Annotated in this window: 56 protein-coding genes and 2 pseudogenes (2 of these 58 only partly in view); 16 read left to right on the forward strand and 42 right to left on the reverse strand. The window is 71.5% G+C overall.

Annotation, left to right across the window (positions count from 1 at the left end; genetic code table 11):
• The 11 genes and pseudogenes from ACFY3J_RS05115 to ACFY3J_RS05165 form a co-directional block, all read right to left on the reverse strand.
• Positions 1-265, reverse strand: the 5' portion of a protein-coding gene (locus tag ACFY3J_RS05115) for a hydrogenase maturation protease (protein WP_384176832.1). 215 nt of this gene lie to the left of the window's left edge; only the first 265 of its 480 coding nucleotides appear in the window; the start codon lies at positions 263-265; its stop codon lies beyond the left edge, outside the window.
• Entirely contained in the window at positions 262-1,608 is a 1,347-nt protein-coding gene (locus ACFY3J_RS05120) for a Ni/Fe hydrogenase subunit alpha (RefSeq protein ID WP_384176834.1), read from the reverse strand. The genes ACFY3J_RS05115 and ACFY3J_RS05120 overlap by 4 nt, the downstream gene beginning before the upstream one ends.
• A complete protein-coding gene (locus ACFY3J_RS05125; protein WP_384176836.1) occupies positions 1,605-2,483 on the reverse strand; it encodes an oxidoreductase in 879 nt (292 codons plus the stop codon). The genes ACFY3J_RS05120 and ACFY3J_RS05125 overlap by 4 nt, the downstream gene beginning before the upstream one ends.
• A 1-nt stretch (position 2,484) precedes the next feature.
• A complete protein-coding gene (locus ACFY3J_RS05130; protein WP_384176838.1) occupies positions 2,485-3,303 on the reverse strand; it encodes an FAD/NAD(P)-binding protein in 819 nt (272 codons plus the stop codon).
• Positions 3,300-4,427 carry a 4Fe-4S dicluster domain-containing protein gene (locus ACFY3J_RS05135; RefSeq protein ID WP_390840396.1) on the reverse strand — a complete coding sequence of 376 codons (1,128 nt, stop codon included), beginning with the start codon at positions 4,425-4,427 and terminating at the stop codon, positions 3,300-3,302. The genes ACFY3J_RS05130 and ACFY3J_RS05135 overlap by 4 nt, the downstream gene beginning before the upstream one ends.
• Positions 4,428-4,786: 359 nt before the next feature.
• Positions 4,787-5,245: a CBS domain-containing protein gene (locus tag ACFY3J_RS05140; protein ID WP_384176840.1), complete on the reverse strand. Its 459-nt coding sequence runs from the start codon at positions 5,243-5,245 to the stop codon at positions 4,787-4,789.
• A 30-nt stretch (positions 5,246-5,275) separates the two neighbouring features.
• Complete coding sequence (locus ACFY3J_RS05145; protein ID WP_390840319.1) at positions 5,276-6,256, reverse strand: Acg family FMN-binding oxidoreductase; 981 nt, start codon at positions 6,254-6,256, stop codon at positions 5,276-5,278.
• 30 nt (positions 6,257-6,286) lie between these two features.
• Entirely contained in the window at positions 6,287-7,165 is an 879-nt protein-coding gene (locus ACFY3J_RS05150) for a universal stress protein (protein ID WP_384176844.1), read from the reverse strand.
• Positions 7,149-7,439 carry a DUF1918 domain-containing protein gene (locus ACFY3J_RS05155; RefSeq protein WP_384176846.1) on the reverse strand — a complete coding sequence of 97 codons (291 nt, stop codon included), beginning with the start codon at positions 7,437-7,439 and terminating at the stop codon, positions 7,149-7,151. Before ACFY3J_RS05155 ends, ACFY3J_RS05150 begins: the two co-directional genes overlap by 17 nt.
• Before the next feature lie 355 nt (positions 7,440-7,794).
• Positions 7,795-7,905: pseudogene (locus ACFY3J_RS05160) on the reverse strand (regulator); the annotation flags it as partial.
• Positions 7,893-8,126 carry a hypothetical protein gene (locus ACFY3J_RS05165; protein ID WP_384176848.1) on the reverse strand — a complete coding sequence of 78 codons (234 nt, stop codon included), beginning with the start codon at positions 8,124-8,126 and terminating at the stop codon, positions 7,893-7,895. The pseudogene ACFY3J_RS05160 and the gene ACFY3J_RS05165, both read right to left, overlap by 13 nt.
• Before the next feature lie 173 nt (positions 8,127-8,299).
• Here ACFY3J_RS05165 and ACFY3J_RS05170 point away from each other — a divergent pair, with 173 nt between their 5' ends.
• Positions 8,300-8,842, forward strand: a complete 543-nt coding sequence (locus ACFY3J_RS05170) for a MarR family winged helix-turn-helix transcriptional regulator (protein ID WP_384176850.1) — start codon at positions 8,300-8,302, stop codon at positions 8,840-8,842.
• 18 nt (positions 8,843-8,860) lie between these two features.
• On the opposite strand, the gene ACFY3J_RS05175 is transcribed toward ACFY3J_RS05170, so the two are convergent.
• Together ACFY3J_RS05175 and ctaD are read right to left on the reverse strand one after the other, a co-directional pair.
• Positions 8,861-9,214 (reverse strand): hypothetical protein, encoded by a 354-nt coding sequence (locus ACFY3J_RS05175; RefSeq protein ID WP_390840321.1) that lies wholly within the window; start codon positions 9,212-9,214, stop codon positions 8,861-8,863.
• 39 nt (positions 9,215-9,253) lie between these two features.
• Positions 9,254-10,954, reverse strand: a complete 1,701-nt coding sequence (ctaD, locus tag ACFY3J_RS05180; protein ID WP_390840323.1) for a cytochrome c oxidase subunit I — start codon at positions 10,952-10,954, stop codon at positions 9,254-9,256.
• Between the two features lie 519 nt (positions 10,955-11,473).
• On the opposite strand from ctaD, the gene ACFY3J_RS05185 reads away from it, so the two are divergent.
• On the forward strand, positions 11,474-11,851 hold the full coding sequence (locus tag ACFY3J_RS05185; RefSeq protein WP_384176856.1) for a hypothetical protein: 378 nt from the start codon (positions 11,474-11,476) through the stop codon (positions 11,849-11,851).
• 110 nt (positions 11,852-11,961) lie between these two features.
• Here ACFY3J_RS05185 and ACFY3J_RS05190 read toward each other — a convergent pair whose 3' ends face one another.
• Complete coding sequence (locus ACFY3J_RS05190) at positions 11,962-13,029, reverse strand: endonuclease/exonuclease/phosphatase family protein (RefSeq protein WP_390840325.1); 1,068 nt, start codon at positions 13,027-13,029, stop codon at positions 11,962-11,964.
• An 87-nt stretch (positions 13,030-13,116) separates the two neighbouring features.
• Between ACFY3J_RS05190 and ACFY3J_RS05195 the strand changes: the two genes are divergently transcribed.
• Positions 13,117-13,812, forward strand: a complete 696-nt coding sequence (locus tag ACFY3J_RS05195) for a response regulator transcription factor (RefSeq protein WP_384176860.1) — start codon at positions 13,117-13,119, stop codon at positions 13,810-13,812.
• Positions 13,805-14,920, forward strand: coding sequence for a sensor histidine kinase (locus ACFY3J_RS05200; protein WP_390840326.1), 1,116 nt, complete (start codon positions 13,805-13,807; stop codon positions 14,918-14,920). Before ACFY3J_RS05195 ends, ACFY3J_RS05200 begins: the two co-directional genes overlap by 8 nt.
• Positions 14,921-14,968: 48 nt before the next feature.
• Here the strand turns inward: ACFY3J_RS05200 and ACFY3J_RS05205 are convergent, their stop codons facing one another.
• Positions 14,969-15,934 carry a cupin domain-containing protein gene (locus ACFY3J_RS05205; protein WP_384176864.1) on the reverse strand — a complete coding sequence of 322 codons (966 nt, stop codon included), beginning with the start codon at positions 15,932-15,934 and terminating at the stop codon, positions 14,969-14,971.
• 268 nt (positions 15,935-16,202) lie between these two features.
• The gene (locus ACFY3J_RS05210) at positions 16,203-17,771 is read right to left on the reverse strand and encodes an MDR family MFS transporter (protein WP_384176866.1); all 1,569 of its coding nucleotides are present in this window, start codon (positions 17,769-17,771) and stop codon (positions 16,203-16,205) included.
• 282 nt (positions 17,772-18,053) lie between these two features.
• Between ACFY3J_RS05210 and ACFY3J_RS05215 the strand changes: the two genes are divergently transcribed.
• Complete coding sequence (locus ACFY3J_RS05215; RefSeq protein WP_390840328.1) at positions 18,054-18,650, forward strand: TetR family transcriptional regulator; 597 nt, start codon at positions 18,054-18,056, stop codon at positions 18,648-18,650.
• Between the two features lie 595 nt (positions 18,651-19,245).
• Here the strand turns inward: ACFY3J_RS05215 and ACFY3J_RS05220 are convergent.
• Together ACFY3J_RS05220 and ACFY3J_RS05225 are read right to left on the reverse strand one after the other, a co-directional pair.
• A complete protein-coding gene (locus ACFY3J_RS05220) occupies positions 19,246-20,703 on the reverse strand; it encodes a sensor histidine kinase (protein WP_390840397.1) in 1,458 nt (485 codons plus the stop codon).
• Positions 20,696-21,382, reverse strand: a complete 687-nt coding sequence (locus tag ACFY3J_RS05225; RefSeq protein ID WP_384176870.1) for a response regulator — start codon at positions 21,380-21,382, stop codon at positions 20,696-20,698. Before ACFY3J_RS05225 ends, ACFY3J_RS05220 begins: the two co-directional genes overlap by 8 nt.
• Before the next feature lie 145 nt (positions 21,383-21,527).
• Here ACFY3J_RS05225 and ACFY3J_RS05230 point away from each other — a divergent pair, with 145 nt between their 5' ends.
• Complete coding sequence (locus tag ACFY3J_RS05230) at positions 21,528-22,214, forward strand: PepSY domain-containing protein (RefSeq protein WP_384176872.1); 687 nt, start codon at positions 21,528-21,530, stop codon at positions 22,212-22,214.
• A gap of 271 nt (positions 22,215-22,485) precedes the next feature.
• Here ACFY3J_RS05230 and ACFY3J_RS05235 read toward each other — a convergent pair whose 3' ends face one another.
• Positions 22,486-23,196: a hypothetical protein gene (locus ACFY3J_RS05235; protein WP_390840330.1), complete on the reverse strand. Its 711-nt coding sequence runs from the start codon at positions 23,194-23,196 to the stop codon at positions 22,486-22,488.
• A gap of 709 nt (positions 23,197-23,905) precedes the next feature.
• Here ACFY3J_RS05235 and ACFY3J_RS05240 point away from each other — a divergent pair.
• Both ACFY3J_RS05240 and ACFY3J_RS05245 read left to right on the forward strand, forming a co-directional pair.
• Entirely contained in the window at positions 23,906-24,523 is a 618-nt protein-coding gene (locus ACFY3J_RS05240) for a TOPRIM nucleotidyl transferase/hydrolase domain-containing protein (RefSeq protein WP_390840332.1), read from the forward strand.
• Between the two features lie 3 nt (positions 24,524-24,526).
• Positions 24,527-25,179, forward strand: a pseudogene (locus ACFY3J_RS05245) (aldo/keto reductase); the annotation flags it as partial.
• A gap of 68 nt (positions 25,180-25,247) precedes the next feature.
• Here ACFY3J_RS05245 and ACFY3J_RS05250 read toward each other — a convergent pair.
• From ACFY3J_RS05250 to ACFY3J_RS05265, 4 genes are read right to left on the reverse strand one after another with little or no spacing between them, the layout of a single operon-like run.
• Positions 25,248-25,637 carry a roadblock/LC7 domain-containing protein gene (locus ACFY3J_RS05250; protein WP_384180932.1) on the reverse strand — a complete coding sequence of 130 codons (390 nt, stop codon included), beginning with the start codon at positions 25,635-25,637 and terminating at the stop codon, positions 25,248-25,250.
• Positions 25,638-25,689: 52 nt separating this feature from the next.
• A complete protein-coding gene (locus ACFY3J_RS05255; protein ID WP_384180934.1) occupies positions 25,690-25,860 on the reverse strand; it encodes a hypothetical protein in 171 nt (56 codons plus the stop codon).
• A complete protein-coding gene (locus ACFY3J_RS05260; RefSeq protein ID WP_390840334.1) occupies positions 25,857-26,672 on the reverse strand; it encodes a DUF4388 domain-containing protein in 816 nt (271 codons plus the stop codon). Before ACFY3J_RS05260 ends, ACFY3J_RS05255 begins: the two co-directional genes overlap by 4 nt.
• Positions 26,669-27,028: a hypothetical protein gene (locus ACFY3J_RS05265; protein WP_384180938.1), complete on the reverse strand. Its 360-nt coding sequence runs from the start codon at positions 27,026-27,028 to the stop codon at positions 26,669-26,671. The genes ACFY3J_RS05260 and ACFY3J_RS05265 overlap by 4 nt, the downstream gene beginning before the upstream one ends.
• A 130-nt stretch (positions 27,029-27,158) precedes the next feature.
• Between ACFY3J_RS05265 and ACFY3J_RS05270 the strand changes: the two genes are divergently transcribed.
• Positions 27,159-27,524 (forward strand): hypothetical protein, encoded by a 366-nt coding sequence (locus tag ACFY3J_RS05270; RefSeq protein ID WP_384180940.1) that lies wholly within the window; start codon positions 27,159-27,161, stop codon positions 27,522-27,524.
• A 134-nt stretch (positions 27,525-27,658) separates the two neighbouring features.
• Here ACFY3J_RS05270 and ACFY3J_RS05275 read toward each other — a convergent pair whose 3' ends face one another.
• The 8 genes from ACFY3J_RS05275 to ACFY3J_RS05310 form a co-directional block, all read right to left on the reverse strand.
• Complete coding sequence (locus tag ACFY3J_RS05275; protein ID WP_384180942.1) at positions 27,659-28,126, reverse strand: MarR family transcriptional regulator; 468 nt, start codon at positions 28,124-28,126, stop codon at positions 27,659-27,661.
• Positions 28,123-28,617 (reverse strand): MarR family winged helix-turn-helix transcriptional regulator, encoded by a 495-nt coding sequence (locus ACFY3J_RS05280; protein WP_384180944.1) that lies wholly within the window; start codon positions 28,615-28,617, stop codon positions 28,123-28,125. The genes ACFY3J_RS05275 and ACFY3J_RS05280 overlap by 4 nt, the downstream gene beginning before the upstream one ends.
• A gap of 85 nt (positions 28,618-28,702) precedes the next feature.
• The gene (locus ACFY3J_RS05285) at positions 28,703-29,374 is read right to left on the reverse strand and encodes an ABC transporter ATP-binding protein (protein ID WP_384180946.1); all 672 of its coding nucleotides are present in this window, start codon (positions 29,372-29,374) and stop codon (positions 28,703-28,705) included.
• Positions 29,367-30,386: an ABC transporter ATP-binding protein gene (locus tag ACFY3J_RS05290; protein WP_384180948.1), complete on the reverse strand. Its 1,020-nt coding sequence runs from the start codon at positions 30,384-30,386 to the stop codon at positions 29,367-29,369. The genes ACFY3J_RS05285 and ACFY3J_RS05290 overlap by 8 nt, the downstream gene beginning before the upstream one ends.
• Complete coding sequence (locus ACFY3J_RS05295; protein WP_384180950.1) at positions 30,383-31,270, reverse strand: ABC transporter permease; 888 nt, start codon at positions 31,268-31,270, stop codon at positions 30,383-30,385. The genes ACFY3J_RS05290 and ACFY3J_RS05295 overlap by 4 nt, the downstream gene beginning before the upstream one ends.
• A complete protein-coding gene (locus ACFY3J_RS05300) occupies positions 31,260-32,228 on the reverse strand; it encodes an ABC transporter permease (RefSeq protein WP_384181294.1) in 969 nt (322 codons plus the stop codon). The genes ACFY3J_RS05295 and ACFY3J_RS05300 overlap by 11 nt, the downstream gene beginning before the upstream one ends.
• Before the next feature lie 20 nt (positions 32,229-32,248).
• On the reverse strand, positions 32,249-33,832 hold the full coding sequence (locus ACFY3J_RS05305; RefSeq protein WP_384180951.1) for an ABC transporter substrate-binding protein: 1,584 nt from the start codon (positions 33,830-33,832) through the stop codon (positions 32,249-32,251).
• A gap of 411 nt (positions 33,833-34,243) precedes the next feature.
• On the reverse strand, positions 34,244-35,629 hold the full coding sequence (locus ACFY3J_RS05310) for an FAD-dependent oxidoreductase (RefSeq protein ID WP_384180953.1): 1,386 nt from the start codon (positions 35,627-35,629) through the stop codon (positions 34,244-34,246).
• A 73-nt stretch (positions 35,630-35,702) separates the two neighbouring features.
• On the opposite strand from ACFY3J_RS05310, the gene ACFY3J_RS05315 reads away from it, so the two are divergent.
• Complete coding sequence (locus ACFY3J_RS05315) at positions 35,703-36,353, forward strand: TetR/AcrR family transcriptional regulator C-terminal domain-containing protein (RefSeq protein WP_384180955.1); 651 nt, start codon at positions 35,703-35,705, stop codon at positions 36,351-36,353.
• Positions 36,354-36,510: 157 nt separating this feature from the next.
• Here the strand turns inward: ACFY3J_RS05315 and ACFY3J_RS05320 are convergent, their stop codons facing one another.
• Positions 36,511-37,494 (reverse strand): alpha/beta hydrolase, encoded by a 984-nt coding sequence (locus ACFY3J_RS05320; protein ID WP_384180957.1) that lies wholly within the window; start codon positions 37,492-37,494, stop codon positions 36,511-36,513.
• 417 nt (positions 37,495-37,911) lie between these two features.
• Between ACFY3J_RS05320 and ACFY3J_RS05325 the strand changes: the two genes are divergently transcribed.
• From ACFY3J_RS05325 to ACFY3J_RS05345, 5 genes are all read left to right on the forward strand, one after another.
• Entirely contained in the window at positions 37,912-38,631 is a 720-nt protein-coding gene (locus tag ACFY3J_RS05325) for an FAD binding domain-containing protein (RefSeq protein WP_384180959.1), read from the forward strand.
• A gap of 301 nt (positions 38,632-38,932) precedes the next feature.
• Positions 38,933-39,205, forward strand: coding sequence for a heavy-metal-associated domain-containing protein (locus ACFY3J_RS05330; RefSeq protein WP_390840335.1), 273 nt, complete (start codon positions 38,933-38,935; stop codon positions 39,203-39,205).
• A gap of 106 nt (positions 39,206-39,311) precedes the next feature.
• Positions 39,312-41,585: a heavy metal translocating P-type ATPase gene (locus ACFY3J_RS05335; protein ID WP_384180963.1), complete on the forward strand. Its 2,274-nt coding sequence runs from the start codon at positions 39,312-39,314 to the stop codon at positions 41,583-41,585.
• A 295-nt stretch (positions 41,586-41,880) separates the two neighbouring features.
• Positions 41,881-42,300, forward strand: a complete 420-nt coding sequence (locus ACFY3J_RS05340) for a DUF6153 family protein (RefSeq protein ID WP_384180965.1) — start codon at positions 41,881-41,883, stop codon at positions 42,298-42,300.
• Positions 42,301-42,403: 103 nt separating this feature from the next.
• Positions 42,404-43,033 (forward strand): DUF305 domain-containing protein, encoded by a 630-nt coding sequence (locus ACFY3J_RS05345; protein WP_384180967.1) that lies wholly within the window; start codon positions 42,404-42,406, stop codon positions 43,031-43,033.
• Between the two features lie 57 nt (positions 43,034-43,090).
• On the opposite strand, the gene ACFY3J_RS05350 is transcribed toward ACFY3J_RS05345, so the two are convergent.
• The 10 genes from ACFY3J_RS05350 to ACFY3J_RS05395 all read right to left on the reverse strand — a co-directional run bounded on the left by ACFY3J_RS05350 (position 43,091) and on the right by ACFY3J_RS05395 (position 52,970).
• Entirely contained in the window at positions 43,091-44,212 is a 1,122-nt protein-coding gene (locus ACFY3J_RS05350; RefSeq protein ID WP_384180969.1) for an FAD-dependent oxidoreductase, read from the reverse strand.
• A gap of 282 nt (positions 44,213-44,494) precedes the next feature.
• Positions 44,495-45,757, reverse strand: a complete 1,263-nt coding sequence (locus tag ACFY3J_RS05355; protein ID WP_384180971.1) for a MalY/PatB family protein — start codon at positions 45,755-45,757, stop codon at positions 44,495-44,497.
• Between the two features lie 200 nt (positions 45,758-45,957).
• Positions 45,958-46,704 (reverse strand): urease accessory protein UreD, encoded by a 747-nt coding sequence (locus ACFY3J_RS05360; protein ID WP_384180973.1) that lies wholly within the window; start codon positions 46,702-46,704, stop codon positions 45,958-45,960.
• Positions 46,701-47,417, reverse strand: coding sequence for an urease accessory protein UreG (gene ureG, locus ACFY3J_RS05365; RefSeq protein ID WP_384180975.1), 717 nt, complete (start codon positions 47,415-47,417; stop codon positions 46,701-46,703). Before ureG ends, ACFY3J_RS05360 begins: the two co-directional genes overlap by 4 nt.
• A complete protein-coding gene (locus ACFY3J_RS05370; RefSeq protein ID WP_384180977.1) occupies positions 47,410-48,075 on the reverse strand; it encodes an urease accessory protein UreF in 666 nt (221 codons plus the stop codon). Before ACFY3J_RS05370 ends, ureG begins: the two co-directional genes overlap by 8 nt.
• Positions 48,075-49,778, reverse strand: coding sequence for an urease subunit alpha (locus ACFY3J_RS05375; protein WP_390840336.1), 1,704 nt, complete (start codon positions 49,776-49,778; stop codon positions 48,075-48,077). Before ACFY3J_RS05375 ends, ACFY3J_RS05370 begins: the two co-directional genes overlap by 1 nt.
• Before the next feature lies 1 nt (position 49,779).
• Positions 49,780-50,100, reverse strand: coding sequence for an urease subunit beta (gene ureB, locus ACFY3J_RS05380; protein WP_225076717.1), 321 nt, complete (start codon positions 50,098-50,100; stop codon positions 49,780-49,782).
• Positions 50,097-50,399, reverse strand: a complete 303-nt coding sequence (locus ACFY3J_RS05385) for an urease subunit gamma (protein WP_384180982.1) — start codon at positions 50,397-50,399, stop codon at positions 50,097-50,099. The genes ureB and ACFY3J_RS05385 overlap by 4 nt, the downstream gene beginning before the upstream one ends.
• 201 nt (positions 50,400-50,600) lie before the next feature.
• Positions 50,601-51,791: an acyl-CoA dehydrogenase family protein gene (locus ACFY3J_RS05390; RefSeq protein ID WP_384180984.1), complete on the reverse strand. Its 1,191-nt coding sequence runs from the start codon at positions 51,789-51,791 to the stop codon at positions 50,601-50,603.
• A gap of 21 nt (positions 51,792-51,812) precedes the next feature.
• Positions 51,813-52,970, reverse strand: coding sequence for a CaiB/BaiF CoA transferase family protein (locus ACFY3J_RS05395; protein ID WP_384180986.1), 1,158 nt, complete (start codon positions 52,968-52,970; stop codon positions 51,813-51,815).
• Between the two features lie 139 nt (positions 52,971-53,109).
• Between ACFY3J_RS05395 and ACFY3J_RS05400 the strand changes: the two genes are divergently transcribed.
• On the forward strand, positions 53,110-54,505 hold the 5' portion of the coding sequence (locus ACFY3J_RS05400) for a PucR family transcriptional regulator (protein ID WP_384180988.1). It continues 68 nt past the right edge of the window; only the first 1,396 of its 1,464 coding nucleotides appear in the window; its start codon is at positions 53,110-53,112; its stop codon lies off the right edge, out of view.

Below are 54,505 nucleotides of genomic sequence, written 5' to 3' on the forward strand. Positions count from 1 at the left end.
TACCTGCTGTGCGGCCGGTCGCTTCCGCCGCCGTCAGAGTGCGCAATTTCCCCGGCCGGGCCGACCCGGCTCGGAGGGCTTCCAGCACGACCACCGTGTCCGCGTCGTGCCACAGGTCGAGCATGCGCGCGGGTTCGCCGTCGCTGACGGCCAGGACGGTGCCGTCGGGAACGCGGCCCCGCAACGCCTCCACCGCTGCCGGGCCGACTCCGTCGTCACCGCGAAGCGAGTTGCCCACGCCGATCACCACGACCCGGCCGCTCATGGGCGTTCCACGGTCACGTCGAGGAAGTGGGCGGCGCACGAGATGCAGGGATCGTGATTGCGAATGGTCCGTTCGCACAGGTGGGTGAGCTCCTCGTCGCCGGCGACGGGCCCGGCCGTGTCCAGGCGCGCCTGGACGGCCCGGCGCACGTCCTCCTCGATGGCGGTCTGGTTCTGTGCCGTGGGCGGGACGATGCGGGCCTCGGTGAGCGTGCCGTCCTCCGCGAGGGCGTAGCGGTGGTACAGCAGGCCCCGGGGCGCCTCGGTGGCCCCGGCGCCGACGCCCTGGCGGGGCGGGACCTCGACGGCCGACCGGGGAGGTCGTTCGTATCCGCCGATGATCCGCAGGGCCTCCTCGACGGCCTGGACCACCTCGACGGCGCGTACGACGATGCTCCGGAAGGGGTTGTCGCAGATGGCGCCGGTCAGCGGGTCGCCCAGGCCGGCGTCCCGGGCCGCCTCGGCGGCCACGGGGTACAGCCACCGGCCGTTGATCGCGTAGCGGGCCAGCGGGCCGGTCAGATAGCGGCGGCCGTCCAAAGTGGCGGTCAGAGCGGTGGAATGCGGTACCTGCCCTTCCTGGACGTGCTGTTCGAAGCCGGCCAGGGGGAACTCGCGCAGCGCCCGGCCGTGGCCAAGCGCGGCCATGGCCACCGGCGTTCCGGAGTCGATGGCGTACCTACCGGGATCACGCAGTGCGAAGAGGTCGTGGTCGCACACGGCGTCGGGAAAGTCGAACGCCGCGACCCAGCGGACGGTCTCCAGCGCGTCTTCCCGGGCCTGTAGCAGCCGTGCCGCCAGTGGGCGGAGTTCGTCCGGTGCCGGCGTGCGGTAGAAGCCGCCGACCCGGACGTTGACGGGATGGATGGGGCGGCCGCCGAGCTGTTCGAGGATCGCGTTGCCGGTCTGCTTGATCCTCAGGCCGCGCTCGACGGCGGCTCGCTGGTCGCGGGCCAGCTCCACGACGTCGGCTCGTCCGAGGAAGTCCGGGGCGTGCAGCAGGTAGATGTGCAGGGTGTGGCTCTCGATCCACTCGCCGCAGTACAGGAGGCGGCGCAGTTCCGCCAAGGGGCCGTCCACTGTGACACCGCAGGCGTTCTCGATCGCCTGGCAGGCGCTCATCTGGTAGGCGACCGGGCAGATGCCGCAGATGCGAGCGGTGATGTCGGGGGGTTCGGTGTGGCCCCGGCCGGTCAGAAAGGCCTCGAAGAAGCGTGGCGGTTCGTAGATGCGCAGCCGCGTCTCCGTGACGGTGCCCTCCTGGATGCGAAGGTGGAGGGCCGCTTCGCCTTCCACCCGGGCCAGCGCGTCAAGTCGCAGGACGCGGGTTCCGCGAGGGTTCATGCTGGCCTTTCCGGGCGGGTTTCTCTCCCGGCGCGAGGGCTGTGCCGCCCCTCGACCGCGAGGTCGGGTACGGGGGAATATTCCGGTGACGTGGCGTTGAAGGTGCGGAAGACACGCTGGATGTCCTGCTCGCTCATCCCGTCGTGGCGCAGCTGCGCGACCATGGAGCGCAGGTTGGGTCGGCTCGTGGGTCCGAAGCAGCCGTAGCACCCGCGTCCGTAGGCGGGGCAGAGGGCTCCGCACCCGGCCTGCGTGACCGGGCCCAGACAGGGGGTGCCGTGGGCCACGGTGATGCAGGTGGTCCCGCGCCTCTTGCACTCGAAGCAGACACTGTGGCTCGGGATCTGGGGCTTGCGTCCGGCCAGGAAGGCGGTGACGACTTCGAGGAGCTGGCGGCGGTCGATGGGGCAGCCGCGCAGTTCGAAGTCGACCGGAACATGGGCCGAGATCGGTGTCGAGGTCTCCAGCGTGGCGATGTACTCCGGATGGGCGTAGACCGCGGCGAGGAACTCGTCGACGTCGGCGAAGTCGCGCAGCGCCTGGATGCCGCCCGCGGTGGCGCAGGCTCCGATGGTCACCAGGTACCGGGAGGCGCGGCGTATGTGCTGGATCCGCTCGGCGTCCTCGGCGGTGGTGATCGATCCTTCGACCAGGGAGAGGTCGTACGGCCCCCGGCCGTCCGGCCGCGCGCGCTCCCCGCCGGCGCCCTCGACCGGGGTCATCTCCACGAAGTGGTCGATCCGTACGCGCTCGGTGAGGCCGAGGAGTTCGTCCTCGCAGTCGAGCAGGGTCAGTTGGCAGCCGTCGCAGGAGGCGAACTTCCACACGGCGAGCGCCGGCCGTGGATCGGTGGCCGATCCGAGCTCGGTGACCATGTCACAACTCCCTTACGAGGAGCAGGTGTGCCACGCGGTCGTAGCCGACGACCGGACCGTCGCGGCACAGCAGGAGCGGGCCGAGCTGGCAGTGGCCGCAATGGCCGGTGGCGCAGCGCATATTGCGTTCCAAGGACACCTGGACGCGCTGTGGGGACAGGCCCCGGACCAAGAGGGCGCGTGCGGTGTGCCGCATCATCACCTCGGGCCCGCACACGAGCGCGCAGGTCCGTTCGGGGCGCAGGTCGAGGCGGTCGAGGAGCGTGGTGACCACTCCCACCGCACCGTGCCAGCCGGGCCCGGGGCGGTCGACGGTCACCTCCGCCCGGGCCCGGGCGCGCCAGCTCTCGATCTCTTCCCGGTAGACCAGATCGGCAGGGGTGCGGGCGCCCACCAGGACCGCGAGCCGGCCGTAGACGTCCGGCCGGTCCAGGACCTCGTGTACGACCGGCCGCAGCGGAGCCAGCCCGATGCCGCCGGCGATCACCAGCACATCGTGGCCGGCTGCCGCTTCGAGGTCCCAGCCGTTGCCGTATGGCCCGCTGAGTCCGACGCTTTCCCCCGGGCGCAGCCGGTACAGGGCGGTCGAGACCGCGCCGACCGCACGCACGGTGTGCACGAGCCCCCCATGACGGCCACGCAGGGCACTGGCCGAGATGGGCACCTCGCCGACCCCGAAGGCGTAGATCATCGCGAACTGCCCGGGGGAGAAGGGCGCGAGTGCTCCTCCGGCCGGTATCAACTCGATCGACCGGGTGTCGCCGGTCTCGGCCCGGATGTCGGCGACCCGGTACGGCAGCGGGGGCAGCATGGTGGTCATCGCTCCTCCGGCCCCGATGGTGGTACGCCGGACTGTGTCCAGTCGTGCAGAGCGGCGGCTTCCTCGGTGATGTCGATGCCGACCGGGCACCACACGATGCACCGTCCGCAGCCCACGCAGCCGGACGAGCCGAACTGGTCGTACCAGGTGCCGAGTTTGTGGGTCATCCACTGCCGGTAGCGGCTGCGCGCCGAGGCGCGGACCGGGCCGCCGTTCAGATGGGAGAAGTCCAGGTCGAAGCAGGAGTCCCACAGTCGCCACCGTTCCGCGTGGTCGCCGGTGAGGTCCGTGACGTCCTCGGTGGTGGTGCAGAAGCAGGTGGGGCAGACCATGGTGCAGTTGCCGCAGGTCAGGCACCGCCCGGCGACGTCGTCCCAGCGGGGCGCGTCGAGCGTGCCGGCCATCAGCTCCCGCAGGTCGGCTTCGGGCATGCTCCGTCCCATGCGGGTCGCGGCGGCCGTGACGTCTGCGCGCGCCGTTTCCCGGGTTTCCGGGTCGGCCCGACGCGCGGGCAGTTCGGCCAGGATCTCCTCGCCTTCCTGGCTGCCGCCGCGGATCCAGAAGCGGTGCCCGCCCTCGTCGACCACTTCGGTCATGACCAGGTCGTAGCCGGGACCGGCAGCGGGCCCGGTGCCCATCGAGACGCAGAAGCAGGTGGCGCCGGGCTCCGTGCACTCGACCACGATCAGCAGCGCCCCGGAGCGCCGCCCCTCGTAGACGGGGTCGCGGTACGTCCCACCGGTCAGCACCCGGTCCTGGATGGCGATGGCCCGAAGATCGCAGGGGCGCACCCCCAGGAAGGCGTATCGAGGCGGTGCGGCCTGCTCGGCCGTGAGGACCAGCTCGCCCTCGACCCGATCGGCGCTCCACTCCCGCACCCGCGACGGATGCAGGAACGGCTTCCACGACTGGGGACCCGCCGCGTTCGCGAAGGCAGCGCCGTCCGGCCGCTCCCGCAGCCGATACCGCCCGGCCTCCAACTCCACGCCCCAGCCGTACGGCAGCTCGTCGGCCGACCGCAGTTCGGCCAGCACGATCGCACCGTTCCGCACAGTGGGGCCGATCACGGTGAATCCTCGCCGGACCAGCACGTCCACGAGCGCGGCCATACCGTCCTTGCCCATGACACGCCCGTCGGACGCGAGGGCCGGGGAGACGTTCACTGCGGCGTCGGCATCCACGACCGACCTCCTTCGGCGCTGCGGACGGCGCATGAGGCCTGCCGCCCTTCGAGGCCTGCAACCGCAGCATTCCGGCCACGTCGGCGTGCCGACAGAGCCATGCGGGCAAGCCCGTGGGGTCCATTGGTCCTGTTGACCTCGACCGGCGATCAACACCCTCGGGCGTGTCAGACCGGCGGCGAGGTCTCCTTCCGTGTCGGCGGGAAATCCGGCACTCGCGAAGGGAGCCGGTGAGATTACCTCCCCTCGGCCGCACGCTGTGGTGGCCCCATGAATCGCGGTGGGGACCATGACACTTCCCGTCAGGGCTCATGCGGGGACGTGGTATCCGAGGGAGGCCCGGGCGGCTCCTGCAGGACGCTCCAGGCGACCGGACCCAGCAGGTCGGCGAGGCGCCGGAAGACCTCGAGGAACAGGTCGTCGATGGTCAGCACGCCGACCACCCGCCCTGCGTCCAGCACCGGAAGCCGGCGGACGCCCGTGCGACGGAAGGACCGGTAGGCCAACTGGAGGTCGTCGGCCGCTTCGATCGTGGCGACGCGTGGTGACATGACCGCCTCCGCGCGGGCCTCCGTGCCCAGGCCGCCGCCCATGCCCCGTACGGCCAGGTCGCGGTCGGTGACTATGCCGCGCAGTGTTCCGTCCTCGACCACGAGGACGGAGCCGACGGCGTACTCGGCCATCCGTCGGGACACCTCGACCAGGGAGACGTGCGGCGCTACGCACACCGCCGGAGCGGTCATCAGCTCGGAAACCTTCATGCGACTGCTCCTCACGCTGCGGTGGGTCCGTCAGAGGACGTCGAGCAGATCGGCCACCGGCCGCCGTGGGCTCGCGTGGCCTTCGGGGCCGTAGCCGAGCCGGATCACCATCTGGACGTGGGCCATGGCCGAGACAGGATCGCGGACGGCCCACCGGATCTCCGGCCACTCCAGGGGCTGGGAAGTGATCGAGGCGACCAGCCCGTCCGTGGTGGCCCGGAGCAGGACTCGCTCCAGTGCCTGACCGGCACGGAGCCAGTCCACAGGCTTATCGTGGGCCGTACCGAGAAGGGCGATGTTCGGGTTCTTCTCGAAGGCAGCCCAGCCTCGCCCGGGCATCGGACGGCCGGCGGCGAAGTCACGCACTGGGGCCGAGCTACCGCGTTGGCGAGGACCGAACGCCTCACCGGGAATGCCCTCGGCCGTCCCTGACGGCTCCGTGTGCGTCCAGCGCTCCGTCTCCCCGCGTACTTCCGGGGTGAGTGCTTCCCTGCCCTCGGCATCCCGCACCAACTCCAGGATCGCCTGCACATGCCAGGCACCGGGGAACGACAGCTGGGCCCCCTCGGCGCGGGCCGCTTCGTACAGCCTCTCCCGCACGGCGGCCGGGAGTGCTTCGTCACGGAAGGGAAGGCGGCTGGAGTGACGGCGGCCGATCGCAGGGCCCAGGAGGGCGAGCGCCCCGTCGGGTGGTCCGGTGCCGCACAGATCCACCTCGGCGAGGAAGTCCTGGTGGGTCGGGTCGGGCAGCAACCGGACGACCGGCGCCAGCCCCGCCGCGGCGGCGGCCACACGCAGGTTGAGGAGCGCGGCGCCGCACCCCATGCGCAGGCCGCGGTTCACGGGGTCTGTTCGCGGGAGTGCGCGCTCCGGGTCGGCGTACAGACGCAGGACGCCGGTGTCCCGCAGATAACGGAAGGCCCAGGGCTGCGCGTTGTGCAGCGAGGGCGCCGCGGCGGCGTCCGCGACGAGTGCCTCGACGGTGTTCACGTCGGGAGGTTCTGCGGTCACGGTGGCTTCCCTTCCTGACGGCCCGGCCGCTCACCCGTGTGCCGGGACGGCGATGACAGGGCAGCCGGCGTGGTGCAGCACGCCTTGGCTGACCGAGCCCAGCAGCATGCCGGTGAAGCCTCCCCGGCCTCGGGTCCCCACGACCAGGCCCAGTGCATGCGCCGAGGCATCCGTGAGCACCTGGACGGGATGCCCGACGACCACCTCGTGGCGCAGGTCCACCTCGGGGAAGCGGGCGTGGCGGCCCGCCACGATCTCGGAGAGCAGCCGGCGGCACTCCTGCTGCGGCTCGTACTTGTCGAAGATCCTCAGTGGCCCCTGCTCCCAGGCGAAAACGGCTCGCAGCTCGGCGCCGCGCAAGGCCGCCTCCTCGAACGCCATGTCGACCGCGGCGGCTGAGTGTTCGCTGCCGTCGACGCCGACGACGTAGTACGCGGGGTCCTGGGTGATGTGTTCCGGCTCGGGGACGACCACCAGGGGACAGTGCGTATGGGCCATCACCGGGAGGGCGACCGACGCGGAGCCGAACACCTCCTGCCTCCGGCTCAGGTGCTGTGATCCCAGCACGACGGCGGTGGCGTCGCGGCTCTGCTCGCGCAGCACCCACACCGGGTCGCCCTCCGCGAGCAGGGCGTCCACCTCGAGCTGCGGGTGCCGGGCCACGACGAAGTCCGTGACCTCCTCGAGCACCTTCTTCCCGGCCTTGTGCAGCGCCTCGTTCCATTCCTCCCACGACGGCGGGACGTCCGGCTTCCGGTAGCCCCTGGTGGGCACGCCCTCGACGTGGACCGGGCGCAACGGCAGCCGCCGACGGGCGGCCTCGTCGGCGGCCCAGGCCACTGCCGTCCGGTGGGCCGGATCAGGATCGACGCCCACCACGATCGGGCGGCGGTCACCGGGCCGGGACATGGTCGCCTCCGGTCGCCGCATGCCTGATGTACGCATCAGGGCCGGGGAAGTACAGGGTCACCCGTCCGCTGTCGGCCCAGCGCACCTCGTAGGGCGGGCTGCCGTCCGGATGGCGGAGACCGACGATCTCGCCGTCTCGGGCGATGACCCCGGCTGCGGTTCCGCGTACGACGATCTCGTCGCCGACGCGGGCGCGCACCCAGGTGCCGCCGGCTTCGGAGCCGGTGCTCGGTACGGCCCGGTCGTTGTTCTTCGCTGGTGCTGGAGCGGACATCGCCCTCGCCTCCTCCCTGCGCCGGCGCGGAGAGGTGCCGCCGATTCCATGGAAGGCCCTGGCACGTGGGACCTGCCAGGGGCCATTGGTCCCCGCGACGGGCCTGCCGGCCCTCCGCTGGACGTCCCTGTCACCGCGCGCGGACCGAGAGCACGGAGGGGTGGGGCACCGCCGCGTCCGGGGGCACGGCGCGGTGTCCCGCGCCCAGGCGGGCTTCGACATCGGCTCGCACCGAGGCGGTCAGCTGTTCAGGGGCTTGGGACCGAACCGGTGGGAGGGGCTCGGGGCGCGCACAGCAGCCCGTACCGGATGCTCTCCTCCTCGAATTCCTCGGCAGGGCCAAGTACCTGTGCGGTCACGCCAGGCCTCCGCTGCCGAAGGGGGCGTAGAGGTCGAGCAGCCGAATGTGCGAGGCATGCAGCCGCTGCGCGACCACACGTCCCACCCACACCGCTATGGCTCGGCCGTCGGCCTGTGGGCGGCGAGGCGTTCGCGCGCCTCGGTGTAGGTGTCGGCGTCGATTTCACCGGAGGCGAAGCGGCGGTCGAGGATCTCCTCGGGTGTCTCTCGTGGCGGCTGCGCCGGGCCCTGCCCACTGCCGCGATCCGTGGGGTGCCGCGTGAGGCGGACCACGAGCCCCACCAAGAGGCCCAGCAGCACGATCCACACCAGGGGCATGAAGGCCATCCAGGCCCAGTCATCGCCATGCCAGTACCACACTGTGCCCACCTCCCAGGGAGGCTTCCCCTTCCCACTTTCCCTCACTCCCGGAGACGGCGCCAGGGCTCTTCGGCGCCACTACCGTGCGGGTGTCGGCCTCCCTCAGCGGCGACGACCACGACCGATAGGCTGGCCCCGAGATGGGCAGGGACGACGAGATCGAAGCCGACGGCGCGGGCGACAGCGTGGACGCGATGCTGGCCGAGTGGCGGAGCGAGTGGCCGGAACTGGACGTGTCGTCCAGCCAGGTGGTCGCCCGCCTGCTGCGTGCGGCTCGGCTGCTGGAAGAGCGGTTCGCGACGCAACTGCGCCGCCCGGGCGGCATGCCCATCGCCAATGTCGGGGACTTCGACCTGCTGCAGGCGCTGCGCCGCGGCGGCCCTCCCTACGCGCTGACGCCCGGGCAGCTGCGCCAAGCGCTGATCGTCTCCTCCGCCGGCCTGACGGGCAGGCTCAACAGGCTGGAGCGGGAAGGCTGGATCGAGCGCGGACCCTCCCCTGTCGACGGCAGAAGCACTCTGGTCAGTCTGACGGAGGAGGGCCGGGTGAGTTTCGACCGCCTGGTGGAACGGCACTTCGCCCTGGAACGGGATGTGCTCTCTGTGCTGGAACCGCAGGAACGCGCGGGGATGGCGGACGCCCTGCGCAAGCTCCTGGTGTCCCTGGAGGCGGACGCCTGCTGAGCGAACGGCCGAGTGGCCTCAGGCCGATCCCGCCGCCGATCCGAGGATCACCGCGACGCAGAGCCCGATCAGCCCCATGGTGACCACGGCCAGAGCGACAGCCGTCTCCCGTGTGAAGCGGCGGTGGCGTGCCTCGTACTGAGCCTCGATCTGCTGTATGCGTTCCGAGATCCGGCGGGTGACCTCGCGGGCGTTCTCCACCTGCTCGCGGGCGTACGCTTCCTCGATCACGAGGCGCTGGTCCGTGGTGAGTCCGGGCAGCTCCCAGGCGAAGTCCCGCGCTTTGCGGTGCGCCTCCCGGCGGTTGGCCTCGCGGTAGAGGTAGCCCTCGATCTGGTGCATGCCGAGGGCGGCTTCATGATGTGCGTCCATGGACGGCTCCTGAACGTGTGAACGGGTGGACCGGTCTGCTCAGCGGCGGCCGCCGACGGTCGTCCGCTCCTCTTCGACGGCGCCACTGACGGCGATCTCGGGATGGCCGAGGTCGAAGGCGGGTGACTCGCTTCGTATGCGCGGCAGCTTGTCGAAGTTGTGGCGGGGCGGGGGACAGGACGTCGCCCACTCCAGCGAACGGCCCCAGCCCCATGGGTCGTTGACGGTGATCTTCTCGCCGTACCTGGCCGTCCTCCAGACGTTGTGGAAGAACGGCAGGATCGACAGGCCGAGCAGGAACGAGGAGATCGTGGAGACCGTGTTCAGGGCGGTGAAGCCGTCGGCCGCCAGGTAGTCGGAGTACCGCCGCGGCATGCCCTCGACGCCCAGCCAGTGCTGGACCAGGAAGGTGCCGTGGAAGCCGATGAACAGCGTCCAGAATGTGATCTTGCCCAGGCGCTCGTCGAGCATCTTGCCGGTGAACTTCGGCCACCAGAAGTGGAAGCCGGCGAACATCGCGAACACCACGGTGCCGAAGACCACGTAGTGGAAGTGCGCCACCACGAAGTACGAGTCCGTGACATGGAAGTCCAGTGGCGGTGAGGCCAGGATCACGCCGGTCAGGCCACCGAACAGGAAGGTGACCATGAAGCCCATGGACCAGAGCATCGGCGTCTCGAAGCTCAGGGACCCCTTCCACATGGTGCCGATCCAGTTGAAGAACTTCACCCCGGTCGGGACCGCGATCAGGAAGGTCATGAAGGAGAAGAACGGCAGCAGCACACCACCCGTCACGTACATGTGGTGTGCCCACACCGTCACCGACAGACCCGCGATCGCGATGGTCGCGCCGACCAGCCCCATGTAGCCGAAGAGCGGCTTGCGGGAGAAGACGGGGACCACCTCGGACACGATGCCGAAGAACGGCAGCGTCAGGATGTACACCTCCGGGTGGCCGAAGAACCAGAAGAGGTGCTGCCACAGCAGCGCCCCGCCGTTGGAGGGGGCGAAGATCTGCGCCCCGAACTTCCGGTCGAACTCGAGCGCGAGGAGCGCGGCGGCGAGCACCGGGAAGGCCAGCAGGACCAGCACGCTGGTGAGCAGCACGTTCCAGGTGAAGATCGGCATGCGGAACATCGTCATGCCCGGGGCGCGCATGCAGACGATCGTGGTGATGAAGTTGACCGAGCCGAGGATGGTGCCGAAGCCCTGCATGGCCAGGCCCATGATCCACATGTCGTTGCCGATACCCGGTGAGTGGACCGTGTCGGACAGCGGGCTGTAGGCGGTCCAGCCGAAGTCGGCGGCGCCCTGCGGGGTGAGGAAGCCGCCGACCGCGATCAGCGAGCCGAGCAGGTACAGCCAGTAGGCCAGCATGTTCAGTCGCGGGAACGCGACGTCGGGTGCGCCGATCTGGAGCGGCATGATCCAGTTCGCGAAGCCGGAGAAGATCGGCGTCGCGAACATGAACAGCATCACGGTGCCGTGCATCGTGAAGGCCTGATTGAACTGCTCGTTCGAGATGAGCTGCAGACCGGGACGGGCCAGCTCGGCACGCATGAGCAGTGCCATCAGGCCACCGAAGCAGAAGAACGCGAACGAGGTGACCAGGTAGAGCGTGCCGATCCTCTTGTGGTCGGTAGTGGTCAGCCATGTGACGGCGGCCCGGCCCGGTCGGCGTCGTCCGGGAGGAGTCGCCTGCGGCGACGAAGCGGGCGGTGACAGAGCGGGCAGGGCCACGGCAATCCTCCATGCGTGCGAGATCTCCGGGCGCGCGGTGCTGACGCGCCGAGCGGCCCGGCCTCTGCCAACATATCTCGCTCGCGAGAGAAATAAATCAGGAGGGTGTCCGTGTTCCAGGAGCCCGGAGGGTGTCTGCGTTCCAAGGACCGGCGGTGCGTTTCCGGCCGGGTTCACGACGCGGCTCGGACTCAAGGTCGTGAATCTCGCCCTGTCGGCCGCACACCATCATGATGTGCCGCTGCCCACCGGCAGCGTCGTACGGACGCCCTGCTCGAAGCCACCGCGGCCGGATGGTCCGACCGTGACTGGGCCACGCTCGCGGACATCGCCCGGCGAAGGGCCGGATGCTGACGCGCGGGCGCGTTCCCGGACCGGGGCACATGACTGAGCCGGTGACGTGACGAGGCCCGTCATCGGCTCAGCGCTTCACACAGAGCCCGGCAGTTGGACCGGCGTGTCACGCGACTTGGGCATCACCTCCTGCTTCGCCGGGCGTTCGACCCGTATCGTCCAGGCATGGACACCACTGCTTCACCCCGCGTCCTCGTCATCGGGCTTGATCCGTACCGGGTGCCCGGGCCGTGGGATCCCGAGCCGGTAGCCAAGGCGATCGAGGCGGGACTGACCAAGTTCGCCGAACATGGCGTGGGCGTCGAGACCTGCCTGATCGGCCTTGACGGAAGTGACGACGTGGAAGCGGTCGTCGGGAATGCGCTGCGAGCCCGTCCGTGGGAGTGCGTCACCGTCGGCGGTGGACTGCGGCACTCGGACGATCAAGTCGAACTCCTCGAGCAAGTGGTCAACCTGGTTCGGCGGCACGCACCCGATGCGGCCATCGCGTTCAACAGCACCCCCGCCACTACCTATGAGGCCGCTGCCCGTTGGATCGCGTGACGACACCACATCACGGGACTCGAGCGTCACCTCCTGACTCGTCGTCGGGACGCTCTTCGAGCGGACAGATGCCATCCGCAGCAGGTGGAGCGGCGGCCTATACGCGGTGTTCACCAGCTGATTCCGGCCGCCACCGGCAGGTGGTCGCTGCCGGTGGCCGGCAGCACCCACGAGCTCTCCGGCTCCACGCCTCTGACCAGGATCTGGTCGATCCGCACCACCGGGAACCGTGCCGGCCAGGTGAAGCCGAAGCCGTTCCCGGCCGCGGCCTGGGCCGAGTGCATCTGCGAGGTGATGCCGGTGAACGCGCGGTCGTCCATGGTGCCGTTCAGGTCGCCGAGCAGCACCACCCGCTTACTCGGATCGGCCGCGACGGCCTTGCCGAGCGCCTGCGCGCCCCTGTCCCGTGAGACCGCCCAGAAGCCGTTCCTGGGCAACAGCCGTACGGACCCCAGGTGGGCCACATACACCGTCAGCGGCCCGTGGTCCGTGGCCACCGTGGTGCGCAGCGCGCGGTTGTAGGCCAACTTGATGTCGACCGGCTTGGTGTCCGCCAGCGGCCCGTAGTCCGTCTTGATGTCGACCGGCTGGGTGTCCGACAGCGGCAGCTTGCTCCACAGCCCGACCGTGCCCTGCACCGTGTGGTACGGGTACGCCTTCGCCAGCTCCTTCTCGTACGTGCCCGTGGCCTGCGGGGTCAGCTCCACCAGGGCCAGCACGTCCGCACCGGAGGCGGCCAGGTCGCGGGCGGTGCCGGCCGGGTCGGGGTTGTCGGCGTTGACGTTTTGCCCGGCCACGGTGAGGTCGCTGCCCGGGCGGGACCTGTCGCCGAGGAGGCCGCCGAAGAGGTTCAGCCACACCACGGCCGGCAGCAGCAGCGCGGCCACCGCGGAGGCGGAACGACGCCACAGCGCCCCGATCAGCAGTACGGGGATGAACAGGCCGAACCACGGCAGGAAGGTCTCCACCAGGCTGCCGAGGCCTCCGCGGTCCGTGATCCGCGCGTGCAGCAGCATGAGCAGCCCGAGCAGCAGCGCCGCCGCCGCGAGCACCGGCCCGCGTTTCCAGGGCCCCGGCCGAGAGCCGATGCGGATCGCCCGGCGGATGCCCGCGCGCCGGGTGCCGGCGCCGGAATTCCGGCGGCTCCTTGTTCGTGCAGATGGTGGGGTGTGACGCATACCGCCAGTGAAGACTGCGCGGTGTTGCCGGCACGTATGAAGTTTTCGATATGCCGACGATATGTGCCGGCTCGTAGCCTCAATGGCATGCGTGTATTGATTGTCGAGGACGAGCCCTATCTGGCAGAGGCCATCCGCGACGGCCTGCGCCTGGAAGCGATCGCGGCAGACGTCGCAGGCGACGGCGACACCGCTCTGGAAATGCTGAGCGTCAACGCCTACGACATCGCCGTCCTCGACCGGGACATCCCCGGACCGTCCGGTGACGAGATCGCCAAAAGCATCGTCGCCTCCGGCAGCGGCATGCCGATCCTCATGCTGACCGCGGCCGACCGTCTCGACGACAAGGCCACCGGGTTCGGACTCGGCGCCGACGACTACCTCACCAAGCCGTTCGACCTCCAAGAGCTCGCGCTCAGGCTCAGAGCACTCGACCGCAGGCGCGCCCACAGCAGGCCTCCCGTGCGAGAGATCGTAGGTCTGCGCCTCGACCCGTTCCGCAGAGAGGTCTACCGGGGCGGCCGCTATGTCGCGCTGACCAGGAAGCAGTTCGCGGTGCTCGAAGTCCTCGTCGCCGCCGATGGCGGTGTCGTCAGCGCCGAGGAACTCCTGGAACGCGCGTGGGACGAGAACGCCGACCCGTTCACCAACGCCGTACGCATCACCGTCTCGGCACTGCGCAAGCGTCTCGGAGAACCCTGGATCATCGCCACCGTGCCAGGCGTCGGCTACCGCATCGACACGCAACCGGAGACCGGCCACAAGGGAGGCGAGCGTGGATAGGGCACCTGGGTTGAGCGTTCGCCTCAAACTCACCCTCAGCTACGCCGGATTCCTCATGTTCGCCGGCGTCCTGCTGCTCGCGGCGGTGTGGGTGTTCCTCCTGCGTTACGTCCCCGACCGTGCGCTCCTCGTGCCCGGCTCCACCGGCACCGCCACCAACGGGGTTTTTCCCATCCGGTCCAACCTCCTGCACGTCTTCGCTCCGAGGGCAGCCGCCGTGTTGGCATTCCTGCTGGTGTTCGGCCTCGTGGGAGGGTGGATCCTCGCCGGCCGGATGCTCGGCCCGCTGACTCGCATCACGGGCGCCACCCGCCTGGCCTCGACCGGTTCGCTCTCCCACCGAATCCGACTACCGGGCCGCAAGGACGAGTTCCGCGAACTCGCCGACGCCTTCGACACGATGCTGGCACGGCTCGAGGCACACGTCGCCGAACAGCGGAGATTCGCAGCCAACGCCTCGCACGAGTTGCGCACCCCGCTGGCGATCTCGAAGGCACTTCTCGATGTGGCCCGCACCGATCCGGACCACGACGTCGGCGCAGTCATCGACCGCCTCCACGCCGTCAACACCCGGGCGATCGACCTCACCGAGGCATTGCTCCTGCTCAGCCGCGCTGACCAGCGGTCCTTCACCCGAGAACACGTCGACCTGTCCCTCATGGCGGAAGAAGCCACCGAAACACTCCTCCCCCTCGCGGAAAAGCATGGCGTCACCATCGAGACCCGCGGCGACATCACCCCCACGATCGGATCGCAAGCGCTCCTGCTGCAGCTGACCACGAACCTCGTGCACAACGCGATCGTCCACAACCTGCCTGCGCAGGGCACCGTGTGGGTCAATACCAGCGTCCGCCCCAAGTCGGTGGTGCTCACTGTCGAAAACACCGGCGAGAAGCTCACCCCGGAGCTGGTCTCGACACTCACCGAACCGTTCCAGCGCGGCACCGGTCGCACACACACCGACCACGCGGGCGTCGGCCTCGGCCTGGCAATCGTCAAAACCATCACCCACGCACACGACGGAACACTCACCCTCACCCCGCGCTCCGCCGGCGGGATCCGCATCACTGTGGAACTACCCGCGACAGACCCGCACTCCGACAGGTAACGAGTCGCCGCCGGACCCGACATCCACATCGGTGGCCCGGGGGCGGCCTCAGCCCATCTGGTCCTCGACCGACAGATGTTCCACCGTCCGGCCGGTCGCGGTGAACGTCCGTGTGACGTGACCGGACGAGTACACCCACAGGATCCGCGGCGGGCGGTCGCCGATGTCGCGGAACAAGTGGGGGACGGGGGAGGGGATGTAGGTGGTGTCGAACCGCTCCAGCTTCGTCACCTCGCCCTGGACCCACACCTCCGCCTCGCCCTCCAGGATCGTCACGTGCTCGTCGCAGTTGTGGGAGTGCAGCGGCGCCCCGGAGCCGACCGGTCCGAGGTCGGCGTCGTCCGCCCAGGTGAACTTGCCGGTCCTGAACGCATAGACGCGGTACGTCGTGCCGCTGATGCTGACGGTCTCGATCAGCGCCGCACCGTCCATCTGCTGCAGATTGCCCTCATGTGGCTGCGCGATGACGATGTTGTAGTCAGGGAGGCAGTAGGCGAGGTCCGCAAGCGCCTCCTGGACCCGCTTCTCCTTGTTCTTCTCGTTGTTGACCTTGTCGATGACGAAGTTGACCAGCCAGGAGTAGCCCCAGGCTGCGGCCGTGCTGACGGGGCCGTTACCCGGAACGGAGACCGACGACTTCGATGCCCGTTCCCGCGGCTCGAAGCACAGATCGGGAAGTGCGTTCCCCCTGCCGGCGTCGGACTTGTCACCGGATTCGCCACCGGGCTCGCCGTTCTCCTCACCGGGGGCGGCGGCGGGCTTGACGGGTTCGCCGGGCTCGGACCGCCCGTCGCCGCCGTTGACATCGTCGTCGTCGGCGCAGTCGCTGCCGCCTGTCTTCTCCACGACCCGGCAGATCTGCTGGTGTGCGGAGCCGGAGATGCCGCCCCCGATGACGGTGCCGACGATCGCGCCGACCACAAGGGTGACGAGCCCCAGCATTCCCAGGTACTCGACCGCTGTCTGCCCCGGGCTCGTGCGTACTCCTCGGCGTATTCGGTCGCTGCGGTTCACGCGTCACCTCGTCGTGGCTTGCTCGATCCGGTCACCGGGGGGGCCGGGCCGTACACCCGCCGGGGACCGAACCGTAACGACGACACCCGGGCCCATGGACAGGGCTCAGAGGCCTGTTCCAGGACCCAAATCGGCGGGTGAGGCCCAGTGGTCGAGCCCGGCGCGTCCCGCTGACCGGGCCTCTGCGGAGGCCCACTGGGCAGGTGTCCGGCGAGAAGCTCCGAGTGTCGGCGGATGGCGGCCGGGCGGTGGACCGCCTCATCCGGTCTCAGTCGTCAGTGGCCCGGCCCGGCAGGTCGACGCTGTCGCGCAAGGTGACCGGGGTGAGGAACAGCGCGGCGACCACACCGACCATGGCGATGATCGCGGAGATCAGGAAGATGTGGCCGGTGGCGTCTCCGTAGGCGGTGCGTACGACCTCCTGGACCGGGGCCGGCATCGCGTTGATGTTCAAGGTGGATCCTCCGCCGCCGCCCGTGCCGGCGTCGATGCCGAGTCCGGCCAGACCTTCGGTGATTTTCGCGCTCACGGTGCCGGCCAGTACGGCCCCGAGCACCGAGACACCGATCGTGCCGCCGAGGGAGCGGAAGAAGGTGATGGCTCCGCTGGCGGCGCCGAGTTCCTTGAGCGGGACGCTGTTCTGCAGGACGAGGACCAGGTTCTGCATGGACATACCGACGCCGACGCCGACCGCGGCCATGCCGGCCGACACCGCGACGAGAGACGTCTCGTGGTCGATCATGGACAGGCCCAGGAAGCCGAGCGTCAGGACGACGACACCGATCAGGACGACGGGCTTGGGCTTGCCGGTGGTGGAGACGAACCGGCCGGCCACCGTGGAGGAGACGAGTACCCCGGCCATCAACGGCATGGTGAGCAGGCCGGCTTCGGTGGGCGAGTAGCCGCGTCCGATCTGGAAGTACTGGCCGAGGAAGACCGCTCCGCCGAACATCGCCATGCCGACCGCGAGGCTCGCGATGATGGCCAGGGCGGGGTCACGCCGCTTGATGATGTGCAGCGGTATGACCGGCTCGGCGACCCGGGACTCGACCCACAGGGCCGCACCCAGCAGCGCGACCGCGCCGGCCACCATGGCGGCGGTCTGCCAGGAGACCCAGGCGAACGAGTTGTCGACGAACGTCACCCACAGCAGCAGGAGGCTGACGCCGGCCGCGATGAGCGAGGCTCCCCAGTAGTCGACCTTGGTGTCCGGACGCCGGACGTCCTGAAGGTGCAGGGTGCGGTTGAGGATGAAGGAGGCGACGACTGTGAACGGCAGCGCGATGAAGAAGCACCAGCGCCAGCCCAGCCAGGAGACATCGGTGATCGCCCCGCCGAGCAGCGGGCCGCCGACGGTGGACACCGCCATGACCGCGCCGAGGTAGCCGTTGTAGCGGCCGCGCTCCCTGGGGCTGACCATCGCGGCGATGACGACCTGCACCAGGACCTGCAGTGCGCCCATGCCCAGGCCCTGCACCGCGCGGAAGCCGATGAGCTGACCGGTGTTCTGCGAGAAGCCGGCGCCCAGGGAGCCCACCACGAAGATCGCGATCGACGTCTGGAGCAGGAGTTTCTTGCTGAACAGGTCGGCCAGCTTGCCCCAGATCGGTGTCGAGGCGGTGGAGGCCAGAAGGGTCGCGGTGACCACCCAGGTGTACTGCGACTGCGTCCCGTTCAACGAGCCGATGATCTGCGGCAGCGCGACCGAGACCACGGTCGAACTGAGCATCGCGGCGAACAGCACCGTCAACAGCCCGCTCAGTGCTCGCAGCACGTGCTTGTGGTCCATGGTCGCGGAGCCGTCCGGGCCCCCGGTTACCGCTGTGTGCGCACTCACGCGCAAACCTCCGGATGAAGAGAACGAGGAACAACGAGGAACTACGAGGAACTACGAGGAACTACGAGGAACTACGAGGAACAACGATGGACAACTAGGAGCAACGAGGGGCAACTAGGAACAACGAGGACAAGGTCAGGGTCGGCGGGAGGACGGCCGCGACGGCCGTCCGTCAATGCGGTCCGGACACGACCGGGGCGCCGACCGGCTCAGAATACATGCGCACTGCGCAATTTTGCGCACTGCGCAATGTCGTTGCCGCTCTCATAGGATGGCGGCACCATGGAGCACACAGCGGGACTACGCGAACGCAAGAAGGCCGCCACCCGGCAGGCGGTCCACGAGGCCGCCCTGCGCCTGACCGTGGAGCGCGGATTCGACGCGGTCACCGTGGAAGAGGTGGCCGACGCGGTGGGCATCTCACGCCGGACGTTCTCCAACTACTTCGCCACCAAGGAGGACGCCGTCCTGTGGGGCGACGAGCGCTACCTCGAGGAACTGGTCGCCGCCTTCCGCGCCCGCCCACCCGAGGAGAGCCCTTGGGCCGCCCTGTGCACCGCCGTCCTGGACCGCCTGCCGGAGAGTGGCGCCCAGGAGTGGGAGATACTCGTGCGCACCCGGCTGGCGCTGCGCCACCCCGCGCTCCTGGCCCGTCAACTCGCCAATCACGCGGGGCTGGAGGCAAGCCTCACCGAGGCGATCGTCGAGCGCTGTCCCACCCGGGACGCGGACACCGCCCTCGACGCCCGAGTCATGGCGTCGGCCTTCCTCGTCGCGCTCCGCATCTCGATGCGCCGCTGGATCGACAGCGATCTCACCGACGACCCGCGTGAGCTTGTCGTCGACACGATGAACCGCATGGCGCGTCCCTTCGTCTGACGCGCCCTTGAGCCGATGGCCCCTTGCCCTCGCCGGGCCGGCGGGAACCGCGCGGGGCCGGCAGCCGGCGCAGCCACACCTCAACGCCTACAGCTGAGACACGCTCAGCGTGCCGCTCCGCAGTCGGCGAAGAGGATCCCGCCGGGGAACCACCTTCGTGCCCGGGCCTGGTGGGCGGCGTGCACAGCCGGGGCCGCCCTGCCGACACCCCCCGTCCTCGACACCGCGGCCACCGCGGTCACCGCCACCGCGGCCGGCGCCGCGCCGCCCGGACCGCCACCGGGGTCAGCGCGCCGCCGCGCGCGGCGGCCCGCCCGCGACCCGGGCCGCACCGCCGGGACCGCCACCCGGTCCTGTGACGCTGCCCCCGGAGCAGGCGGGGTTCACCGGCCGCGTGGCCGAACCGGCCGCAGCTCGGGGACCCGGGCCGCACGGCCGAGGCGCTCGCTCCTGCACGCGGCGCAGGCCCGGGCCGCGCGCGGACCGCCTGACCCACCCCGTTCGCGTGAGAGGAAACCCCGACCCGGAAATGTCCCGGAGATGCCCCGGAACCGCCGGCTGCCGCCCGGCGAGGTCGCCGGGTCCTGCCCGGCTGTCAGCGGGCGCGCGGGAGTCCGACCTGGAAGAGCGCGCCGCCGGCGGGTGCGTCGGCGAGGGTGAGTGTCCCGCCGTGGTGCTGGACGACGTCGCGTGCGATGGCCAGGCCGAGGCCCGCGCCGCCGTCGTCGCGGCCGCGGGCCTCGTCGAGGCGGACGAAGCGTTCGAAGACGCGCTCACGGTCGGCCGGGGCGACACCGTGACCGTCGTCGGCGACGCTCAGAACGATCGCGTTCCCGGCCGCCCGCACGGTCAGGGTGACCGCGGAGGCGGCGTGCCGCTGGGCGTTGTCGAGCAGGTTGCCGAGCACGCGGGCGAGCTGGGTCCGGCTGCCCTTCACCTCCAGTCCTGCGTCGTCGACGGTGACGGTGGGGGCGATGCGGTCGGTTGAGGCCCGCTGCGTCACCTCCTCCCGCACCAGAGCGGCGAGGTCCACCAAGGCGTCGGCCGGGCGTTCCCCGGCGTCGAGGCGGGCGAGCAGCAGCAGGTCGGCGGCCAGGTGCTGGAGGCGTACGACGTCGTGGAGCAGATCGGTCGTGTTCAGCAACTCCGGGTGCTGGTGGGTGACTTCCAGCTGGGTGCGCAAGGACGCGATGGGGCTGCGCAGTTCGTGGGAGGCGTCGGCGACGAAGCGGTGCTGACGTTCCACCGACTGCTCCAGCGCGGCCAGGGTCTCGTTGGTGGTGCGGGCGAGCCGCGCGATCTCGTCGCGGGAGGCGGGCTCGGGCACCCGACGCGCGAGGTCACCGCTGTCGGTGATCTCGGCCATCTTCGCGCGGATGCCCTCCACCGGCCGCAGCGCCCTGCGGGTGACCAGCCAGGTCACCGCCGCCACGACGGCGAGCAGGAACGGCAGGCCCGTCAGCATCGACCGAGTGACCTGGCCGAGGGTGGCCTGTGAGTCCTCGAGCGAGGTGGCGGCGTAGACGGTGTAGGTGCGGCCGTCGTAGGTGGTTCCCTGCACGGCGGCGAAGGCGTAGTCGTGGGTCTTGTCACCCAGCTTCACGGCGACCGTCTCACGGTCCACGTCCGTGCCGACCTTGCCCCTGACCGGAGCGGCGTCGTGGCCGTGGTCGTCATTCCCGTCGTCATCGTCGCCGGAGGAATGCCTTGACGACGTGGTGCTCCGGGGAGCCGGAGCGGGGGCGTAGTCCGTGATCGGGCCGCGTTCTCGCAGGTCTTCACCCGCGGCCAGGACCTTGCCGGAGGAGTCGACGACCTGCACGAGACGACCGTCGTCGTCGGGCAGGTCCAGCGAGCCGAAACTCCCGTTCAGCGCGGCCTGGGAACCCGCCACCCTACGCGCGGTCACCTCCGACTCCAGGCTCGCCCGGTCGACGAGGTTGTGACGCAGCACGGCGACGACGGCGATACCCGCGGCGACCAGCGCGACGGACACGACCAACGTGGCCGCGAGCGCCGCGCGGGCCCGTACCGAGGCGAAGGGCCTAGGCATCGCGGCCACGGCCGGCCTCCAGCCGGTATCCGGCCCCGCGCACCGTGGTGATGGACCGCCGCCCGAACGGCACGTCGATCTTGCGGCGCAGCGCGCTGATGTAGACCTCGACGATGTTGGGGTCGCCGTCGTAGGCGAAGTCCCAGACGTGTTCGAGGATGTCCGTCTTGGAGACGACCTGCCCGCTACGCAGGGCGAGGTGCTCCAGGACCGCGAACTCCTTCGCGGTCAGCGTGATGTCCGCTCCGGCCCGCTCCACGCGTCGGGCGGCGGGGTCGACGGTCAAGTCGCCGATCCGCAGTACCGGAGATCCCCCGCGCTTGCGGCGGCGCAGCAGGGCCCGGATGCGAGCCTGCAACACCACGTAGGAGAACGGCTTGGTGAGATAGTCGTCCGCGCCGGTGTCCAGCCCCTCCGCCTCGTCGTACTCGCCGTCCTTCGCGGTGAGCATCAGGATCGGTGTGTCGTACCCGGTCGCCCGCAACTGGGCGCAGATCCGGTACCCGTTCAGCCCGGGCAGCATGATGTCGAGCACGATCAGGTCGTAGTCCTGCTGCCGCGTCATGTGCAGTCCGGTGAGGCCGTCGTGGGCCAGGTCCACGGCGAATCCCTCGGCGGCCAGGCCGCGGGCGAGGGCGGTGGCGAGACGTTTCTCGTCCTCCACGATCAGCAGGCGCATGCCCACCAGGGTCCCAGGTCTTCCTGAAGTGGTCTTCAGGTTGCTTCAGCGGGGCTTCAGGGTGGCCGGGGCACGGTGGTCCGTGTCAGGCCGGCACCCCGGCAGCCACGCGGCTCAGCCGCGGCCCGCAAGAAAGGACCACCTCATGATGAAGGCCCTCAAGCGCTCCCTGACCGGTCGCCGCCGCACTGTCTCCGCGGTCGTCGCGGCCACCGTCGTACTGGGCGGAGCCGGCGCCGCATCCGCCATCGCCTTCACCGACGACGACCACGGCCGCGCGCATGCGACCGCGGGCACCACCTCCGACACGCACGACGGCTCCGACCACGACGGCAGGCTCGCCAGGAGCGCCGGGGTCGGCCTGAAGCAGGCGGCCGACGCGGCCACCACGTCCCTCGCGGGCACGGTCACCGAAGTCGAGCTGGAAGACGGACGGCGGGGCGAGGCCGTCTGGGAGGTCGACATCGTCGACGCCAAGGGCATCGAGCACGAGGTCACGGTGAGCGCCGCCGACGGCAAGGTCATCGCCGGCAGGGCGGACCGCGTCGGGGACACGGCCGACCACGACGACGCCGCGCTCGCCGAGTCCGCCAGGACGGGCCTGGGCCAGGCAGTGGACACGGCGCTCGACAAGGTCCCGGGCACCGCGACCTCGGCCGAGCTCGACGACCACCACGACAGGACGGCGGCCTGGCACGTCGGTGTCACCGACGACCGGGGCGTCGCACACGAGGTCGTCGTAAACGCGCAGACCGGCAAGGTCACCGCCACGCACACCGGCCCGGCCCACTCGCGCGGCCACGGCGCGGACGACGACCGCGAGGACGACTGAGCGGCCGCTGCTGCTGGGGAACTTGTGACCGGCGGACATGGCCAGGGACATCCTGACGCTCCGGGTCACAGTGACCGGCTGAGATCTCTCTCGAATCCGGGACGGTTCGGTGCGCCGACGTTGTCGTCGCTCGCGTCCTCCACCAGGCGGTTGTTCATGGCAGTCATCCCGTGTGTCTTGTGCGGGGAGCCGCACCGGATGCTCTGAGGCCAGAACCCCGGCCCGATTACGGCGGGCCGGGGTTCTATGCCATGCGCATCACGGGCCGGCTCTAGAAGCCGAAGTCGTCGAAGTCGCCGAAGTTGCCGAAGTCGTCGAAGTCGCCCTTGCGGTGACCGATCACCCGGAAGCTGGCGACCACTCCGTCCTCGACGCACACGCCCCCGTGGACCCTCCCGGGCTTCACGCCGTTGGCTTCGCTGCGCGGGCCGACCGTGGCGATGGGAGCGCCGTTGTCGCAGGTCGCCCCGCGGAAGACCTCGACGCCCCTGCGGCTGTCGTTGCGGATGTTGAGGCTCTTGGAACCCAGGCCGCTGACCACGGTGATGCAGCCGTCCGGGCGGGCGGAGTACGACCGCTCGTTGATGAAGATCCTGCCCACCTCGCGGTGGCGGCCGCGCTCGCCGCCGCGCTCGTTGCCGCCGTGGCCGCCCCCGCCGCGCTCGCCGCCGCCTTCGTTGCCGCCGCGGCCGCCCCCGCCGCCGCCCCCACCGCGCTCGCCGCCGCCCTCGTTGCCGCCGCGGCCGCCCCCGCCGCCGCCCCCGCGCTCGTTGCCCTGTCCCTGTCCCTGTCCCTGTCCTTGTCCCTGTCCGGACATGCCGTCCATCGGGGCGTGGGCCGGAGCGGGTGCCTGCTTGACGACGGCCGGGACTGTCTGGGCCACCGGCTCGGTGGCGGCCGTGGCGTAGGTGATGCCGGTCGCGACGAGTGCTGCAGCGGCGGCGACAGCCGCGGCGACGGCATGTGAACGGGTCATGGTCATGTCGCTTCTGCTCCTGTCTCAAAGTAGCCGGCTTTGGCAGTCGGCATGTGAATGAACGTAATGAAAGCCTCACTGGCTGTCATTTCGGGCCATTGGGAGGGGGTGGTGATATGGAGCCGAACGGGGGACCCAGGGCACCCGCACGCCCGATTTGCCGGCTGCTGACGGCGCGTCAATCCCCGTTGAAAGCTGGGCGTGTCGGTGATCGACTAGGCCTTCAAGGTGATCTCTGACGTCTGCTCACCCGTGCGGCGGCGAGTCGACTGGAAATACCGGCGCGAAAGGGTCCAGGGATACCGGGACGGGCGGGTCCCGGACGGATCACGGCGTGGACCGGGTCGCCGTGCTGTGGTCAGGGGGGAGGTCCTGAAGCCGAGTCTGTGACGACCCCTCACCTCCGTGCTCGGTTGTGGACGATCCGGCGTGCTGCCGCGGCACGGGCTGGGACATGCCTCGCGGGTCGCCGCGCGGGCCCCTGGGCCGGGCTGAGGGTCGGGTGCCGTACCGGAGCGGGATCAACGGACCCGATCAGCGCCGTATCTCAAGTCCCCCTGCCCGCGTACACCGCGGCCGGACGTCGCCAGCCGGATCACGCCACCCGCCAGAGACACCGCCCTCACTCGCTGTCACGGGGCCGACCGGCAACGCGGACGGCGCTCCCGCGGAAAATTCCCTCGCGTTGTGGCCGGAACGGGCCGAGACTCGTCTCATGGCTGACATGGGGGCGTTCCGGGACGCGGTCACCGCGTGGGCGGTGGGTGGTTCCGGCGACCTTGCGCACGAGCTGGCCGCGCGGCTGTCCGTCCGGGCGGCCGTCCTGCTCGAAGGGCCGAGCGACGTCGCGGCGGTCGACGCGCTGGCGGAGAGCCGCGGCCGGGACCTGGCGGCCGAAGGGGTCTGCGTCCTGCCGATCGGCGGTGCGATGAGCGTCGGGCGCTACGCCCGGCTCCTCGGTTCACCCGGCCTGGGCCTCCGTCTCACCGGACTGTGCGACGAGGCGGAGCGTGCCTACTACGCACGCGGCTTCGAACGGGTCGGTGCGGCACAGCAAGGCTTCTACGTCTGCGCGGCGGATCTGGAGGACGAGCTCATCCGCGTGCTGGGCGTGACACGGGTGGAGGAGCTCGTCCGGGCGGAAGGCGACCTGCGTGCCCTGCGGACCTTCCTGCGCCAGCCCGCACAGCGGGGCCGCGCCCCGCAGCAGCAGTTCAGGCGCTTCCTCGGAACGAAGAAGGGACGCAAGATCCACTACGGCCGCGTCCTCGTCGAGGCCCTTGACCCCGACCGGGTCCCAGTCCCACTCGACGGCCTGCTCTCCAGCCTCTGACCGCCGGACCCCACCACGGACGTCGAGGAGACGCTTTCCGCGCTCTCCGGTCTGATCCGCAGCGGGAGGTCCGTGCGATCGGGACGTCCATGATGCCGGCGTCCGACACCGTCGAAGCCCAGGGGGTCGCCGAGCGGCGCGGGCTGGAACGGTTCCACCCGGAGCAGCCGCCGTACTCCCTGCTCGACCGCGGCATCGAACGCGAGGCGCTGCCGGTCGCCCAGCGCTGTGGGGTGGGCACGCTGGTGTGGGGCGCGCTCGGGCAGGGACTGCTCGCGGGGCGCGTCCGCAAGGGCCGGCGGAACGAACTCCGATGGGCCGGCTTCTTCCAGCACGTCAACGACGAGCGCCGTATCGACGCCGTCGAGCAGTTCATCCCGCTCGCCGGGGAGGCGGGCCTGCCGCTCACCCACCTCGCCATGGCGTTCGCGATCGCCCATCCCGGCGTGATCCGCGCGCTCGTCGGGCCGCGCACGACGAGCCACCTCGACGACCTTCTCGCCGGCATCGACGTGGCGCTCACCGACGACATCCCCGACCCGATCGACGAGAGGGTCCCGTCGGGCACCGACATCGGCACGCTCGACCAGGCATACGTGCCGCAGGCTCTCCAGCAGGCCGGCCTGCGCCGCCGGCCCGTCGGTGAACGCACCGCCGTCCGAAGCCTCTTGAGGCGTTCCCGCCCGCGCGCACCGCCCCCGGCCGGCCGGCGTGGGCGGTGTGGTCAGGCTGGTGCGTCGGCTTCGAGGATCTTCGCCAGTCGCTCCACGGTGGAGTGGATCTCGCGTTGGAGGCCGGCGAGGTCGAGTCCGTCGTCGCCGAGGACGGTCAGCAGGGCGCGTTCGCCGATGGCCTGGATGACGACGTGCCGCCCGGCGCTCCGCGTGGCCACGTCACGCAGCGCCCCGCCCCCGGCCTCGTGCACCATGCGCTGGCCGAGGCTGTGCGTGGCGGCGGAGAGCGCGGCGATGGACTCCGGCTGGACGGCATCGGTGTCGGCGGCGACCAGCAGGCCGTCGACGGTGGAGATGACCGTCTCGTTCACTCCCATCACCTGCTCACGCAGAGCGGTCAGGACCTCGACGAGCGGTTCGGGCTGGTGGGCGGTGGGCATCGGCGCTCCTGGGGGGTGGGCTGTGAACTGCTGCTGCACATAAGCGCTTGGGTCAGGACAGGGCTTTGAGGCCCGCGTGGACCCGGCGCAGAAGGAGCAGGTCGGGTTGGTGGTCTGCGAGGTCGTCCGGCGGCTTCGGCAGCGCGAGGCCGACGCCTGGCCGACGGACGGTGAGCGGGAGCGGGGCGAACGGGACCGTGTCCGGCAGCGGGTCGGGGCTCACACGCTGTCCGTTCGGTGCGGGCGATGTGCTCCGGGGCTGCGTCGGGGCAGCGAGCGGTCGGAGGGAGGCGGAACGTTCCGGGCCCGGGGCCCGGGCAGGCGCGGCGCGGTGCTCGGACGGCCGGCCGCGGCCGGCCGCTCGCGGTGCAGCAGTCCCAGTTCGCGCATGCGGGCCAGGTCCAGCATGACCGCGTAGGTTCCCCGCCCCAGGGCGAAGGCGATGTCCCGCGGGGTACGGCGGCCGTTGGCGGCCCGCAGCAGCGTCGCATAGCGGGACGGGACACCCGCGGGTACGTCAGCGGCCGGGCGGACACGGGTGCGGGCGAATTCGGAGGGCGGTCCCCACAGACGGCTCAGCAGCACCAGACGCCGCGAGGTCTCGGCCGCGAGGAGCTGCGGTTCGAAGGCCGCTCCGCTGACCACCGCCGGCATCGCCTCGGTCACCTCCCAGTCCCCGGGAGGGCTGAGTGCGAGGGCGAAGGCACCGTCGAACACGGCCGCCGCGCAGGTGATCTCGAACTCCTCCGGTGCCAGCAGGCCACGCGCCTGAAGCTCGGCGCCGACCCGGCCGTCGGCCGCACCGTCGGTCGCGCAGGCGGACGTCCAGGCGGCATCGTCGATCCGGCCGGACGCGAGCAGGACGGACTCGACACTCGGTGCGCCCGGGGTCTCCACGGCGACGATCCGGCCGGCGCGCAGGTGGATCCTGCCACCGGGTGTGCCGGAGACGACGACCGTGCCGGTGCGGCCCTCGTCGTACAGCGTGTTGAGCAGGGCGGGGACGTTGCGCGGGCCGTCGGTGCGGGTACTCATCCCGCCGCCTTCGCCACGTACAGGTCCAACTGGCGCAGCACCAGGGCCAGATTGGTCTGGTCGCGTTCCAGCGTCGCCATCAGCAGCAGGGGGTCGCCCTGCCGGGGCAGCGCCCTCAGGACGAGCTGACGCCGGCTGCCTGTGATGACCATGCTCTCCAGCTCCCCTTGTGCTCCGGCCAGGTGGAGCCGGTCGCTGACGAACGCGGCGAGTCGACTGCACTCGGCAGCGTCCATCCCTCCTGTGCCGGACTCGCCGTAGGTCAGTCCGGTGACCGCGTCGACGAGGACGGCCCCTGTGACTCCCGGCACTTCGAGCAGGCGGCGCAGGGAGTCTTCGACTGAGGACACCGGCATCCCTTCACGAACCCTTCACATTCGGTCAGAAAGCACAGTAGTTTAAGCCGGATATTCCAGAACAGGTTGTCTGACCAACTTTTTCTGACACGGCCTCAGCGCCGGGTCACACAGCGCGAAGGGCAAGAGCATGAGCATCGAGACCGCACTCAAGGAAGCCATGGCGATCGAGGGCGCGATCGGCGTCGCCGTGGTCGATTACGAGAGCGGCATGTCGCTGGGGACCCTCGGCGGTGGCCAGGGGCTGGACCTGGAGGTCGCCGCCGCCGGCAACACGGAGGTCGTACGCGCCAAGACGCGGACGCTGACCACCCTCGGCATGAACGACTCGATCGAGGACATCCTCATCACCCTCGGCGAGCAGTACCACCTCATACGCCCTCTGACCAGCAGCGACGGGAGCCTGTTCCTCTACCTGGCACTCGACCGGTCCCGCGGCAACCTGGCCCTCGCGCGCCACTCGCTCAAGCGCATCGAGGCCACCCTGGAGATCTGACCACGCCACCCCGCCGCACACCCCGCCGGTGCCGGCCCGCCCCTCCCCGTGACCGGTGCCGGCCGGACGGTTCGGGGCCGAGGGACGCGTCCAGAGCCGACGTATGCGTCAACGAGGTGGCTCGGTCGGGGGGGTCAGGCGGTCAGCGCCGCAAGTTCCGCGTTGGCGTGCTCGGTGACCAGGGCGAGGACGCGGCCTGCGGCGGCCAGGTCATCGGCGGGTATCCCGCCCCAGATGCGGGCGGTGAGAGGGGCGGTCTCCGCGCCGACGACGGCGAGCAGTTCGCGCCCCGCGTCCGTGGGGCGAAGGTGCGCGCCGTCGGTGGCGAGCAGTTGCCTGTCGAGCAGTTCGTCGAGAGTGGCGCGGACGTCGGCCGGATCGGCCTTGAGGGAGCCCTGTATCCGGGCGGCGAGATCGTCCGGCGTCTGCGGGGCGTCGGCGGTGACGGCGGCGCGCAGGGCGATCTGCTGCTGGAACGTGATGCCGTGCCGGGCCAGGACGTGCTCCAGGACGCCGCGGGCGGCGTAGTGGGCCAGGCCGAGGGCCCGGGCGTCGGCGACGGGTCCGGTGGTGGACGCGCTGGTGGATGTGGTGGTCGTCATGGTGTCGTCCCCTGAATGCTCTCGTCGTTCGGCGGAAGTGGAGCGAGAGGTGCGTCGAGGAGGGCCGTCAGCTCGTCGGTGAACGCGCGCGTCCGTGGGGCGTCGAGGCCGCCGAGCGGCTCCAGCAACTGCTGAAGCAGTTCCTGGACCACCCCGATGGCTTGCCGCGTGACGGCTCGGCCCTGCTCGGTGAGGGCGAGCTGTACGGCGCGTGGGTCGCGGGGATCGCGGGTGCGCTCGATCAGGCCGGCCGACTCCAGGGCGCGCGCCAGCTTGGAGACGTACAGCGCCTCCAGGCCTGTGTGGTCGGCGAGTCGGCGCTGACTGGGCCGCTCACCGGCGCGCTGCATGCCGTACAGCGACGCGACCAGTGAGTACTGCGCGTGGGTGAGGCCCAGCGGAGCCACCGCGCGATCGACCGCGACGCGCCACTTGGTGGCGAGCCGCCATACCAGGAAACCGGGCGTGGGCCCCGGTGAACCCTTGCTCATGACATATAGAGTACTTGGCTACCATAGCCATGGCTACTATTTTCGGGCGGATCTGGACGGCGCATCCCGAACAGATCAACGACGCCTAGTGCGCCCGGTCGGCGCCCGACAGCGTGTCCCAGTGGACGGTGCGGTCGCACCAGCGGTGGAGCAGGGCGCGGTCGTGGCCGACGGCGAGGAGACCCGCGCCCGTGGCGGCGCGGTAGTCCTCGACGACCGCGACCAGGGCGGCCGTCGTGGAGGCGTCGAGCATCGCGGTCATCTCGTCGCAGATCAGCCAGCGGGGGCGCAGGACGAGGGCCCGGGCCAGGCAGGCGCGTTGGAGTTGGCCGTCGCTGACCTCGTGCGGTCGTCTGCCGAGCAGGTCGGGGGTCAGACCGGCCCTTCCGGCGAGTTCGGTGACGCGCTCCCGCACCTCGTCGCGTCGGCCGGTGGCCCGCAGGGGCTCGGCGATCAGGTCGGTGAGTGTCAGGCGGGGGTCCGCGGAGAGGCGGGGCTGCTGGAAGACCACGCCGAAGGCGGTGCGCAGCGGGCGGGGGGCGCGGTGGCGCCACCCTCGTACGGACTCGCCGTCCAGCAGTACGGTGCCGGAGTCGGGGCGGTGCAGCAGGGCCGCGACTCGGGCGAGCGTGGACTTGCCGCAGCCACTGGGGCCGAGCAGGCCGACGGCTTCACCGGGCGCGACGGTCAGTGAGACATCCCGTACCGCCGGATTCCGCCGGTCGTAGCCCGCGGTGATGGCGCGCAGTTCAAGCATGCACGTCCTCCGATGCTCCCTGGGATGCTTCCTCGCCGGTTGCCGAGGCGGGGTGGGGGTGGTGGCAGGCGACCTCGCCGGCTGTCGGCGGCAGTTCGGCGCAGGCGTCGTCGGCCCGGTCACAACGGGCGGCGAAGGCACAGCCCTCGGGGAGGGCACCGAGTTCGGGTGGCAGGCCGGGGATGGGGGTGAAGGCCCGGTCGGGGAGGGCCTGGAGCAGGCCGCGGCTGTAGGGATGGCGGGGGCCGCGCGAGCCGAAGAACATCTCCGCGTCGGCCAGTTCGACGATCCGGCCCGCGTACATGACGGCGATCCGGTCGGCGATCCGTTCGGCCGCGGCCAGGTCGTGCGTGATCATCAGCAGGCCGCGCCCCGCCCCGTCCGGCTCGCCCGGGTGGTCGATGTGGCGTCGCAGTTCGTCGACCGTGCGGTCCACCAGGTCACGGTCGAGCCCGGTGGTCGGTTCGTCGGCGAGCAGCAGCGGCGCGTCACCGACGAGGGCCAGGGCGGTGGCGGCGCGCTGGGCCAGGCCGCCGGACAGCTCGTGCGGGTGGCGGTCCAGGTGATCCGGGGGGAACGCGGCGCGTTCGGCGGCCGCCCACGCGGCGGAGCGTACGGCCGCGCGGCCGCGGACCCCGGTCAGTGCGGCGACCGTCTCCTCCAACTGGGAGCGGATGGTGCGCACGGGTGTGAGATGGGCGGCCGGGCTCTGCGGTATGAGCCCGACCAGCCGGCCCCGTACCGTCCTGGCGAGGGTCCGTTCGTCGGCCGAGAGCAGGTCGAGGCCGTCGAGCATCGCCTCCCCGGCCGCCTCGGCGTTGCCGGGAAGCAGCCCCAGCAGGGCGGAGGCGAGGACGGACTTGCCGCAGCCGCTCTCGCCGATCAGGGCCAGGCATTCGCCGGCCGCGACGTCGAAGTGCGCGTCGGTGACGGCGGCGACACGGCGCCCGCCGGGCATGAGGAAGCGCACCGACAGTCCGCGCACCGACAGCACGGGCGATCGCTCGGTCACAGCATCAGCTCCGATCGGCGGCGGGGGTTGATCCGTTCCCGCCAGGCTCCGGCGAGTCCGGCGATGGCGAGGGTCGGGACGATGACGAACAGGCCGGGGAAGAGGGTCGGCCACCACTGTCCGGCCAGCAGCGAGCCCCGCGCGCCCTGGATGAGGGTGCCCAGGCTCGCCATGTGCGTGGGCAGTCCGAGCCCGAGGAAGGACAGCGCCGATTCGTGCCACATGGCGTGCGGCACCATCAGTGCCGCGGCGAGCGCGGCCTGGGGCAGCACGGCGGGCAGCAGGTGCCGTACGGTCACCCGCCACCTGGACGCGCCGCCGGAGACGGCGGCGTCGATGTACGGGCGTGAGCGCAGGGAGAGGACTTCGGCGCGGACGATCCGGGCGGTCGACAGCCAGTGGGTGAGCGCGACCGAGACGATCACCGGCCAGACTCCGGGCCGGAACATGGCGACGATGAAGATGCCGAGCAGCAGGTGGGGTACGGAGGAGACCGTGTCCACGACCCGCATGATCCCGCGGTCGGCCCAGCCGCCCAGCGCACCGGCGGTGGCTCCGACGGCGGTACCGACGACGGTGGCCGTCACGGCCGCCGCCACTCCGACGAGCAGGGACACGCGCAGTCCGTAGACGCAGCGCAGCAGCAGGTCCCGGCCGAGGTCGTCGGTGCCGAAGGGGTGGGCCCAGCTCGGTCGCAGCAGCTTGGCGGCCAGATCGACGGCCTGCTGGTCGAGTCGGACCAGCGGTGGCACGACGAGGACGGCGAGGACGGTCGTGGCGACCAGCACGGCGGAACTGCGCACCCGTAGTGTGCGGGTGGAGCGGCGCCTCGTCCCGTACGAACGCCAGACGGTTTCCCGGGAGGCGGGAACGTCACATGTCACTGAACTTCACCCTCGGGTCGAAGAGTCCGTAGAGCAGGTCCGCGAGCAGGTTGCCCACGAGGACGGCGGCCGTGGCCAGTGTGGTCAGCGCGGCGAGCAGCGGGAAGTCGACGGAGGTGGCCGCCTCCACGGTGGCCGCGGCGATGCCCGGCCAGCTGAAGACGCTCTCCACCAGCAGGGCGCCGGTGATGAGTTCGGGCACGCGGGAGCCGACCAGGGTGAGCACCGGCAGCAGGCCGGAGCGAAGGGCGTGGCCGAGCAGGACCGTGCGCTCGTTCAACCCGCGGGCCCGGGCGCCGCGTACGGGGTCCTCCGCCAGCGCGTCGCCGACGCCTTGGCGTACGTAGAGGGTGAACCAAGGCAGTTGGGAGACGGCGAGCACCCCGGCAGGCAGCACGAGATGGCCGGCCACCTGTCCTGTGGCGACCTGTTCGCTCGCGGTGTCGGTGAGGCCGCCGGCCGGGAGCACGCCCAGTTGGAGGGCGAACAGCCAGATCGCCAGCAGGGCGAGCCAGAAGACCGGCGCCGCCTCCAAGGAGTAGGCGAGTGACGTGACGACCCGGTCGAGCAGGGATCCCGGCCGGCGGGCGGCGAGGACGCCGAGCACGGTGCCCGCCAGTACGGCCGCCGCGAAGGCGACCGCGCACAGCAGCGCGGACCACACAAGACGCTCACCGATGACCTGGGTGACCGGCTGCCGCATCACGCTCGACTCGCCGAGGTCGCCGGAGAGGGCGGAGGTCAGCCAGTGCCACCAGCGCGAGGTGAACGGCTGGTCCACTCCCAGGTTGGCGCGCAGCCGGTCGAGGGTCTGCCCGTCGGCACGGAGGGCGGCCGTACCCGCGTACGCCTTGACCGGGTCGAAGGGGGAGGCGGCGGCGATGGCGAACACGCCGAAGGTGACGACGAGGAGGACGGGGGCGGCGAACAGCAGCCGCCGTCCCACCAGACGCGCCATCGCCGCCCAGAGCGGGGAGGTCACTTCTTCGGCTGCCAGTCCTGGAGGTTCCACCACGGACCGCTGGCGAAGCCGTGCTCGTGCGGCTCGACCTGCGTGGTCAGGCCGTCCCAGCGGTCGGCCAGCACATAGAGGTGGTCGATGTGGGTGAGGAAGGTGTAGCCGGGGTCCTTCACGAGTTCGCGCTGCACCGTGTCGTACGCGGCCTTGCGGGCGTCGGTGTCCTGGCTGCGGCGGCCGGTGTCGAGGGCCTTGTCCACGGTCGGGTTGGCGTAGTGGCCCATGTTGTTGAAGCCGTCGCCGGCCAGGGAGGAGTGCAGCAGGGTGAACAGGCCGAAGTCGGGGTCGCCGCTGCTGTCGAGTCCGGCGAGGACGGCGTCGTTCTTCATCCGCGGCTCGATCACCTCCCAGGTGGCGCTCTCCACCTTCACCTCGATGCCCGCCTTCTTGGCGTCGGAGGCGTAGGCGAGGGCGTGGTCCTGGCGGACCTTGTCGCCGGAGGGGTAGAGGAGCGTGAAGGAGGCCCGCAGACCGTTCTTCGCGCGGATGCCGCCACTGCCGGCCTTCCAACCGGCCTGATCCAGCGTCCGCTTGGCCTTCGCCAGGTCCTGCGGTCGCTCGATGCCCTCGGCGAACCAGGGGTCGTCGCTCGGCAGCGGTCCGTAGGCCGGGCGCCCCGCCCCGTCGAGGATCTTGTCGACCATGGCCTCGCGGTCCACGGCGGCGTCCAGCGCCTGGCGGATCGCCCGGTCGCCGGTGACCTTGTTCTGCTGGGGGAGGGTGACGGCCCGGAAGTCGTAGGACTTCGCGTCGTACGTCGTCTTCGTCCTGTCGCCCTTGAACGTGGCGGCCAGGTTGGGCGGCAGGACCGCGCCGTCGAGGTCGCCCGAGCGCAGCCGGGTGGCGCGCACATCGTCGTCCTTGACGATCGCGATCGTCACCTTCTTCACCTTCGGCTCGCCGCCCCAGTAGCCGGGGTTGGCCTTGAAGGTGAGCTTCTCGCCCTTGCTCCAGCCGGTGAGGACGTACGGTCCGGTGCCGACCGGCTTGGTGTTGAAGGAGCCGGTGTTGGGGTTCTGGCCCCCGGCGACGTGCTGGGGGACGATGGGCAGGACCGTGCGCCCCGCGAACGGCGCGTAGGGGTACTTGAGCGTGAAGACGACCTTGTCGTCGCCGTCGGCCCGCACCTCCTTGATGGCGTCCAGCTCGCTCCGGGCGGTGTTGTTGGTCTTCGCGTCGAGGATCGTCCGATAGGTGAAGACCACATCGGCGGAGGTCAGCCGCTTGCCGTCGCTGAACTTCACGCCGTCGCGCAGGGCGTAGGTGTAGGTGAGCCCGCCGTCGCCGACCCGGGGCAGTGAACTCGCCAGTGCCGGCCTCAGCTTCATGTCGGCGTCCTGGGCGAGCAGACCGTCGAAGATCTTGGAGTTGCCGTCCTTGCCGTAGCCGAGAAGAGGACTGAGGGTGTCCGGCTCGGAGGCCACGCCCACCACGACGGAGTCGGCGGCACTCTCGCTGCCCGCACCGCCGCCCGGGGCCGAGCAGGCGGCGGCTCCCACGAGTGTCGCCACCGCTGCGGCTGCCCGTATCCGTCGGACGGTCATGAACCTTCACATCCTTACTGCTGGTGAAATGCTTTTGCATAGTAGTCGCAATAGGGCCTCCGGTCACCCGGGGGTCGGATGTGTGAGTTCGCCCCAACTGTCCGGCTGACCAGGAGCTTCACGGGCGCGGAGGCGCGGAGGTGCGGGGGCGTGGGGTGCGGTGGGTGCCATGATCACGGGGGCGCGTCCGGCGCGGGTCGGGCTCGCAGGAAGGGGTCATGCTCATGTTGGCGGGCTCCTAGTGATGGCGGTGGGCCGGCGCCCGGATGGTCGTCGACAGGACGCACGTCCGCTCCGGCCGAGAGCCGGCCGGAGCGGACGTGGCGACACGATCTGGACGGCCCCCCGGATCGCGGCCGATCATGTCCGGCATTCGGATGGCGAGCCTGGACAGGCGTCCGGTCCTGCTCGCTACGGGATCCGGTGCGCGCCCTCGGCCCCCACGCGCCCCGCGTACTCCGCCAGCCCCTGCGTGGTCTCTCCCGCCCAGCCCACGTAGCCGTCCGGGCGGATGAGGAACACCCCCGCGCCGTACACCTGGGGCGCCGCGTCCCCGCCCGTCGTCAGCAGGGTCCAGTGCGGTCCCCGGAACGCGTCGAACAGCCGGATCCCGCCCACCGTCCCGTCCGGCGCACGGTCGCCCGCCCGCACGGGGCCCGGGGACCGGCGGGTTTCCTCCGTGAGGGAGGAGGCCCGGTAGCCGAGGCCGAGTTGGCGGGTCGCCCCGCCGCGGCGGGTCTCGCCGCGGTGAACGCTCGTCGACAGCGCGAGCATGTCGGCGGCGATCGGGCGCCGTTCCTCCTCGTAGGTGTCGAGGACGGAGTCGGGCGCACCGTCCCGCAGCACCGCGCCCAGCTTCCAGCCCAGGTTGCAGGCGTCCTGCACGCTGGTGTTGAGGCCCTGGCCGCCGGCCGGCGAGTGGATGTGCGCTGCGTCCCCGGCGAGGAAGACCCGGCCCTCGCGGAAGCGGTCCGCAAGGGCCGCCCGCGGGCGGAAGTCCGAGGCCCACCGCACCTCGGTCACGTCCTCCGGGGCGAGATGCGAACGGGCGGCGACGACCTTGCGAATGCCGTCGAGGGACGGGTCCACCACGGTGCCTTCCGGGAACCCGGCCACGACCTGGAAGTCCTCCGTACCCGCGAGCGGGCAGATCGCCATGAAGCCGTCGCCCTCCCCGCCGGTCGGGAAGATGTGCCAGTTGTCGCGGTCCAGACCGGTGATGCGGACGTCAGCCACCAGCATCGGGCTCGGATCGACCGTCTCGCCCGTCATGCCGATGCCCAGCGCCCGGCGCACCGTCGAGCGGCCCCCGTCGGCGGCGATCACGTACCTCGCCGTCAGAGCGGCGCCGGAGCCGAAGCGCACGGTCACCCCGTCTTCGTCCTGAGCGAGGCCGACGACCTCCCGGCCGAAGTCGACCCGCCCGCCCAGCTCCTCCAGCCGTGCCAGCAGGATCCGCTGGGTGCGCCACTGCGGCACCATCCACCCTTCCGCGTACGGCGAGTCCTCGGTCGCCTGCACCGGGTCGAACATCCGGTGTTCGCCCGTCCGCCGCCCGTTCTGCCAGATCATCCCGACCGGGTAGGTGCCGCCGGCCGCGCGGATCGCGTCCAGGACGCCGAGGTCGTCGAAGGCCTCCAGGGTGCGCGGCTGGATCCCCTTGCCCCGCGAGCCGGGAAGCAGCCCGTCGGCCCGCTCGACGACGAGGGCGTCCACCCCTCGCCGAGCCAGATCGACACCGAGGGTCAGTCCGCTGGGGCCCGCGCCCACGATCAGTACGTCCACCTGTGCGGTCATGTGCCGATACTCCTTAACGCCGTTAAGTGCGGTGTGTCACGACGATGGGCTTAACGCCGTTAAGCTGTCAAGCGTGAACTCGGAACCACGCCTGCCGCTCGACCGCAAGCGGGTCGCGGACGCCGCCCTGACCCTCCTGAACGAGGTGGGCCTGGCGGGCCTGACGCTGAGCGCCATCGGCCGCGAGCTGGGCGTCAAGGCACCCGCCCTGTACTGGCACTTCAAGGACAAGCAGGCCCTGCTCGACGAGATGGCCACGGAGATGTACCGCCGGATGGTCGCCGGGACCCCCCTCGACCCCGCGGACACCTGGCAGGAACGTCTGCGCAGGTCCAACCACGGTCTGCGCGAGGCGCTGCGCGGCTACCGCGACGGCGCGAAGGTCTTCAGCGGCTCACGTTTCACCGGCATGGAGCACTCCGAGCAGATGGAGGACAACCTGCGTCTGTTCACGGCCGCCGGCTTCACACTCGCCCAGGCGGTGCGCGCGACCACGACCACGTATCTCTACACACTCGGCTTCGTCACCGAGGAGCAGGGCGTCGAGCCGCTGCCCGACGAGCGGCGCGAGGGCTTCGACATCGGGGAGCGCGCCCGGATGATGGCCGACTTCCCGCTGTCCGCCGCCGCGGGCACGGAGATCTTCGCGGACTACGAACAGCACTTCGCGGAGGGACTGGAACTCGTGATCACCGGCATCGCCACGCGGTACGGAATCGACTGAGGACGGCCCGCAGGGCGGTGAGCCGCCGGCGGCGCGGTCACGTGCGGGCCGCCGCGCCGCGGGACGCCGGGACCCGACTTCCGCGGTTCGGGACGTGGCGACGTCGCCCTGCTCCTCACCCGCGCCGACCGGAGCCAGGGTTCCCAAAGGAAAGCCGCTAAGCCGTTCCGGGAGTGGTGTCAGCCGTTCCGAGGGCTTCGCGCAGGAATGTGACGGCCTGGTCGATGGCCGCTCGGGCGGCCTTGGACTGGCTGAGCGAGTTGAGCAACATGAAGTCGTGCACCGTGCCGTCGTAGCGCACCGTGGTGACCGGGACGCCGGCGGCGCGCAGCTTGGCGGCGTACGCCTCGCCCTCGTCGCGCAGTACGTCGGCCTCGTCGACGACCAGCAGCGCGGGCGGCAGGTCGGCGAGCTGCTCGGGGGTGGCCCGGTTCGGGGACGCGGTGATCTCCGCGCGCTGTTCCGGGTCGGTGGTGTAGGCGTCCCAGAACCACTCCATCAGCTTGCGGCTCAGGTAGTAGCCGGTGGCGAACTGGTCGTAGGAGTCGGTGTCCATCGCCGCGTCCGTGACCGGGTAGTACATCGACTGGTGCACGAACCTGACGTCGCCGCGCTCCTTGGCCATCAGGGCGAGCGCCGCGGTCATGTTCCCGCCGACCGACTCGCCGGCCACCGCCATGCGCCGGGCGTCCAGCCCCATGGACTCTCCCTCACGCGTGATCCACTGCGCCGTGGCGTAGCCCTGTTCGATGGCCACGGGGTAGCGCGCCTCCGGGGAGGGCGTGTACTCCACGAAGGCCACGGCGGTACGGGCGCCGACCGCCAGCTCCCGCACCAGCCGGTCGTGGGTGCCGGCGTTGCCCAGCACCCAGCCGCCGCCGTGCATGTACACCACGACGGGCAGCGTCCCGGTGACGCCCTGCGGCTTGACGATGCGCACCCGTACGTCGCCCACCGTGGCCGGTACGGTGATCCACTCCTCGTCGACCGGCAGTTTGTCGATCGGCGCGGCCTGAAGGTCGTCGAGGACCCTGCGTGCTTGGGCGGGTTCCATCTCGTACAGGAAGGGGTGCTTCGAGGTCGCGTCGGCGAGTTCCTGCGCCGGGCGCTCCAGGACGATTGAGGCGGACTTCGCAGCCATGGCAATGCTCCTTGGCGATGCTGGGAAGCGCATGCTGAGACGCGCGTGCCGAGCGGCGTAGGGCGCCCGGCCGGCGAACGCCGGTGCCACTGAACGCCCGGGCCTGGGAAATGAGTCCTTGTCCAAGGTTCAAGGCCCTCGTTCCAGCCCTACGAGCCGATGTGCCCATCGTAAGCGCACATCGTGCGCCCATCGAGTTCGCGGCGAACGGCCGACGCCGGGAGATCGGGTCGATCGGGCCGGTCGGGCCGGTGAGTGTGAGGCGGGATCCGCGACGCGGCGCGGCTGCCGGCGCGCGCGTGCTCGTGTGAGCCCTGTGCGCGCCCCCGCCCGGGCGGCAAGACTGCCTGCCGACGGGCAGGGAGCCGCACTGCCCACCGCCTTCGTCCGGCGTACCAGGAAGGCAGGTCGGTCGCTGTGCTGTTGCGTCTGCCCACGTCCGTGTCCGAAGCGCGGGAGTGCTTGGCCGAGGGGGCCGTCCCGATCGGCGGGGCGACCCTCGTCTGGGCCACCTGGCAACGCGACGGATTCCCCGAACTGGCCATGTCCCTGCGCGAATTGCCGGAGGCCAATGTCGTGGGGCGGCGGACCCTGGGCGGCGCCGTGGTCCTGAACCGGATCGACGAGCGGGTTCCCGACGTGCTGCGGCTGGCGGCCGCCACGGTGGGCACCGGTGCCGTGCGGCGGACGGCGACGGTCGGCGGCAACCTCGTCGGCAGTACGCTGCGCTGCCTGCTGCCCGCCGTGCTCGTCCTGGACGCCCGGGCGATGGTGCTGGAGCCCGAAGGCGTCCGTGAGGCGGATCTGTCCGAGGTGGTGGCCAAGCGGCCCGTCCTGCTCAGCCTCCGTTGGTGCGAGCCGGTCGCCTGTGCCTACCGCAAGCTGGACGGCGAGGCGGGCGGACCGCCGCCCCTCGTGGTCGCCTCGGCGGTGCATGCCGACGACGACGGCGACCGACTGCGGGTCGCCGTCCGCGACGGCTATGACGTGCTCAGTGGAAGTGTCCTGCGCGTCACCGACGTGGAAGAGGTCCTGAGCGGGCTGCGCGGGACGGCCCTCGGTGAGCTTTCCGCCGCCGCGTGGGAAGTCGTCCGCTCACAGATCGCCGGCCTTCTGGGCGGTCGTGGCGCGCACTGAGTGACTGAGTAGGCGGCTCGCCGCCTGGCCCCGGCCGTCCGGCGGGGCCACGCGTATGTCCACGTCCATCCCGGGGCGGGCGGGCCCGGTGCTTCACCGTCTCCTTCTCCCACCGCGCTCTCACCGCGCCCTGTCGTCGGTCTCGCCTGTGGATGTTCCTGGGCGGCTCGACGCACGTCAGATACCCCCAAGGGGTATTGATTCAGAGGGGATGAGTCCTTGCGTCGAATACGGGTGGGGGGTATACATGTACGCATGCCGGGTACCCCCCAGGGGTATCCGATGGGATGAGGAGGAAAGTATGTCCGGCTGCTGCACGCCTGAGGGAAGCTGCCACACCGACGCCCGGATCAGGACCGTCTACAAGGTGGACGGTGTCGGCAGCGCCCACTGCCAGGGGGTCGTCGCCAAGGCCGTGGGCGCGCTCGACGACGTCATCACCGTGGAGGTCGAGATCGGCACTGGGCTCGTCACGGTGACGACCGCCGCCGCCCCCGACGCGACGTTCGAGTCGCTGCTCGCCGAGACCGTGGACGCGGCCGGCTACGACTACGCCGGCCGCGTCGACACCTGACCGCACGTCACCTGATCGCACGTCACCGGGCGGGGACGTCCCGGTCCCGGCCCCCGCCCCACCCGCCATCCGCACCCGCCGTGATCGTGAGCTGCGAGGAACAGACATGACCACCACCACGTCCGGTGCCGCCGAGGTAGAACTCGCCATCGGCGGCATGACCTGCGCCTCGTGCGCCGCCCGCATCGAGAAGAAGCTCAACCGCATGGACGGCGTCGAGGCGACCGTCAACTACGCCACCGAGAAGGCGAAAGTCACCTTCCGCGAGGACGTCGCCGTGACCGACCTGATCGCCACGGTCGAGGCCACCGGTTACACCGCGCGCGAACCCGAGCCCCTCCGTGCCGAGCCGGAGCGGGCCGACCGCTCGGCAGGCCCGGCGGGGGAGGGGGCCGACGAACTCCAGCCGCTCCGGCAGCGGTTGACCACCGCGGTCGTGCTCGCCGTGCCGGTGATCGCGATGGCGATGATCCCGCCCCTCCAGTTCGAGTACTGGCAGTGGCTGTCCCTGACCCTGGCGGCCCCCGTGGTGACGTACGCGGCCTGGCCGTTCCACAGGGCCGCCTGGACCAACGCCCGTCATGGCGCCGCCACCATGGACACGCTGATCTCCGTCGGCACCTCGGCGGCGTTCCTGTGGTCGGTGTGGGCGCTGTTCTTCGGCACCGCCGGGATGCCCGGCATGACCCACCCCTTCGAGCTGACCATCGCCCGCAGCGACGGCGCCGGGAACATCTACCTGGAGGCCGCGGCCGGCGTGACCGCGTTCATCCTCGCCGGCCGCTACTTCGAAGCCCGGTCCAAGCGCAAGGCCGGCGCGGCGCTCAGGGCCTTGCTGGAGCTGGGCGCCAAGGAGGTCACCGTTCTCCGCGGCGAGCGCGAAGAACGCATACCCGTGACGGAGTTGAAGGTCGGCGACCGCTTCCTCGTCCGCCCCGGCGAGAAGATCGCCACGGACGGCACCGTCGTCGAGGGCGCCTCCGCCGTGGACGCCTCGATGCTCACCGGCGAGTCCGTCCCGGTCGAGGTCACGGTCGGGGACGCCGTCACCGGCGCCACCCTGAACGCGGGCGGACGGCTGGTCGTCGAGGCCACCCGGGTCGGCTCCGACACCCAACTCGCCCGGATGGCCAAGCTGGTGGAGGACGCCCAGAACGGCAAGGCCGCGGCGCAGCGGCTCGCCGACAGGATCTCCGGAGTCTTCGTTCCCGTCGTCATCGCGCTGGCCCTGGCCACGCTCGGCTTCTGGCTCGTCGACGGCGCGGGACTGACCGCCGCCTTCACCGCCGCGGTCGCCGTCCTGATCATCGCCTGCCCGTGCGCCCTGGGGCTCGCCACCCCGACCGCCCTCATGGTCGGCACCGGGCGCGGCGCGCAACTGGGCATCCTCATCAAGGGCCCCGAGGTCCTGGAGAGCACACGCAAGGTCGACACCGTAGTCCTGGACAAGACCGGCACCGTCACCACCGGCCGGATGACCCTGCTGGCCGTGCACCCGGCCGACGGCACCGACGAGACGGACGTCCTGCGGCTCGCCGGCGCCCTGGAACACGCCTCCGAGCACCCGATCGCCCAGGCGGTCGCCACCGGAGCCGCGGACCGCGTGGGCACCCTGCCGGTCCCGGAGGACTTCGCCAACATCGCCGGACTCGGGGTCCAGGGAGTCGTCGAGGGGCACGCCGTCCTCGTCGGGCGCGAGCAGTTGCTGGCCGAGTGGGCGATGTTCCTGCCCGAAGGCCTGCGACGGGCCAAGGAGGCCGCGGAGGCGGCCGGTCGTACGGCCGTCGCGGTCGCCTGGGACGGCGAGGCGCGTGCCGTGCTCGAAGTCGCCGACGCGGTCAAGGAGACCAGCCCCGAAGCCATCCGCCGGCTGCGTGCCCTCGGCCTGACCCCCGTGCTGCTCACCGGCGACAACCGGGCCGTCGCCGAGGCCGTCGCGGCCGAGACGGGCATCGCACCCGAGCACGTCATCGCCGAGGTCCTGCCGCAGGACAAGGTCGACGTCGTCAAGCGCCTTCAGGGCGAGGGGCGTTCGGTCGCCATGGTCGGCGACGGCGTCAACGACGCGGCGGCACTCGCCCAGGCCGATCTGGGCCTGGCGATGGGCACCGGCACGGACGCCGCGATCGAGGCCGGCGACCTGACCCTGGTCCGCGGAGACCTCCGGGTCGCGGCCGACGCCATACGTCTCGCCCGCAGGACGCTGGGCACCATCCGCTCCAACCTCTTCTGGGCCTTCGCCTACAACGTCGCCGCGCTTCCGCTGGCCGCGGCCGGACTGCTCAACCCGATGATCGCGGGCGCCGCGATGGCCTTCTCCTCGGTCTTCGTGGTCGGCAACAGCCTGCGCCTGCGCCGTTTCCGAGCCATCGGCCACTGACCTCCCGCCGGGAGCCGTGAGCGGTGCGCGGGCATCGCGGCAGGGCGTCCGCCGTTCCTCCGGGGGCGACGGGCGCCCTCGGCTCACCCCTCGTCGACCGAAGGGATCCGATGATGACGCAGCCACCGGCCCCGTCCGTCTCGGCGGCCTCATGGGCCGTGCTTCGCAAAGGAGTTGCCCATCCGGTGACGCGTATGGCCGCCGTGGCCCTGCTTCAGGCCCTGGCCGCGCACATCGGCCGGACGGAGCCCTCGGGAACACGGCCGCCTCAGTGCGCCTGCCGGGTGTCCGTAGGATGAGTGCCGTGACAGCCCGTGCACAACAACGCCGTGAGCGACCGCCCGTGGGGCGGTGGCGGGCGCTGCTGGTGCTCGGGCTGCTGGCCGGGCTGTTGGGAATGCACGCCCTCGCGCCGGGAGGTGCGGCAGCCGTCGGTGCTCGTCACGCCTCCGCCGCCTCGGCGCACATGGGCATGGTGACGGGCGACGACGAGTCCGTCTGCCACGACGACGGCGGCGGTGGCGGGCACGTCCGTCACGCGGACTCGACGTGTGCGTCCGGAGCCCTTGACGCGGGCCCGGTTCTTCCCGCCCTGATGCCCGACCCCGTGGGGCCGGTCCCGCTCGCCTTCGGCGGGCACGGGTCCTTTGCCGCCGCCGTGGAGGGCGGACGCGCGCCGCCCACGCTGGCCGAACTGCAACTCCTGCGGATCTAGGACAAGGCCGGGCCGCGCCCGTCCCCTGATGGCCGCCGCGGCACTCCGCCATGTCCCGCGCCCCACCGGCGCAGCATCCTTCGCGCATCGCAGGAGTACCACCATGACCAGCACCCGTTCCCTCGTCCGCCGTGCCGCGCTCGTCACGACGGCCGTGACCGCCGCCCTCGCACTGGCCGCCTGCGGCAGCGGCGACGGCTCCGGAAGCGGCGCCGACGCACGGACGTCGTCCTCGGCGGCGAGCGCCGAGCGCACGGCCGGCGCCCACAACGACGCGGACGTGTCCTTCGCGCAGGGCATGATCCCGCACCACCAGCAGGCCGTCCTGATGGCGCGGACGGCCGCCACCCGGGCGTCCTCCACCGAGGTCAAGGACCTGGCCTCCCGCATCGAGAAGGCCCAGGACCCGGAGATCGAGACGATGTCCGGTTGGCTGGAGTCCTGGGGCGCGAAGGTGCCCTCCGCCATGCCGGGTATGGACCACTCCGGTCACGCGGGCATGCCCGGGATGATGGATGGTCAGGACATGAACAAGCTGGCGAAGGCGTCCGGTGCGGACTTCGACAGGATGTTCCTGACCATGATGGTCGAGCACCACGAGGGCGCCGTGGAGATGGCCACGACGGAGAAGACCAACGGCCGTTACGGGCCGGCCAGGAAGACGGCCGACGACATCATCACCGCGCAGAACGCCGAGATCGAGGAGATGAACAAGCTCCTCGGCAAGAGCTGATCGTTCAAGCCGCGAGGAGCCGGAGGCCGGTGGCCCGCCTCCGGCTCCTCGTGACGGTCAGGCGCGGTCGGCCGGTGCGGGGGAGGGGAGCCGGAAGCGCGGGTGGGGCTCGGTGTCGCCCTCCGCGAGGTCGGCGAGCATACGGCCCAGCAGCGGCGTGAACTTGAAGCCGTGCCCGGAGCAGGCCGTGCCGACGACCAGCGGGCCCACCCGGTCCAGCAGGAAGTCCTCGTCGGCCGTGCTGGTGTAGAGGCAGGTCGTCTCCGTGGAGACGACCGGTTCCAGACCGGGCAGCCGCTCCGCCGCGAACGCCAGGACCCGGCCACGGGCGGCGGCGTCCACGATCCCGTCCCGGGTCTCCGGGTCCACGACCCGCCCGCCGAGGTGTTCGGCGACCTTGACGCCCTCGTCGGCCGTGGGCATGCCGTAGACGATGCCTCCGTCCTCGTGCTGAAAGCTGAAGGCGGGCCAGGCGGCGTCCGGATCGCGCTGCGGCAGGTGGAAGACCTGTTCTTGAGTCACCGTCAGCTCCGGCAGGGTGACGAGACCGTCGAGCAGCCGGCTCGTCCACGGGCCGACGGTGACGACCGCGACGGGTGCGGTGAACGTGCCCGCGGGCGTGCGGGCACGGACTCCGTCCGCGTCGGTCTCCAGCGCGGTCACCGGTGTGTTGTACAGGATCCGGCAGCCGGAACGGCCGGCGAGGTGCTGGAGCGCCGGGAGCGTCGCGTCGGGGTCGACGCGGGCGGCGTCCGGGTGGTACAGCACGTCACCCGGCAGGGCGAGCTGCGGCCAGCGCGACCGCGCCTGGTGCTCGGTGACCACCTCGAAGTCGGCTCCCTCGTCGGCCAGCGCGGCGGCGGCCTGCTCCAGACGCTCCGCGCGGCCGCCGTCCACGGCCCCCACGGTGGAGATCAGGTCACCGCCGCTCTCGGACTCGAGCCGGTGCCACATGCGCAGCGCCTCGGCGGCCATCCGCGCGTACAGAGGATCCGTGTAGGTCAGCCGCAGCAGCCGCGACCTGCCGTGCGAGCTGCCGGCCCGGTGACCGGGTGCGAACCGTTCCAGCAGGCAGACGCGGTGGCCGCGCTTCGTCAGCTGCCAGGCGGCGGCGGAGCCGGCGGCGCCCCCGCCGACGACGAGGACGTCATAGTGGTCGGCTTTGCCGGAAGCGTGCATGGGATGAGCCCCTTTCATCTGTGCCCCTGCGGTCGTCCGTGTTCCCCGCTCCCATTGGATGCAGTGCACACACCGTATACAGCGCATTCGCCAGGAGCAATGGTCCGAGGGCCCGCAGATCACCTCCGGCCATGACCGGGGTGGTTCTGATGCCGAGGGGCTGCGCGCCCCGGCGCATCCGGTGCGTGTGCTGGTGGTCGGGATGCCGCGGAAGTACGGCCCGTCGACCGCCAACCGCCTGGCGGAGCGGCTGGGGGTCGACTCCGGGGGCTACTGGCGGCGTCAGGGGCGGGGCGCCCGTTCGAGGCCGGCGACCGCGCGGCCCATGCGCGTCAGCGCTTGACGCAGGATCGCCGGTGAGGTCGCGAAGTTGAGGCGTACGCATCCCGCGCCGCCGCTGCCGAAGACGTGTCCGGAGCTGAGGGCGACGCGAGCTTCGTCCAGGAACAGCTTCGCCGGTCCGGCGAGGTCGCTCACGATGCCGGGTCCGTCGGCGGGACGGTCCTCGTGCAGTCCCAGCCCGGTGCAGTCCAGCCAGGCGAGGTAGGTGCCCTGGGGCGGGACGTACCCCACGTCCGGGAGGTGTTCCTTCACCAGTTCGCCCAGCAGGCTCCGGTTGGCGTCGAGCCCGAGCAGCAACTCGTCGAGCCAGTCGGCCGCGTCGCGGAACGCCGCCGTGTGGGCGAGGATGCCCAGATGGCTGGGGCCGTGGCCGACCTCCTCGGGCATCCGGCGCAGGTCGTCCGCGGCCTCGGTGCCGGCGATGGCCACGGCGGCCTTGAGACCGGCCAGGTTCCATGCCTTGGACGCGGAGGTCAGCGCGAAGCCGTTCTCCGAGCCGGGAACGCTGAGGAAGGGCGTGAAGACGGCGCCGGGCAGCACCAGCGGGGCGTGGATCTCGTCGGAGACCACCCGCACACCGTGTCTGCGGGCGAGCGCGGCGATCGCCTCGAGTTCCGCGCGGGTGTGGACGACACCGGTCGGGTTGTGCGGGTTGCTCATCAGGAACGCCGCGCGGCGGCCGTTGCGCCGTGCGCGTATGAAGGCGTCCTCGAGGCCGGCGAGGTCGATGCGCAGGTCGGGGCCGAGACGGGCCTCGACGACCTCCCGGCCGTCGTGCGTGACGAACGCGTAGAACGGGGGGTAGACGGGTGAGCAGACGACGACCGCGTCGCCGGGGCCGGTGACGAGGCGGAGGATCTCGACGATGCCCAGCATCACGTCGGGCACCAGCGCCGTGTTCTCCACGCGCAGGCCGTCCCACCCCCATCGCGTGGCGGCGAAGGCGGCGAGGGCCTCGGCGTAGCCGGTTCCGTGGGGGTATCCGGTGTCTCCCAGCGCGACGGCCCGGTGCAGGGCGTCGGCGACCGCGGGTGCCAGGGGGACGTCCATCTCCGCCACCCACAGCGGCAGGACGTCCTCCGGGTGCGCGCGCCACTTCATGCTGGACCGCTGCCGCAACTGTTCCAGGGACAGCTGGACGAGCGGATCGGTCCGGCCGCCTTCGGCGGGCTCGGCGGCTGCCTGGTGGGTGGACTCGCTCATGCGGTGCTCCCCTCGCCCGGGCGGACCGGGCCTCGGCGGTGCGGTGTGGTCGTCTCGCTGGACGGTACCCCGGCCCCCGTGTGCCGGTCAGCAGGTCACCGAGGCGCCGGCCTCCGCCGTCACGCGGAACCGTGCGGATGGTTGCCGGACCGGCCGCCGGTGGGGCCGGCCCTGCGGGCCGTACGGCCGGGGCGCCGGTGTCAGCGGCTCCGCCAGCTCGCCCAGACGGCCGCCAGCTCCGCCTCGATCGCCGGTGCCACCGTGTCCAGCAGCCGCACCTGCGCCCCTGGCCCCGCCAGGTCCATGCGGTACGGGTGGTGCGGTCCGCGGGGACGGGAGCCGAGGCAGGTGACCGAGCCGATGACGCGGTGGGGGCCGAGGACGCCCGGGAGCTCGCGCAGGTCCGGCTCCGTCAGGTCCAGGTCCTCGACCAGCAGGTCGTGCCCGTCGCGGGTGACGTGTGTGGTCGCCCGTACGCTGCCGCCGCGCTCGCCGGAACGCCCCAGGACCAGGGTGTCCCGCCACAGCATCCGGGCCCCGGCCGCCAGCGCGACGTCCATCGAGCGTTCCACCCGGGCGCCGTCGCCGACCACGAACGGCTTGCCGCCCCAGACCAGTTCGCCGTCCTCGGCGATGTCGACCCGGGCCCGCCACCGCGAGGTGCCGCCGCGGTGGTCGTAGGCGACCAGGCCGGACGGCTCGATCAGTTCCAGGCGGGCCCCGGGGCCGACCGAGATGTGCACCAGCAGGTCGTCGCCCGCGAGCAGACCGGCCCTGGTGCCGACCAGGGCGATCCGCACCCCGTCGGGGGCCGGCAGCAGGGGGCGGGGGGCGAGGAAGGCGCCGGGGCGCAGTTCGCGGACGAGCGGGCGGCCGGTGCCCTCCCGCTCCACGGCGACGACCGTGGGGTCGGCCGGCTCGCCGCGGGCCACCGTGCCCCCGGTCACGAGTCGTGGCTGTGGCTGTGCGGTGCCATCGGTCCCGGGTCGGTGGGGACATGGGTGCCGGCCCGGTGGCGTGCGAGCAACGAGCGTACCCAGTCGGCGAGTTCGGCGATCGAGGCCGGGTCCTTCCTGGACAGCGCGAGGACCGGCAGACCGTCCCGGGCATTCCGGGCGTCGGCGACCATGGCGTCCACGTCGACCTCCACGTGCGGCGCCAGATCGGTCTTGTTGACGATCAGCAGGTCGGCGCCGGTGATGCCGGGGCCGCCCTTGCGCGCCACGTCGCCGCCGCCCGCGACGTCGATGCAGAACAGCTGGGCGTCCGCCAGGGCCGGGCTGAAGGTGGCGGTGAGGTTGTCGCCGCCGCTTTCCACGAGCACCAGGTCCAGCGGCCCGAACGCCTCCTCCAGGTCCTCGACCGCGTCGAGGTTGGCGCTGACGTCGTCGCGGATCGCGGTGTGCGGGCACGCGCCCGTCTCCACCGCGCGGATGCGCTCCGTCGGCAGCACCCCGGCCGAGCGCAGGAAACGGGCGTCCTCGTCGGTGTAGATGTCGTTGGTGACGACGGCCATGGCGAGTTCGCCGGCCAGCTCACGGCACAGGGTGGCCAGGATCGAGCTCTTGCCGGTGCCGACGGGGCCCGCGACCCCGAGTCGCAGGGCGCGCGGGGTGCCGGACGGCCGGTGGTGGTGCTGGTCGGGCTGCTGGTCAGGCAAGGAAGAGTCTCCGTTCTCGTCGTGCGTGTTCGAGTGCCCACTGTTCGGTGAGCAGGGGGGTACGGGCGGGCAGTCCGGCCGGGTTCCGTACCGCGAGGGCCTCGTGCGCCGCGGCCGTGGCCTCCGGCTCGGCGGCGAGGATCCAGGCGACCGTGTCGAGGGGGTCGCCGGGCAGCAGTTTCAGGGCCGCCGAGGTGATCGTCTGGAGCTCGTCGTAGACCACGCCGTGCGCCAACTCCTCCTCGGAGACGTCCATGACGGCTCCGAGCGCGCCGAGCGTGACCGGCCGCAGCGGGCGGGGGCGGATCGACGACAGCGCGGTGACGGCCGGGTGGTCCGGGGCCAGCCGCCGCGCGAGGCGGTGCACCCCGCGGCCGAGCGTCGCCGACGCCTCCCGCAGTGGCGCCGCCGGGGTGCGGGCGGCGAGGGCCCGCTGTACGGGTTCGTAGTCCACCGGGTCCGCCCGGGCGGCCCGCAGGGCGAGGACGGCCGCGGCCGCCTCGGTGACGGCCGCGGTGCGCAGCCGGGCGCGCAGCAGCGCGGGCACGTCGTCGCGGGTGAGGCCCGCCGCGACGGCCGGTTCCAGTCCGGCGCTGTAGGTGTACGCGCCGACCGGGAGCCGACCGTCGCCCAGCAGCAGGGGAGCCAGGCCCGGCATCAGAACATCGCGTACCGCTGGGCGAGCGGCAGTTCGGTGGCGGGGGAGGGTTCGACCAGCTCGCCGTCGATCCGGATGGCGAACGTCTCCGGGTCGACGTCGATGTCCGGCAGCGCCGTGTTGTTCGGCAGGTCCGCCTTGGTGAGGTGGCGGGTGGGCCGTACGGCGACCAACTCCCGTACGAGGCCGAGGCGTTCGGCCAGACCGTCCTCCAGGGCCGCCGGGGCGACGAAGCTGACCGACAGGTGCGGGGCGGCGCCGGCCGCGGCGGTGGGCCGCAGCAGGACGGGCTGGGTGGTGGGGATCGCGGCGCCCGCGTCGCCGAGCGGCGCGTACACCACCATGCCGCCCTTGATCACTGCGGCCGGGCGGATGCCGAAGAAGGCCGGGTCCCACAGCACCAGGTCGGCGAGCTTGCCCGGCTCGACGGAGCCGACGACGTGGTCGATGCCGTGGGCGACGGCGGGGCAGATCGTGTACTTGGCGACGTAGCGGCGGGCGCGTTCGTTGTCGGCGGGCAGTTCGCCGCCCCGGTCGCCGAAGCGCCGTTTCATGGTGTCGGCGACCTGCCAGGTACGGCAGACGACCTCACCGATGCGTCCCATGGCCTGGGCGTCGGAGGAGGTGATGGACAGGGCGCCGATGTCGTGCAGGACGTCCTCGGCGGCGATGGTGGTCGCGCGGATGCGGGACTCCGCGAAGGCCAGGTCCTCCGGCACCCGCGGGTTCAGGTGGTGGCACACCATCAGCATGTCGAGGTGCTCGGCGACGGTGTTGACGGTGTGCGGGAGCGTCGGATTGGTCGACGCCGGAAGGATGTTGAGGTGGGAGGCCACGGTGATGATGTCGGGTGCGTGGCCGCCGCCCGCGCCCTCCGCGTGGAAGACGTGGATACCGCGTCCGGCGATGGCGTCGAGGGTGCCTTCGACGTAGCCGGCCTCGTTGAGGCTGTCGGCGTGCAGGGCGACCTGGAGGCCGTAGGCGTCGGCGGCCTTCAGCGCGGCGTCGATGGCGGCGGGGGTCGCGCCCCAGTCCTCGTGGACCTTGTAGCCGCCGGCGCCGCCGAGCGCCGCTTCGCGCAGGCCGTCCTCGCCGACGGTCGAACCCTTGCCGAACAGCATGACGTTGAGCGGCACCCGGTCCAGCGAGCGGTGCATCATCGCGAGGTTCCACGGGCCGGGGGTGACCGTGGTGGCCTTGGAACCCTCGGTGGCGCCGGTGCCGCCGCCGATGACGGTGGTGGTGCCGGTGGCCAGGGCCTCGTGCAGGGCCTCGGGCATCAGGAAGTGGACGTGGGTGTCGACGGCTCCGGCGGTGAGGATGCGGCCCTCGCCGGACACCACGTCGGTGCCGGGTCCGATCACCAGGTCGGGGTGGACGCCGTCGCTGATGTCGGGGTTGCCGGAGCGCCCGAGCGCCACGATCCTGCCCGCCCGGACACCGACGTCCGCCTTGACGACGCCCCAGTGGTCGAGGACGACGGCGTTGGTGATGACGAGGTCGAGGGCGCCGTCGGCGCGTGAGGCGGTGGCCTGGCCCATGGATTCGCGCAGGGACTTGCCACCGCCGAACACGGACTCGTCGCCGCCGAAGCAGCGGTCCTCCTCGACCTCGATCCACAGGTCGGTGTCGGCGAGGCGGACGCGGTCGCCGGTGGTGGGCCCGTAGAGCGACGCGTAGGCGGCGCGGGTCAGTTCTGCCATGTCACATGTCGTCCGTTCGTGCGGTCCGGGTGCCGGGCACGACGATGCCGGGCACCTCCCGGCGGCCGCCCAGTTCGACGAGGGTGACCTCGACGCCGACTCCGGGCTCGAAACGCAGGGACGTGCCGGAGGGAATATCGAGCCGGAAACCCTCGGCAAGAGACCGGTCAAAAGAGAGGGATGGATTCGCGTCGGGGAAATGCAGATGCGATCCGAGCTGAATGGGGCGGTCACCGTCATTCACCACGGTCATCTGAAGCCGTGCGCGGTTCTCATTGATGTGCAGTACGCCGGAACCGGTCCGGATCTCGCCGGGGATCACGGGATCGGCGAGGTGATCGTGACGAGCTTGCGCCCGTCCGGGAAGGTCGCCTCGACCTGGACGTCGTGCAGCATCTCGGGGACGCCTTCGAGCACGTCGGCGCGGGTGAGGACGGTGCGCCCCTCGGTCATCAGATCGCTGACGGGGGCGCCCTCGCGGGCCCGCTCCATCGCCCAGCAGGAAAGGAGCGCGACGGCCTCGGGGTAATTGAGGAGCACGCCGCGCTCCCGCCGGTCACGGGCGACCATTCCGGCGACGCTCAGCAGCAATTTCTCCGTATCGGACGGAGTCAGAAGCATGGGAATCCTCCGTAGCGGGCAGTTGCCCGAATTCCGGAATCACTCCGGTCATGCTCCTCTTATAGGCCGCCCGATGCCGCTGTGGCAACTTTCACCGCACCGCGATAAGTCCCTTTCTATCCTTATGACCCGTCTTATACGGGCAAAGCAGACAAATTTTGGTCATGGAGGGAGCAGTGGAAGGACTTCCTCCGCCCGCGCTCACCGGAACGCCGCGTGTCCCGTGACCGCCTGCCCGACGACGAGCGTGTGCATCTCGACGGTGCCCTCGTAGGTCAGCACGGACTCCAGGTTGTTCATGTGCCGGATGACGGGATATTCCAGGGAGATGCCATTCGCCCCGAGGACCGTGCGGGCGGTGCGGCAGATGTCCAGTGCCTCGCGGACGTTGTTGAGCTTGCCCAGGCTCACCTGCTCGGGCCGCAGCGTGCCGGCGTCCTTGCGCCGGCCCAGGTGCAGCGCCAGGAGCACGCCCTTGGTGTACTCGAGGTACATGTCGGCCAGCTTCTGCTGGGTCAGCTGGAACGCCCCGATCGGCTTGCCGAACTGGGTCCGCTCCACCGCGTAGGACTGGGCGGCGTGCAGTGACGACCGGGCCGCGCCCATCGCTCCCCAGACGATGCCGTAGCGGGCCTCGTTGAGGCAGCTGAGCGGGCCCTTCAGCCCCCGGACCTCGGGGAGCACGGCGTCCGCGGGAAGGCGCACCCCGTCCAGGACCAGCTCGCTGGTGACCGAGGCGCGCAGGGACAGCTTGTGCTTGATCTCCGGGGCCGAGAACCCCGGGGTGTCGGTGGGCACCACGAAGCCGCGCACCCCCTCGTCGGTCCCGGCCCAGACCACGGCCACGTCGGCCACGCTGCCGTTGGTGATCCACATCTTGCGGCCGTCGAGGATCCAGTCGTCACCGTCCCGCCGCGCCCGGGTGCGCATGCTGCCGGGGTCGGAGCCGACGTCGGGCTCCGTGAGGCCGAAGCAGCCGATCGCCTCACCGGCGGCCATGGACGGCAGCCACTGACGCTTCTGCTCCTCGGTGCCCCACTTCCAGATGGCGAACATCGCCAGCGAGCCCTGCACGGAGACCAGCGAGCGGATACCGGAGTCGGAGGCCTCCAGTTCGAGGCAGGCCACGCCGTACTCGGTGGCCGACATGCCCGCGCAGCCGTAGCCTTCCAGGTGCATGCCGAGCACGCCCAGCGCGCCGAGCTCCTTGGCCAGGCCGCGGATGTCGGGAATGGTGCCCTGCTCGAACCAGTCCGCCACGAAGGGGTCGACGCGCTGGCCGCAGAGCTGGCGTACCGAGGCGGCCACCGCCTTCTCCTCCGGGGTGAGCAGGTCGTGCAGGCCGGCGGGGTCGCGGGGGTCGAGCGGGGGCAGTTTGGCCGGTGCGTTCATGCGGTCTTCTCCTGTGGCGGATCAGTGGGTCGGGTCGGTGAGCCAGCGGCGTACGTCGTCGCTGTGCTCGCCGAGACGGGGCGGCGGCCGGTAGCCGGTGACCGGGGTGGCCGAGTACGTGACGGGGTGCCGGATCTGAGGCGGCGACGAGGGGCCGACCCGGACGGTCGGTTCGAGGCCGAGCGACTCGGCCAGGGTGATGCCGTCGGCGATGGTGCCGACCCTTCCGGCCGGAACGCCGACCGCGGTGCACCGCTCGATCCAGCTCTCGACGGTGTCGCGCGTCAGGTGTTCCTCGAGCGCCAGGACGAGCTCGTGGCGGTTGCGCACACGGGCCGGGTTGGTCGCGAAGCGTTCGTCGTCGGCCAGGCCCGGCGCGTGCAGCACCTCGGCCAGCCGGCGGAACTGCCCGTCGTTCCCGCACGCCATGGCCAGCAGGCCGTCCGCGCAGCGCAGCGTCTCGTACGGGGCGATGGACGGGTGCGCGTTGCCCATCCGTCCCGGGGCGAGGCCGGTGGCCAGATACGCCGAGGCCTGGTTCGCCAGCGAACCCAGCAGGCTGGACAGGAGGTTGACCTCCACCCGCTGGCCCTGCCCGCTCCGCTCGCGGGCCCGCAGCGCCGCCAGGATGCCGATGGCCGCGTCCTTGGCGGTCAGTACGTCGACCAGGGCCACGCCGACCTTCTGCGGGTCGCCGTCGGGGTCGCCGGTGATGCTCATCAGACCGCCCAGCGCCTGGACGAGGAAGTCGTAGCCCGCCAGCGCCGCGCCGCCGTGGCGACCGAAGCCGGTCACCGAGCAGTACACGACGCCCGGGTTCGTGCGGCGGACGGATTCGTAGTCGAGTCCTCGTGCGGCGAGTGCGCCGTCCTTGAAGTTCTCCACCAGCACGTCGGCCCGCCCGGCCAGTGTCCGGGCCAGCCGGAGGTCCTCCGGGTCGGACAGGTCCAGGGTCACGGACCGCTTCGAGCGGTTGGCGCACTCGAAGTAGCTGCTGGAGTTGTCCGTCCACGGCGGACCCCAGGCACGGGTGTCGTCGCCGGAGCCCGGGCGCTCCACCTTGATGACGGTGGCCCCCAGGTCCGCCAGCATCACCGAGGCCAGCGGGCCGGCCAGGACGCGGCTGAAGTCGGCGACGACCAGGCCGTCGAGCGGCGCCGCGGGCGGATCGACGGGCATGACCATTCTCCGTTCGCTCGGGACGGGACGACCGTACGGAGAAGGCGCGGATCTCTCATTGGATAAAATGCACCTCGCAGGGCCCGCATTGGACAGATCGCACAGGAGCACTCATGACGGTTCTCGCGCAGGGGCACCCGTGACGGTTCCGACGGTGGCCTCCCTGTGCCGGGTCCTCGGTACGGATCTCGCGCCGGCCGAGGGGTTCGCCGCCTCGACGCGGGAGGTGTCGGCCGTGCACATCAGCGAACTGCTCGACCCGACCGGCTATCTGAACGGCGGAGAGCTGCTGCTGACGACGGGCCTGTCCCTGCCCCGGAACAAGCTCGGCTGCGAACGGTACGTCGGCCGCCTGGTCGAAGCCGAGCTGACCGCGCTGGCCCTCGGCCTCGGCCCGGTGCACGCGGAGGTTCCGGCGCCGCTCCTGGCCGCCTGCCGGAAGCTGGGACTGTGCCTGCTCACCGTCCCGCCGCCCACGCCGTTCCTGCGCATCACGAAGGCCTACTGGGCCGCCGTCTCCCGTACGGCCGAGCAGCACCTCAAGGACGTCCTGGCGACGCAACGGGCGCTCGTCGACGCGGCCGCGTCCACCGACCCGGTCGCCACGGTCCTGCGCACGCTCGGCCGGTCGCTCGACGCCTGGGCGGCGGCCTACACACCGGCGGGCGAGGTGGACCAGGTGTTCCCCGCCGGAGCCGCCGAGCAGGCCGAGCGGGTACGCGGGGAGATCGTCCGGCTGGAGGGCGCCGGAGCGCACTCCGCCGCCTCGTTCGCGACCGGGTCGGGAGCGGTGATCGTGTTCCCGCTGGCCGGGCACGAGCGGGCCGCGGGGTTCCTCGCGGTCGGCACCTCGACGCCGCTGGACCCCACGAGGCGCAGAGCCGTGCTGACGGCGTCGGCGCTGCTGAGCCTGGACGCGGTGCGCGGTTCGCGCGCCGAATCCGTGGCCGACGAAGGACAGCGCTGCGTCGGACTGCTGGTCGACTTCGGGCACCTGGACGCCGCGCGGAGGCTCGCGGGCGCGGTACGGGCACCGAGCCCGCCGGACCACGTGCGCGTCCTGGCGATGAGGGGCCGGGCGAGCGACGTCCTCACCGGAGTGGTCCGCCGCTGGTGCCCGGAGGCGGTCGCCGTCCGGACGGACGACCGAGCGGCCTGGTTCCTGGTCCCCGCGGACCATCCCCCGACCGCGTCCCTGGAGGACGCGGTACGGCGGGCGGACGCCGACGCCGCGGCCGTCCTGACGGAGGTGGTCCCGGCCGGGCGGGCACCGGCCGTCCGAGCGGTCGCCGCCGCGACGCTGGCGGACCTCGCCCCGGGAACCCGGCTGCTCGCCCACCTGTCGGCGGGACCGTACTGCGGCGATCCGGCCGCGCGTCTGGCCGCCGCCTGCGACCGGCTGACCGACGTCCTGAGCCAGGCCCTCGTCGGCTACCTGCGCCATCACGGCCAGTGGGAGGCGGCCTCCCGCGCGCTCGGCGTCCACCGCAACACGCTCCGGCACCGCGTCTCGCGCTGCCAGGCGCTGCTCGGGG

The organism is Streptomyces sp. NPDC001231, from assembly GCF_042896885.1.
In the GTDB taxonomy this organism is placed as follows: Bacteria; Actinomycetota; Actinomycetes; order Streptomycetales; family Streptomycetaceae; genus Streptomyces.

What these genes read in the sequence shown, in the direction of transcription:
- ACFY3J_RS05120 (WP_384176834.1), bottom strand. Translation starts at nt 1,608, where the DNA reads ATGAACCCTCGCGGAACCCGCGTCCTGCGACTTGACGCGCTGGCCCGG.
- ACFY3J_RS05125 (WP_384176836.1), bottom strand. Translation starts at nt 2,483, where the DNA reads ATGGTCACCGAGCTCGGATCGGCCACCGATCCACGGCCGGCGCTCGCC.
- ACFY3J_RS05130 (WP_384176838.1), bottom strand. Translation starts at nt 3,303, where the DNA reads ATGACCACCATGCTGCCCCCGCTGCCGTACCGGGTCGCCGACATCCGG.
- ACFY3J_RS05135 (WP_390840396.1), bottom strand. Translation starts at nt 4,427, where the DNA reads ATGGGCAAGGACGGTATGGCCGCGCTCGTGGACGTGCTGGTCCGGCGA.
- ACFY3J_RS05140 (WP_384176840.1), bottom strand. Translation starts at nt 5,245, where the DNA reads ATGAAGGTTTCCGAGCTGATGACCGCTCCGGCGGTGTGCGTAGCGCCG.
- ACFY3J_RS05150 (WP_384176844.1), bottom strand. Translation starts at nt 7,165, where the DNA reads ATGTCCCGGCCCGGTGACCGCCGCCCGATCGTGGTGGGCGTCGATCCT.
- ACFY3J_RS05155 (WP_384176846.1), bottom strand. Translation starts at nt 7,439, where the DNA reads ATGTCCGCTCCAGCACCAGCGAAGAACAACGACCGGGCCGTACCGAGC.
- ACFY3J_RS05165 (WP_384176848.1), bottom strand. Translation starts at nt 8,126, where the DNA reads ATGGCCTTCATGCCCCTGGTGTGGATCGTGCTGCTGGGCCTCTTGGTG.
- ACFY3J_RS05170 (WP_384176850.1), top strand. Translation starts at nt 8,300, where the DNA reads ATGGGCAGGGACGACGAGATCGAAGCCGACGGCGCGGGCGACAGCGTG.
- ACFY3J_RS05175 (WP_390840321.1), bottom strand. Translation starts at nt 9,214, where the DNA reads ATGGACGCACATCATGAAGCCGCCCTCGGCATGCACCAGATCGAGGGC.
- ACFY3J_RS05185 (WP_384176856.1), top strand. Translation starts at nt 11,474, where the DNA reads ATGGACACCACTGCTTCACCCCGCGTCCTCGTCATCGGGCTTGATCCG.
- ACFY3J_RS05190 (WP_390840325.1), bottom strand. Translation starts at nt 13,029, where the DNA reads ATGCGTCACACCCCACCATCTGCACGAACAAGGAGCCGCCGGAATTCC.
- ACFY3J_RS05195 (WP_384176860.1), top strand. Translation starts at nt 13,117, where the DNA reads ATGCGTGTATTGATTGTCGAGGACGAGCCCTATCTGGCAGAGGCCATC.
- ACFY3J_RS05215 (WP_390840328.1), top strand. Translation starts at nt 18,054, where the DNA reads ATGGAGCACACAGCGGGACTACGCGAACGCAAGAAGGCCGCCACCCGG.
- ACFY3J_RS05220 (WP_390840397.1), bottom strand. Translation starts at nt 20,703, where the DNA reads ATGCCTAGGCCCTTCGCCTCGGTACGGGCCCGCGCGGCGCTCGCGGCC.
- ACFY3J_RS05225 (WP_384176870.1), bottom strand. Translation starts at nt 21,382, where the DNA reads ATGCGCCTGCTGATCGTGGAGGACGAGAAACGTCTCGCCACCGCCCTC.
- ACFY3J_RS05230 (WP_384176872.1), top strand. Translation starts at nt 21,528, where the DNA reads ATGATGAAGGCCCTCAAGCGCTCCCTGACCGGTCGCCGCCGCACTGTC.
- ACFY3J_RS05235 (WP_390840330.1), bottom strand. Translation starts at nt 23,196, where the DNA reads ATGACCATGACCCGTTCACATGCCGTCGCCGCGGCTGTCGCCGCCGCT.
- ACFY3J_RS05240 (WP_390840332.1), top strand. Translation starts at nt 23,906, where the DNA reads ATGGCTGACATGGGGGCGTTCCGGGACGCGGTCACCGCGTGGGCGGTG.
- ACFY3J_RS05250 (WP_384180932.1), bottom strand. Translation starts at nt 25,637, where the DNA reads ATGCCCACCGCCCACCAGCCCGAACCGCTCGTCGAGGTCCTGACCGCT.
- ACFY3J_RS05260 (WP_390840334.1), bottom strand. Translation starts at nt 26,672, where the DNA reads ATGAGTACCCGCACCGACGGCCCGCGCAACGTCCCCGCCCTGCTCAAC.
- ACFY3J_RS05265 (WP_384180938.1), bottom strand. Translation starts at nt 27,028, where the DNA reads ATGCCGGTGTCCTCAGTCGAAGACTCCCTGCGCCGCCTGCTCGAAGTG.
- ACFY3J_RS05270 (WP_384180940.1), top strand. Translation starts at nt 27,159, where the DNA reads ATGAGCATCGAGACCGCACTCAAGGAAGCCATGGCGATCGAGGGCGCG.
- ACFY3J_RS05275 (WP_384180942.1), bottom strand. Translation starts at nt 28,126, where the DNA reads ATGACGACCACCACATCCACCAGCGCGTCCACCACCGGACCCGTCGCC.
- ACFY3J_RS05280 (WP_384180944.1), bottom strand. Translation starts at nt 28,617, where the DNA reads ATGAGCAAGGGTTCACCGGGGCCCACGCCCGGTTTCCTGGTATGGCGG.
- ACFY3J_RS05285 (WP_384180946.1), bottom strand. Translation starts at nt 29,374, where the DNA reads ATGCTTGAACTGCGCGCCATCACCGCGGGCTACGACCGGCGGAATCCG.
- ACFY3J_RS05300 (WP_384181294.1), bottom strand. Translation starts at nt 32,228, where the DNA reads ATGGCGCGTCTGGTGGGACGGCGGCTGCTGTTCGCCGCCCCCGTCCTC.
- ACFY3J_RS05305 (WP_384180951.1), bottom strand. Translation starts at nt 33,832, where the DNA reads ATGACCGTCCGACGGATACGGGCAGCCGCAGCGGTGGCGACACTCGTG.
- ACFY3J_RS05310 (WP_384180953.1), bottom strand. Translation starts at nt 35,629, where the DNA reads ATGACCGCACAGGTGGACGTACTGATCGTGGGCGCGGGCCCCAGCGGA.
- ACFY3J_RS05320 (WP_384180957.1), bottom strand. Translation starts at nt 37,494, where the DNA reads ATGGCTGCGAAGTCCGCCTCAATCGTCCTGGAGCGCCCGGCGCAGGAA.
- ACFY3J_RS05330 (WP_390840335.1), top strand. Translation starts at nt 38,933, where the DNA reads ATGTCCGGCTGCTGCACGCCTGAGGGAAGCTGCCACACCGACGCCCGG.
- ACFY3J_RS05335 (WP_384180963.1), top strand. Translation starts at nt 39,312, where the DNA reads ATGACCACCACCACGTCCGGTGCCGCCGAGGTAGAACTCGCCATCGGC.
- ACFY3J_RS05340 (WP_384180965.1), top strand. Translation starts at nt 41,881, where the DNA reads ATGAGTGCCGTGACAGCCCGTGCACAACAACGCCGTGAGCGACCGCCC.
- ACFY3J_RS05345 (WP_384180967.1), top strand. Translation starts at nt 42,404, where the DNA reads ATGACCAGCACCCGTTCCCTCGTCCGCCGTGCCGCGCTCGTCACGACG.
- ACFY3J_RS05350 (WP_384180969.1), bottom strand. Translation starts at nt 44,212, where the DNA reads ATGCACGCTTCCGGCAAAGCCGACCACTATGACGTCCTCGTCGTCGGC.
- ACFY3J_RS05355 (WP_384180971.1), bottom strand. Translation starts at nt 45,757, where the DNA reads ATGAGCGAGTCCACCCACCAGGCAGCCGCCGAGCCCGCCGAAGGCGGC.
- ACFY3J_RS05370 (WP_384180977.1), bottom strand. Translation starts at nt 48,075, where the DNA reads ATGCCGGGCCTGGCTCCCCTGCTGCTGGGCGACGGTCGGCTCCCGGTC.
- ACFY3J_RS05375 (WP_390840336.1), bottom strand. Translation starts at nt 49,778, where the DNA reads ATGGCAGAACTGACCCGCGCCGCCTACGCGTCGCTCTACGGGCCCACC.
- ACFY3J_RS05385 (WP_384180982.1), bottom strand. Translation starts at nt 50,399, where the DNA reads ATGCTTCTGACTCCGTCCGATACGGAGAAATTGCTGCTGAGCGTCGCC.
- ACFY3J_RS05390 (WP_384180984.1), bottom strand. Translation starts at nt 51,791, where the DNA reads ATGAACGCACCGGCCAAACTGCCCCCGCTCGACCCCCGCGACCCCGCC.
- ACFY3J_RS05395 (WP_384180986.1), bottom strand. Translation starts at nt 52,970, where the DNA reads ATGCCCGTCGATCCGCCCGCGGCGCCGCTCGACGGCCTGGTCGTCGCC.